A 57,671-nucleotide genomic window follows, 5' to 3' on the forward strand; every position below is an offset into this window, starting at 1 on the left:
AACGGCAATCGCCATCCTGGCTCCTCCGTTCTTTCGCCGACGTCCCTGTCGGCGAATCCTAGCCTGCATTCCTCTATTCGGCTGAAAAACAACGTGCCGGAAAAGGTCAAACCCAAAAGACAAAAACTCTATCTGTTTTTTAGTTTAAGTCGTGGCATTTAGAGCAGTGCAAACAGGATGTTTTCACGAGGGGAGGAGGCGCCAGGGATGGCGCATGCCGACCCGGCGCGGAGATGGCGTCTCGGATAAAAGCGCGAGGATTGAAGGGGCGCGCGCTGGCGCCCCTCATCGGACGCCTTCGATTTAGCTATATGTGATAGCTGTTATTGATAGGCGTACGAAACCTTACACAAAGGCCTCATAAGCAAAGCGAACGAAACCTTACATTAAGGCTTGCTCCGCGCCCCAACCTACATTGAATTTGGATTCACCGGCGGCGTAGGAGATTTATATTTCGCCAAATAATCCGGCTGGAAAATGCACATACGGATCGCGTTGCGGTATTCGCCGTTGATGAAGAATTCATGGATCAGCTCGCCTTCGATTTTGAATCCTAGCTTGCTGTAAATATGAATCGCCTTTTGGTTTTCTTTATCGACGATTAAATACAGCTTGTAGAGATTGAGCACCGAAAAACCATGATCCAACGCCAACTGTGCCGCTTTGCTGGCATAACCGTGGCCTTGATGGGCAGGGTCGATAATAATTTGGAATTCGGCACGGCGGTGAATATGGTCAATCTCAACTAATTCGACTAAGCCAATTTTGACCCCGTCGTGTTCAACCACGAAGCGACGTTCGCTCTGATCGTGAATGTGTTTGTCATACAGCTCAGAGAGTTCTACAAAGGCAATATAAGGTTCTTCAAACCAATAACGCATGATGCTGGCGTTATTGTCGAGTTGATGAACGAACGTCAAGTCTTCCCGTTCCAGGGGGCGCAGTCTGACGTTGTTGTCGCTGGACATGTTGATTCCTCTCACTGTCATAAGTTTCAGCTGAATAGCCGATGTAGTGAATACTACAGACTGTATTATACCCAAAATAATTCAAGTTGCTTGAAGGCGGCAAATACAAAAATCCCCAGCCAAGGCTAGGGATTTTGTTTATTGCGACGGTGAGGCGTCGTTTAATCTGGCGCGTACCCTTGTGGGGGTAAACGAATGCCGTCTAACCACGCAGCATCGTCTTTAGCCTTTAAGCGTCCATCAATAAACCAGCTTACAACCAGCGGGTAGATGGAATGCTCTTGCACCTGGACGCGCTCGATAATTTCATCTTCGCTGTCATGTTCGAAAATCGGAACTTTGGCCTGCAGAACAACCGGCCCGCCGTCAAGTTCATCAGTGACAAAGTGCACCGAGGTGCCATGCTCTTCATCACCGTTGCTCAGCGCCTGCTGGTGCGTGTGTAATCCCGGATATTTGGGCAGCAGAGAAGGGTGGATATTGAGCATCCGCCCTTGGTAATGCTGAACAAAACGCGGAGATAAAATACGCATGTAGCCCGCTAAAACCACTAAATCAGGCTGATAGCCATCGATCTCTTGCATTAATGCCAGATCAAAAGCATCGCGGTCGGCATAGGATTTGGGGTCTAGACAGTGCGTGGGAATAGCGTCCTGTGCCGCACGTTCAAGCCCATAAGCGTTTGCCTTATTGCTGAACACGGCGCTGATGCGTCCACGAATGCGCCCATGGCTACAGGCGTCAATTAACGCCTGTAGATTGCTACCGTTGCCGGAAATTAAAACGACGATGTTTTTCATTGGCTCAGTCGCTTATGCGTTGATCACAACGCGTTCGTCAGTATTTGACGCCGCGATTGCACCAATTTTCCATGCTTTTTCGCCGTGGGCGTTCATGAGCGCAATCGCAGCATCAACCTCTGAAGCAGGCAGTGCGATGATCATGCCCACGCCACAGTTGAAGGTGCGATACATTTCGTGCCGGCTAACGTTGCCCGCCTGCTGCAGCCAGTTAAAGACCGATGGCCACTGCCAGCTGGATTCATCGATAACGGCCTGCGTGCCCTCAGGCAGTACGCGCGGAATGTTTTCCCAGAAACCGCCGCCGGTGAGGTGGGCGATCGCGTGGATGTCGTGTTCTTCAATCAGCTTAAGAATAGATTTTACGTAGATCTTAGTGGGTGCCAGTAAATGGTCTGCCAGCGGTCTGCCATCCAGCTCTTCTTTGAGCGGATCGGTATGGCTGACTTCCAAAATCTTGCGCACCAGCGAATAGCCGTTGGAGTGCGGGCCGCTTGCGCCCAGCGCGATGAGTACATCGCCCGCTTGAACCTTGCTGCCGTCAATGATTTCTGATTTTTCAACCACGCCGACGCAGAAGCCTGCAACGTCGTAATCTTCACCGTGGTACATACCCGGCATTTCAGCGGTTTCGCCACCAACCAGTGCGCAGCCTGACTGCTTGCAGCCTTCGGCAATGCCGGTGATAACGCTGGCTGCGGTGTCTACGTCTAATTTTCCGGTCGCATAATAATCGAGGAAGAATAATGGTTCAGCGCCTTGAACGACCAAGTCATTAACACACATCGCGACCAAATCAATACCGATAGTGTTGTGGCGTTTTAAATCCATCGCCAGACGTAATTTGGTGCCGACGCCGTCGGTGCCTGAAACCAGAATGGGTTCGCGATATTTTTGTGGTAGGGCACAAAGTGCGCCAAATCCACCCAGACCACCCATAACTTCCGGGCGGCGAGTTTCTTTTACCACGCCTTTAATGCGATCAACTAAGGCATTGCCAGCATCAATGTCTACACCTGCGTCTTTGTAACTGAGAGCGGTTTTGTCGGTCACTGCGAAAATCCCCATGGCGGTTAGGATGAGTTCTGATATCAGGAGTACAAAGGAACCGCTAGCTCAGTAACGGTGCGGCTTGTACTTGCATCGGATAACAGAACGCACACTGAAATATTCAAAAACGCGGCAATTCTAACAGTCTAGGCAAACGTTTGCGAGCGGCTTGTGAAGGGGATCTGATTTTTTCCTGTAATCCGTGTAGATCTCATCTAAGCTGATCTGGATCATGATTTTAACGGTGGCGCGGAATTTAAAAGGCGTTATAATCTCGCGATTTTTTTTTGCGCTGACCGCAACCTGGGAGATGAAATGATGAAGATCGTCGAAGTAAAACACCCGCTCGTAAGACATAAACTGGGCTTGATGCGCGAGAACGATATTAGCACCAAACGTTTTCGTGAACTGGCATCAGAGGTCGGGAGTTTACTGACCTATGAAGCGACCGCAGACCTCGAAACAGAAAAAGTAACAATTGATGGTTGGTGTGGTCCTGTCGAAGTCGATCAGATCAAAGGTAAAAAAATCACCGTGGTTCCAATCCTGCGCGCAGGTTTGGGCATGATGGAAGGCGTGCTGGAACATGTTCCAAGCGCACGTATCAGCGTGGTTGGTGTTTATCGTGACGAAGAAACTCTGGAGCCAGTGCCTTACTTCCAGAAATTAGTTTCAAACATCGATGAACGTATGGCGCTGGTGGTTGACCCAATGCTGGCAACCGGTGGTTCTATGATTGCCACTATCGATCTGCTGAAAAAAGCCGGCTGCCACAGCATTAAAGTATTAGTACTGGTTGCTGCGCCAGAAGGTATTGCGGCGTTAGAAAAAGTGCACCCAGACGTTGAGCTGTACACCGCGTCTATCGATCAGGGCTTGAATGAGAAGGGGTACATCATTCCTGGCTTGGGCGATGCGGGCGATAAGATATTTGGTACGAAATAATAATTGAGCCGACTTGAGAGTCGGCTTTTTTTTGGTCTATACCCTCATGCCGATCGTTTAAGAGATACATGGGGCTAGCACACCGCGGGGCGCTCAGGCAGCTAAAGCTGTTACGACCCCATCGGTGTGCTTCCCCTAAAATCATGCTTAAGTGACCAGCATTAGTCTATATCCGGCATTCTTAACGCGGGTAGACCAAGCTAAAAACACAACACCTGACTATTCAATAAAATCACTTAGAGGATAAAAACATGACTCGTCGCGTCATCGGAGTAAGCGAACGCCCACCGCTTTTGCAAACGATTCCGTTGAGCTTCCAGCATTTGTTCGCCATGTTTGGCGCAACGGTGCTGGTGCCTATTCTATTCAAGATAAACCCTGCGACGGTCTTGCTGTTTAACGGCATCGGTACGCTGCTGTATTTATTCATTTGTAAGGGAAAAATCCCGGCTTATTTAGGGTCTAGTTTTGCCTTTATTTCACCGGTTATGCTGCTGTTGCCCTTAGGTTATGAGCTGGCACTTGGTGGTTTTATTGTGTGCGGTGCCCTGTTCTGCTTAGTGGCGCTGATTGTGAAAAAAGCCGGTACAGGCTGGCTGGATGTGATGTTCCCACCGGCGGCGATGGGGGCGATTGTTGCGGTTATCGGACTTGAACTGGCAGGCGTTGCCGCGAATATGGCGGGATTGCTGCCAGCCAGCGGCGCATCGGTAGACACCACTACGATCACTATTTCGATGGTGACCTTAGGGGTAACCGTGCTGGGCTCGGTGCTGTTTCGCGGTTTTTTAGCGATTATCCCTATTTTAATCGGTGTGCTGGCAGGGTATGCGCTGTCATTTGCCATGGGCGTGGTGGATTTAACACCTATCCGTGAAGCTCACTGGTTTGCGTTACCGACTTTCTACACGCCGAAATTCGAGTGGTTTGCGATCCTAACTATTCTGCCTGCTGCGTTGGTGGTGATTGCCGAGCACGTGGGCCATCTGGTGGTGACGGCGAATATCGTGAAGAAAGATTTGCTGCGTGATCCTGGTTTGCATCGTTCGATGTTTGCGAATGGTTTGTCGACCATGTTCTCTGGGTTCTTCGGCTCAACGCCAAATACCACCTACGGCGAAAATATCGGCGTGATGGCGATTACCAAAGTGTATAGCACATGGGTAATTGGTGGCGCTGCGGTTTTGGCTATTCTGCTATCCTGCATTGGTAAACTGGCGGCGGCGATTCAGATGGTGCCCGTGCCGGTGATGGGCGGCGTTTCTCTGCTGTTGTACGGCGTAATCGGTGCATCGGGTATTCGCGTGCTGATCGAATCAAAAGTGGACTACAACAAAGCGCAGAACCTGATCCTGACGTCGATTATTTTGATTATTGGCGTGAGCGGCGCAACGATCCACATTGGTGCCGCCGAATTGAAAGGCATGGCATTGGCGACGATTGTCGGTATTGCCATGAGCCTGTTATTCAAAGTGATCAGCATGGTTCGTGGTGAAGAAGTGATCCTCGACGAAACGGACGAAGAGCAAACGTCCGCGCGTTAATCAGATCCTTAAGATCCTCGCTCAACAGCCGCCAGTTTATGTGTTAAACTGGCGGCGTTTTTTTGCCTGTTTTGGTTTGAGGTGCTTCTGAACACGCCGGCACAGCTTTCACTGCCACTTTATTTGCCTGATGACGAGACTTTTGCGAGTTTCTATTCGGGAGAGAATTCTTCTCTGCTAGCCGCATTGCAGGGTGCTTTGCAGCAGGAGCATGGTACTTATATCTATTTCTGGTCGCGTGAGGGCGGAGGGCGCAGCCATCTGTTGCACGCGGCCTGTGCTGAACTTTCTCAACGAGGCGAAGCCGTGGGCTATGTGCCTTTGGATAAGCGCGCCTACTTTGTGCCTGAAGTGTTGGATGGCATGGAGCAGCTTTCTTTGGTTTGCATTGATAACATTGAATGTATCGCCGGAGAAGAAGAGTGGGAAATGGCGATTTTCAATCTCTATAATCGCATTCTTGAAACTGGCCGTACTCGGTTGCTGATCACTGGCGATCGCCCACCTCGTCAGCTTAATCTTCATTTGCCCGATTTGGCTTCGCGCCTGGACTGGGGGCAAATTTATAAACTTCAGCCGCTTGGCGATGAGGACAAACTCTTAGCGCTACAGCTGCGTTCAAAGCTGCGCGGGTTTGAGCTGCCTGAGGACGTAGGCCGATTCTTATTAAAGCGGTTGGATCGTGAAATGCGAACCCTTTTTATGACGTTAGATCAGCTGGATCATGCGTCGATAACGGCGCAGCGCAAGCTGACTATTCCGTTTGTGAAAGAGATATTGTCGTTGTAGGGCGCTTTTAGCTTGGGCGGTAAGGTTTCGTACGTTGAAAATACGGGCGAAATCTTACACAGAATCAACATGAGTAGTCAGTTCCTAATCCCGCATTTTGCTCTCAAGCCCCGCCTTCACGATTCCCCATTCATCATCAATAATACTAAACCGCACCGAGTTGCGTTTTCGGCCATCTGGCATGATACGTTCGTGGCGGATTATTCCCTCTTGCTGAGCACCGATGCGTAAAATAGCTGCGCGGGAACGTGCGTTGTTTTCATCGGTGGTGAACTGTACGCGAACACAGTTCATCACTTCAAACGCATAGCTAAGCAGCAGGTATTTTGCTTCGGTATTGATGCCTGAGCGTTGGAAGGAGTGGCTCAGCCACGTATGGCCAATTTCGAGTTTCCGGTTGGCAGAATCAATTTTCCAAAATCGGGTGCAGCCGACCACTTTGCGGCTGTCGGCATCGACGATAACAAACGGCATCTGACTGCCGTTTTCACGCTGTTCAAAAGCATGGGTGAGATATTTATCAATGGATTGCGGGCTTGGAATGACCGTTAGCGTCATTTCCCACAGTTGCCCGTCTGAGGCGGCATCGATAATTGGCTGGCGATGTTCAACCTGCAGCGGGTGAAGCTCGACACGTTTGCCTTTCAAGACGGGCTGTTCCATATGAAAACCTCGCGTTAGAGAATGTCTAATACCTGCTCTGGCGGACGACCAATACGGGCTTTTTTGCCTTTAACCACGATTGGGCGCTCGATCAATTTCGGGTTGTTGATCATGGCGTCGATAAGCTGATCTTCAGTTAACGATTCATCGGCAAGGCTAAGTTCTTTATACAGATCTTCTTTATGGCGCATCAGCTGACGAGCGGAGGTGAATCCGAGTTCTTTCAGCAGCGTTTTCAACGTTGCAGCATCGGGAGGTGTCTCCAGATAATGCACGATAGTTGGCTCAATACCTTGTTCTTTTATCAGCGCGAGTGTTTCACGGCTCTTAGAGCAGCGTGGGTTGTGATAAATCGTGACGTGTTGTGACATAGGTTTTCCTTAGCGGCCTCCGCGTTGATACTGCTTGAAGCTTTGTTGTAGTTGGCGCAGTTGATCGATACGCGCGTCGTAGCGCGCCTGTTTTAGGCTGCCAACCGGCATCAGGGCACTGGCGTTGCTGAGTAAGCCAATCGCTTGATCCAATTGTCCTACCAGCGCCAAACTTTCTGCGCGGGCGGATAGCTCTTCATCACGGATCCCCTGTGCGGCGCTGGCCTGAGCGAGAATGTCCCAGCCGTTGGGATCGTTTGGATGATCAAAAGTGTAGCGATAAAGAATGCGTGAAGCTTTGGCAGGCTGGTTGCCTTCAACGTAGGCATTTGCCAAGTTGATTTGTAACACGGGTTCGTTGCGGTTTTTTGCGAGTGCTGATTCTAAACGCGCGATAGCCGCCGGGGCTTTCTTCTGCTCTAAATCGATATCGGTCATCAGGTCGATAAACCAGATATTGTTTGGCTGGCTATCGAGCAACGGTTGCAGCATTTTACGCGCATCATCATATTTATTCGCTTGGCTGAACAAAATGGCTCGGCCATAGCGAGCGGCGGTTTGTTCGCGTACGTTGCCGTTTTCCATCGCTTTAAGAACATCTTCAGTCAGGTAGGTATTTCCATCCTGCCCGCCGCTGTACATGCCTAGCGCGCGCACTTTCGCTAATAAGTAGTCTTGTGACGACTGAACGGGATGCGGTGGCATCTGGTTTGCACGGTTGCGGGTGTCGGATAGGCGGCTGTCTGGCAGGGGGTGAGTCAGCAAAATTTCAGGTGGCTTCGATGAATAGCGCGATTGATCGGACAGCTTTTGCAGAAAACTTGGCATGGCCTGCGGATCGAAACCGGAACGCTGTAGAACCTGAAGACCGATGCGGTCAGCTTCTTGCTCATTTTGCTGAGTGAAGCTGATCATATTTTGTTGGCTACCGGCTAAGGTACCGCTTAAGGCCGCCATACCCGCCTGTGGGCTGGCCATCGCGAGCAATATTGAACCCAGCGCGCCAACCCAAGTTAATGGTGCCGTACGCTGTTGCTCTTCCATCGCACGGGCTAAATGGCGCTGAGTCACGTGGGAAATTTCATGCGCCATGACCGAAGCCAACTGGCTTTCGTTATCGGTATAACGGAATAGCGCGGAGTGTAAGACCACGTTGCCGCCGAAGAAGGCGAAGGCGTTGATTTCGTCATTGCGCACTAAATAGAAATGAAACGGCGTACGTACCGAATGGGCATGGGACACCAAACGCATCCCCAGTCCGTTGATATATTCAATCAATAAGGGATCGTTGATAAGCGGCGTACTGGCACGGAGCTGGCGCACGTAAAAATCACCCATTGCTAGCTCTTGGTTGATGCTGAGCGTGTTCCCTGCGGTAGTACCAATGTCAGGTAGTTGGTCATCGTTTGGATCTGCTTGGCTTGGCATGGAGCCAGTCAGCAATAAACCAGCAACTATCGTCGCGATAACCGATGTTTTAAACCGAGAAGTCATAAGAGACAGTTCCATTCAGTTTCATCTATACCCATGTGGGGATTTTTTGCTTGGCAGAAACACGAATCATTAGGATACAACGCATTGGTTTGTTATCCGCAATGGCATTTTTGACAGCAAAGGCCTGTAAGAGTTCTTCTTAACTACGCCACTCTCTATTACACTCATTCTGCCATCATAGTAGGATCGACTCCACGCCGCCATGACAGCAAAATCATCATTTTACGTTATTGGCTTTTCGCCACCTCTTTTCAAGGATAATAAACTGTACGCTTGTGCAGCTTAAGGAGTGACCCGCATGCTTGATATGTTAATGCAGTGGTATCGACGACGTTTTACCGATCCACAGGCAATAGCATTACTGACTATCCTGCTCGTCGGCTTTTGTATCATTTATTTTTTCAATGGGATTCTGGCCCCGCTGCTGGTGGCTATTGTTCTGGCCTATCTGTTGGAATGGCCAACGCATAAACTGCAGCTGATTGGTTTTTCGCGCGTATGGGCCGTGGTTGCCGTGCTGATTGCATTTGGCGGTATTACGCTGCTGTCTGTTTTTGTCATTGCTCCGGCGGTTTGGCAGCAGGGATTTAATCTATTAGCCGATATGCCGAAAATGGTGACGCGCTTCTATGAGTTTGCCGCAACGCTGCCAAGGCGCTATCCGGCGCTGATGGATGCGGGCATTATTGATATGGTGGTAGAGAATACCCGCGCCAAGTTGGCGGTGATGGGAGAATCGGTGGTGAAATTATCACTGGCATCGCTGGTGGGGCTTCTTACGCTAGCGATTTATCTTATTCTCGTGCCGCTGATGGTATTTTTCCTGCTGAAAGACAAAGAGCAAATGCTGAATGCCGTTCGGCGAGTGTTGCCGCGCGATCGCGGATTGGCTGGGCAGGTTTGGATCGAGATGAATCAGCAAATCACTAACTATATTCGCGGCAAAGTGCTCGAAATGGTAGTGGTGGGCGTGGCGACCTATCTGGTTTTTCTGGTTGTAGATTTGCATTATGCCTTGCTGTTGGCCGTGCTGGTTGGGTTCTCGGTACTGATCCCGTATATCGGTGCGGTGTTGGTGACGATCCCCGTGGTCATTGTTGCGTTGTTCCAATGGGGACTTGGCGCCGATTTCTGGACGCTGTTTGTTGCTTATCTGGTTGTGCAAGGCTTGGATGGCAATCTGCTTGTTCCGCTGTTGTTCTCCGAAGCGGTGAACTTGCATCCGCTGGTGATCATTCTTTCGGTGATTATCTTTGGTGGACTATGGGGATTCTGGGGCGTTTTCTTTGCGATTCCATTGGCTACGTTGGTAAAAGCAGTGATCCACGCATGGCCTGACGAGTTTATTTCCGAAGCGGATTAATCGTTAGTGATCTAGAAAAAATAACGCCCTGCATGCAGGGCGTTGGCATTTTAAAGCAAAGGTTGATTAACCGTTGTTTTTGACGTAGTCCAAAACGATATCGTGGTGATTGCTGGTTTTGAAATCGTCGAATACGTGCTGAACTTTGCCTTCTTCATCAATCAGGAAGCTGATGCGATGGATGCCGTCGTAGGTTTTACCCATAAAGGATTTTTCACCCCATACGCCAAACTCTTCGCACACTTTGTGATCTTCATCAGATAGCAAGGTGAAATTAAGCACTTCTTTTTCTACAAAGCGGGAAAGTTTTTCTGGTTTATCGGTGCTGATACCGAGCACTTCTACGCCCAATTTTTTCAATTCATCCATATTGTCGCGCAGTCCACAGGCTTGAACGGTACAGCCTGGAGTCATGGCTTTTGGATAAAAATAGACTAAAACTTTCTGACCTTGGAAGTCGGTCAAGCTGATTTGCTCACCATCTTGATCTAACAAGGTAAATTTAGGAGCGATGCTACCGGCTTTCAATGGGCTCATTACTGCTCTCCGTCTTTATCTTCATGCAGGGAATAGTTCACCACGTTTATACTGCCTTGCGCACTGAGCTCTGTACAGAGCTTCTCAAAAGCTTGCTCAATACTTTCTGCATCTTGGCTGGCAGGGCTGTGTGCTGTGATTTGAATATACAATTTTGGCGCCGCGGAGTCTTGGCTTAGTTGGGTTTTAGAAACCAGTTCGGCAATATTCATTTGGTGCGAATCGAACAAGTCGGTGAAGCGCTCGATGATGTGCGGGGAGTCTTTGACTTCAACCTGCACCCATACGGTGGCTGGCATGGTTGGGCGTTCATGCCACGTTGTGCGTTTCATCACGATCAGTAAATCCATCTCAACGCCCTTGAGCGGTAAAGTCGATTCAATGAGGGTAATCGCATTCCAGCTACCGGATAACAGCATGATAAAAGTAAACTCTTCGCCCAACATTGCCAAACGGCTGTCTTCAATATTGCATCCGCAGCTGCTCACGTGGCGGGTGATATTATTGACGATACCGGGGCGATCTGCGCCTAAGGCTGTAATGACTAAATAGTGTTGATTGGGCTGTGGCAAGAGCATTCTTCCTGACTTTGTGATGGTGTCCCAAGGTAAACACAAAAAAAACGCCTCGACAAGCAGTTAGCACATAGATGTTTACTTGCTTTGCGATCGCTTTCAAAAGTACCATGAGGAACCTGTTTGTGGAGGGACTGTCAATGTTCACGGGAAGTATTGTTGCGCTGGTTACGCCGATGGATGACAAAGGTCAGGTCGATCGCGCTAGCTTGAAAAAATTGATTGATTATCATGTGTCCAGCGGGACGTCTGCGATTGTATCCGTAGGAACCACCGGCGAATCTGCCACGCTAAACCACGACGAGCACGTCGATGTGGTGCTACAGACGCTGGATCTTGCTGATGGCAGAATCCCTGTGATTGCTGGCGCTGGAGCAAATGCTACCACGGAAGCGATTGCTTTGACCGAGCGCTTCAATAATACGGGCGTCGTTGGTTGCTTGACGGTCACGCCGTATTACAATAAGCCAATGCAGGAAGGTTTGTTCCAGCACTTTAAAGCTATCGCTGAACACACTGATTTACCACAGATTTTGTATAACGTACCTTCGCGTACGGGATGCGATATGCTGCCAGAAACGATTGCGCGTTTGGCAGAAATTAAAAATATTGTTGCTGTAAAAGAAGCGACCGGGAACTTAAGTCGTGTTAGTCAGATCCAAGAACTGGTCAACGACGATAGCTTTATTTTGCTAAGCGGCGATGACGCAACGGCTCTGGACTTTATGCAACTGGGTGGTCAGGGCGTTATTTCTGTCACAGCAAACGTCGCTGCGCGTGAAATGGCTGAACTCTGTAAGCTTGCCGCCGAAGGTGATTTTGCTAAAGCGCGTAAGCTGAACCAGCGTTTAATGGCGCTGCATCAACAGTTATTTGTAGAAGCAAACCCGATACCGGTGAAATGGGCCTGTAAGGTATTGGGACTCATAGCAACCGACACGATGCGTTTACCAATGACGCCAATTAGCGATAAGGCTCGTCCTGTCGTAGAACAAGCGCTTAAACACGTCGGCTTGCTGTAACTCTTAGGGAGATTGAATGGCTTACTTAGTACAAAAGTCGGCGGTAGCGACTGTCGTTGGCATTTCTTTGGTGATGATGCTGTCTGCATGCTCGACCGATCAGCGCTATAAGCGTCAGGTGAGCGGCGATGAGGCTTATCTTGATGCCTCAACGCTGTCCGAATTGAAAACGCCAGCTGGAATGATTCTGCCGGTGCAAAACGGTGCCTATGATGTGCGCTTAAATGTGGCTCAAGGCAACGTAGGCAAGGCGTTGGATATTCGACCACCGGCGCAGCCATTGGCTCTGCTGAACGGTTCGCGTGGCCAGTTTGTTAATGGCGCAGCGATTGTCTTAGTAGAGAGCACACCGGGAGCAAGTAGCCTGTGGTCTCAGGTTGCGCAAGCAGTACAAGGGTTAAATTACCCGATTGCCAGCCGTAACGATGCGGGACAAACGCTGACTACCGACTGGATTAATTTCCAGCGTGGCGATGAAGACGTGCAGTATCAGGGGCGCTATCAGGTGACTGTGCAGCCACAGGGTTACCAAACAGCCGTTGTCGTTAAGTCCTTGGGCTTGAAGCAGGGCGATACGGCGATCACTGAGGATTCACAGACTCAGCGTTACGCGGTTTCGGTGCTGAACGATATTGTCAGCGGTTTGGATAAATATCAAACCGATCAGGCTAATGCGCGTGCCAATCGTCAGGTAGGCGATATTGACGTGCAGAGCGGCGCTGATGATACGGGCCTACCGGTGTTGATTGCGCGCGCGCCTTACACTGCGGTTTGGGATCGTCTACCGGCCACGCTTGAACACATCGGTATGAAAGTGACCGATCGTAGCCGTCCACAGGGTACAATCTCCGTGACCTACAAATCGATCGGAAGCAGTAGCTGGGACGATCTGGGCGCGAAAGATCCTGAGCTGAAAGAAGGTGATTATAAGATTCAGGTCGGCGATTTAGATAACCGTACCAGTCTGCAATTCCTTGACAGCAAAGGGGCTCCACTGAGCCAGTCGCAGAACGATGCGTTGGTGAGTGTGTTCCAAGCTGCGTTTGCGAAAGTAAAAGTTAGCCAGTAATCGCGCAAACCATAGAAATGTAAAAAGGGGCTTCGGCCTCTTTTTTTATTTCATTTTTTTAATGCGCAATCGTTTGGCTGGCGTATAATGCCCCTAAATTGATGCGCTTTGACCCAAAGCTGCTGATTTCATTTTTTATGTTCTTAAACCTATGGAGTAAGCAAAATGCAAAAGCTCGCTGAGTTGTATCGCGGCAAAGCAAAAACCGTGTACACCACTGAAAACCCGGATTTGCTGATTCTTGAGTTCCGAAATGATACATCAGCACTGGATGGCCAGCGCATTGAGCAGTTTGATCGTAAAGGTATGGTTAACAACAAATTTAACCATTTCATCATGAGCAAACTGGAAGAGGCGGGGATCCCGACTCAGATGGAGCGCTTACTCTCTGATACTGAAGTGCTGGTGAAAAAGCTGGAAATGGTTCCGGTTGAATGCGTGATCCGCAACCGTGCCGCAGGCTCGCTGGTGAAGCGTTTGGGAATTGAAGAGGGGACGCCTCTTAATCCGCCACTATTCGATCTGTTCCTGAAAAACGACGCCATGCACGATCCGATGGTGAATGAATCATACTGTCGTACCTTTGGCTGGGTGAGCGAAGAAAACTTAGCCACCATGAAAGCATTGAGCTACAAAGTTAACGATGTGCTGAGCAAGATTTTTGGTGATGCGGGGCTGATTCTGGTCGATTTCAAACTCGAATTTGGCTTGTTTAAAGGCCAAGTTGTTCTGGGTGATGAGTTCTCACCAGACGGTAGTCGCCTGTGGGATAAAGCAACGCTGAACAAGATGGATAAAGACCGCTATCGTCAGAGTTTGGGCGGCCTGATTGAAGCCTATGAAGAAGTCGCACACCGCATCGGTGTAAAACTCGATTAAGCCTCACGCTAAAAAACCGTGCAAAACAGCAGAGGCGATAGCCTCTGTTGTCATTTTTATGGTCTGCCAATGAGTTGAAATACCACATATCTTTATCTGCAATGATGTATTTCATTATCTGATTCCTCCTTTTTATGGTATTCGCGCCAGCAATTTCCTACCATTAAGGCATCATGTAATTTCTGAGGTTTAACTATGCGCTGGCAAGGGCGTCGCGAAAGCGACAACGTTGAAGATCGACGTGGAGATTCCACGGGTTCGTCCGGTGGTTTAGGTGGCGGTGGTTTTCGTGTGCCGCGTGGTAAAGGTGGATTGGTTCTGCTGGTGGTTGTACTGGTTGCGGGATATTACGGGGTGGATTTAACGCCGCTGCTTAACGGTGAAGCACCCGTTGGTCAAACCCAGACTCAAAGCCAACAGGCTAATTCGCCAGAAGATAATCAGATGGCTAAGTTTACTTCCGTTATTTTGGCTTCAACCGAAGACACGTGGAGCCAGCTATTCCAGAAAATGGGGAAACAGTATCAAGATCCTAAACTGGTACTCTATCGTGGTGCCACTCGCACGGGGTGTGGTACGGGTCAGTCCGTAATGGGGCCTTTTTATTGTCCGGCAGATAAAACTGTGTATATCGATCTCTCTTTCTACCAAGAGATGAAAGATAAGCTTGGTGCTGATGGTGATTTTGCTCAGGGTTATGTGGTCGCGCACGAGGTTGGACACCATGTACAAAACCTGCTGGGCATTGAGCCGAAAATTCGGCAGATGCAGCAAGGGACAAGCAAGGCTGAACAAAATCGACTCTCGGTGAAAATGGAACTTCAGGCTGACTGCTTCGCTGGCGTGTGGGGACATTTCATGCAGAATCAGCAAGTGCTGGAGCAGGGCGATCTGGAAGAGGCTCTGAATGCTGCTCAGGCTATCGGTGACGATCGTTTACAACAGCAGAGCCAAGGACGAGTGATCCCAGATAGTTTTACCCACGGCACATCTGAACAACGCTATACATGGTTTAAGCGCGGTTTTGACAGCGGTAATCCAAATAGCTGTAATACCTTCGCATCAGCTAATTGATCACGGCATTCATACCCTGCACATTTATATGTGTGGGGTATTAAATCAACGTGACAGCGCCGCCGTACGCAAGTAATTCGCGTATAATCATCCGCTATCTTTGCTGACAACGCAGACTCTCATGCCGCTTTCTTCTTCTATTCCCTCAATGCAGCGAGCCGGTATTCGCCGTTTACTCATCGTTAGCGGTGATACCGATTGGCACCAGCAGGTTATTGCAGAGATTTTACCCACGCTGTGTTCATCGCTTCTGTGGGTTGGGGAAAGCGCGCCGCAAGGGGTTAGGTCTATTGCTCCCCATCTCGCCAAAGGCGTATTGGGGCAAGAGCTTGGTCACGTGATTTTTAATGCAGCAGCAGGATTTCATGCGGAAGCGCTAGCCGCTGTGGCGGGAGCCATCAGCGCAGGGCATTGGCTTATTATATTAGTTCCTGAATGGGAACAGTGGGATAGCCAATCGGATCTTGATAGTTTGCGTTGGAGTGAACAGCCTGAACCTATCGCTACCCCTCATTTCGTTCATCATTTTCAACGGATTACGCTAGAACAGCCGGAAATTGCTATCTGGAAGCAAAATAGCGAGAAAGAAATCCCTGCGCTGAAACGACGCCCTGAGTGGTTGCGCCCAAATGGATTGCCTACGGCCGAGCAGACATATATTTTGCAGGCGCTGTTGAACGATAAACAGCCTATTAACGTTGTGATTGGTGAGCGTGGCAGAGGAAAATCAACGCTGGCGGGGATGCTGGCAGAACGCGTAAAGGGCAAATGCTGGGTAACTGGCCCAAGCAAAATAGCAACGCAAATATTGTCACAACGAGGCGAGGGGGTTGAATTCTATGCGCCAGATGCGCTACTAGAACAATGTCGACAGCAGGCGCCTGTGGATATTGATTGGTTACTAATTGATGAAGCCGCAGCAATCCCTGCACCTATGCTACGTGAACTGATTGCATTTTTTCCCCAGGTTTTATTAACCACAACCGTACAAGGATATGAAGGTACCGGGCGTGGTTTTCTACTTAAATTCTGTGCTTCCCTGCCATCTTGCTGCACCTATTTATTAGATCAGCCGATGCGTTGGGCCATCAGCGATCCCGTTGAGTCTTGGTTAAAGTCTTTGCTGTTGTTTGAGGAGCCACAAGAACCACAAGTACAGAATCTAGAGTTTAAATCGGAAAAGCTGAGTCAGTCTCAATGGCTGTCTTACCCAAAGAAGATGTGCGATTTTTATATGCTCCTCACGAGTGCGCACTACAAAACGACGCCGCTAGATTTGCGTCGGTTAATGGATGGTGTGGGAAACCATCTGTATGGCAGCTTTGCCGGCGACGTTATTGCGGCGGCGCTATGGATGGTTGATGAAGGTGGTTTAGATGAATCACTGGCTAAAGCTGTTTGGGCCGGCGAGCGTCGGCCTAAAGGTAGTTTAGTTGCCCAATCACTCGCAGCCCATGGTGGTCAATGGCAGGCGGCAGTATTGCGTTCTCGTCGAATAAGTCGAATTGCGGTATTTCCAGCATGGCGACGCCAAGGGGTCGCGAAATCGTTGGTGAACTCGGCGGTTCAACAAGCTCGAGAAGAAGGGCTAGACTACGTATCTGTTAGTTTTGGGTATACACCAGAGCTTTATCATTTCTGGCAGCAATGTGGTTTTGAACTCGTGCGTTTTGGCACTCACCTTGAGGCAAGTAGCGGTTGCTATACTGCGATGGCAATATTGCCTTTCAATGAAAACTCGCGATCACTTTTGGATAAACTGCGGCTGAGATTACGGCGTGATGGATACTTTATCCAACAAAAGCTCAAACTTCAGCTGCCGCTGAGGGTGGTAAAAGATCTGTCCCTGAACCATGATGATTGGGATGAACTTCACGGTTTTGCGTATTCTTCTCGCCCGCTTGATGTTTCTATTTATGCGCTAATTAGATGTGCGGATAAGCTTTCCAATAATGCTGGTAATTGCATTCTTAATGATTTTATTAATGAGAGTGGTAGCGTGGAATTATTGTGTGAAAAATACAAACTATCAGGGAAAAAAGCGCTCGTAGCTATGCTAAGAAATATTATATCTCATCTTATAAAGCATTCTGAAAAATAAGTTTTAGGGTTGCTTTTTATGGTGCGTGTATTATTAATGATGTCACTTTAATTCTTTGTTTTTTCTTTTTAATTTCTTTATTTGTTTGGCGTTTGTTTTTGTTTAATTCATGATTAAAATAATTGATATTATTAACTGGTATTCTAAAATATTTTTATTTTTAGTTGGTTTAAATTGTTATCTATTTAAACTGTTTTTTTAGTTGAATTAAATTTACCTCTTAATTATTATTTAATTCCGCTGAACTTTAGCGAACGCACTTTCAAATGGCTGTATATATTTTAAAAGTATCAACAATTCATAACTATATTCATCTCTGATGGGTTATGGATTAACGTTACCTATAATGAGGGAATAACAGATGTCTTCTTGGAAGAAAAAGACGGCTATATCGCGTCTAGCATTGGCTTGCTCGATGGCTATCGCAGCACAAGCTGCTGTAGCTGCTACGAATGATATTTCAGGTACTACGTACGAAACGTTTGTTCATGATCCAGTTGCTTATAGCAATCACATTGGCTACACCGGATATGTTGGTTGGGATCACAATGCTGACGGATATTACAACGGTAATATCTACCCAGTAATTAATAAAGCAGTTGTTAATGGCGTTATTTCAACCTATTACCTTGATGATGGTGTAAATGGTACTGCCAATACGCTAAATATTTCTAATAGCACTATCCACGGTATGATTACATCACAGTGCATGACTGTTGAATGCACTGATGGCGATTATAATCGTGATTATTATCAAGATACTTTGCAGTTGACCGTTGATAACTCGACGATTGACGACACTTACGAACATTATGATTATGACGTGACTACTAATGATGTACGCGATCATGATACGTATAATACTTTTGGCCTGGGCAACGCAATTACTCTGGACCAAGAAGCAAATGTTGTTATCCAGAACAATTCACACATTGCAGGTATAACCTTAACGCAAGGATACTATTGGCCAGATGATGTAACCAATAATCCAGAGATTTTTACTGATACTTTAACGGTTAAAGATTCAGTAGTGACTTCAGGTGCATATTCTGAGCTGGGAAATACCGGTTTCTACGGTCAATCTAACAAGCCAAGCGACTATGCAGGAACAACAGAGGCTGGCCTTGATGACGCGGCACTGATTGTTGCAGCAAGCCGCTCTGATAACGCTATGCAAACCACGGCAACGTTTGATCATTCAACGTTGACTGGCGATGTTCTATTCTATAGCGTGTTTGATCATAACTTTGATCCGATTGGCCATGATTCTAATGGTGATGGCATTAAAGACACCAATGGCTGGGATGACCAAGATTCGTTAAACCTGACATTAACCAACGGCAGCAAGTGGGTTGGTGCGGCGATGTCTAGCGTTGAACGCACTAATACTCTGTACGATTACAGCCCTAATAGCCTGTGGCCGACGGATGAGTTCAATGCTGATGGCAATCTCACTTCAGCATCTGTTTATCAGAGCGGCCTGTTTAACATTACTCTGGATAACGCCTCTGAATGGGACACGCGTAAATCTTCCAACATTGACACTTTGACCGTCAATAACGGTTCCCAAGTTAACGTTGTGAATTCGAGCTTGTTGGCTGATAGCATTACATTGAATAACGGTTCTTCAATGCAGATCGGTGATAGCAATAGCGCAGGAACGACTATCCCTGACGTGTATGGCTATAACGATGGTGTTGCTACCGATTCTCTGAACATCAACAGCGGCAGCCAGGTTAAACTGACTGAAGAAACTGCGGCTCTGTATGCTAATACCATTACTGTCACCAACGGTGGTGAGCTGAACCTAGGTTTAGGCCAGACCGATACTCATAGCCTGATATTAAGCGATGGCGGTATCCTGAATGTAGGTAGCCGTGAATACGTTTTGAATTCAGATATGGGTAATGCGCGTTATGTTACCAATGACGTAAATGCGACGGGTTATGACCATGGTGTTGTGGCTATTAACTCTGACGGTCACTTAGCGGTTAACGGCGACGTGAGCGGTAACTACAACGTGCGTATTGATAACGCAACCGGCCAAGGCTCTATTGCTGATTACAAAGATAAAGAAGTTATCCGCGTATACGACAATAATGCTGACACGCATGCAACCTTCACTGCGAGCAACAAAGCTGATTTGGGTGCGTACACCTATGAAGCTCAGCAACGTGGCGATACCGTTGTTCTGAACCAGCGTGAATTGACCGATGCGGCTAACATGGCGCTGAGCATTCCTTCTGCGAATGCCAATATCTGGCATATGGAACAGGATACTCTGGAACGTCGCCAGACCCAGACTCGTGATAGCGTGGGTGATGCCGGTGGTGCATGGGTAAGCTACTTTGGTGGCCATGTAGACGCTAACGGCGGCGCGGTTAACTACGATCAGGATATCAACGGCGTTATGATTGGTGTTGATAAAGTGATCGACGGCAACTACGCAAATTGGCTGATTGGTATGTCTGCAGGCTTTGCCAAAGGCGATATTAACGACCATAGCGGTAGCGTCGATCAGGATAGCCAATCTGCTCGTATCTACTCTTCAGCTAAGTTTGATAACAATATCTTCTTGGATTCATCATTGAGCTACGCACATTACAGCAACGATTTGGATGCTGATATGAGCAACGGCGACCATACTTCAGGTTCAACCAGCAGCGACGGTTGGGGCTTCGGTCTGAAACTGGGTTATGACATTGCACTTGATACCCAAGGTAAACTGAGCCCGTATGCGAGCGTTTCAGGCCTGTTCATGGATGGCGATAGCTATCGTACCAGCAACGGTATGGCTGTTAACGATCAAAGCTACGACAGCATGCGTTATGAGGCGGGTATCAATGCTAACTACCGCTTCAACTATGCAAACGAGCAGTCTCTGACGCCGTACTTCAATCTGGCTTACGTTTATGACGATGCTGGCAGCAATCACGGCAAAATCAACGGCGACAAGATTGATAACGGTCAAGGTGGTTCTGCAGTGCGCGTCGGTGCAGGCGGACAGTTTAACTTCACTAAGAACTTCAGCACTTACGCTGGTTACAGCTACTTGGGCGGCAGCGATGTTGACCAACCATGGGCTGTTAACGCTGGCGTGAAATACAGCTGGTAATCCATTCATACTAGGAGATAGCTGTATGCAGAGGTTATTGCTAGCGTCCAAGTGATAACTTTTGTGCTGAAAGGATTTCGGGCAGTTATCTGGTATGAACTCCCTCTGTAGCTTCGGCTACAGAGGGAACTCCAATGAATGAAATGGCCTCTCTAAAGAGGCCATTTTTTTGCATTATTTTCTGCTCGTAGAATCAGAGGATTGTGCAAAAAAATAGAACAACATCATCAGGGAAACCCGATTTTCCTGTGAATTCTTCGGCGTATAGTACTCTTCAACAGATGATGTCGATGAATGACATCTTTTTATCCAGCGAGGAGTATCTAATGAAACACGAACATCATGTTGTCCAAAGCCCTGCAACACCGGCAGAGCAGCTGATTTTGCTGTTTCATGGCGTTGGTGATAACCCTGTCTCAATGGGAAGCATTGGCGAGTATTTTGCCCAAGCGTTTCCACATTCACTGGTTGTCAGCGTAGGTTCTCCGCATTTGATCCCAGGTGGTCAGGGGCTACAGTGGTTTTCCGTGAACGGTGTGACGGAAGAGAATCGTATCGAGCGCGTTCATCAAGCGATGCCACAGTTTATTGATATCGTGCGATATTGGCAGCGCGTTGCTGATGTGAATCCAGCTGCAACGGCGCTAGTCGGTTTTTCGCAAGGGGCTATTATGGCTTTAGAAGCCGTGAAAGCCGTATCAAATTTAGCAGGAAGAGTCGTGTCGTTTAGCGGTCGCTTTGCAGCATTGCCAGAGAAAAGTTTGGGCGATACCGTAGTGCATATGATTCATGGTAGCGAAGATCGGGTGATTGCCATTGAAAATGCGCAACACGCGGCAGAAAAAATGCGTGAGCAGGGTTCTGATTTTACTTTGGACATCGAGCCGATTGGCCATGCAATTGATCAGAATATGATGGATTTGGCGCTTGAGCGTTTACGTGCATATATCCCTCAACGCTACTGGGATGAAGCTATAAGCGGGAAACGTGGCGATCTGATTGCGTTTAAATAATTATTTGTTCAATAAACAAAGGGCAACGTAAGTTGCCCTTTGTTATATGGAGAGAAGAACGACGGCTTATTGTTTTTTGGGCCAGTCGTCGTCCTTGTCCCATTCTGCGTTATTGTCACGATGCGGAGGTAACTCAGGCTTATTGCTCAAAAAACTTTTGTGATCGACTTTGAGCAAGGCTTTCATACCATTCCAGACCATCCCAATCAGCACTAGCAGGATTATCCACCAGTAATCGGCTAACCATTGCATGGTTGCCCCCTGTCTTTTACGGTAATAAAACGAGAAAAAACGTCGGACAGATGAGGGATTAGCCAATCTGAACCGGCAATATGCTGCCCTTGCCAGGCATTTTTAAGCACATCCTCAGTAAGCTGATGTTCCGCTAACGTTGAAAGTGGCCGGTAGCTAAGATGCCACGGTTCTACTGCAACACCTTGTTCTCCATCACTAAATGGACGATAGAAACCAAATTGCTCCATATTATCTGTTAACCATTGGCTCAACGCAGAGAAATAACCGCCTTCAAGATATTCCCATGGCTCTAACTGAAGCTTTTTACCCTCAGGTAGAAGGTCGGGATCGTAGATGTCAAGATCGGTTCCCCAGTGATGCCGGCTAGCTCCGGGCAGCGCAGACCAGCGTAAAATGGCACAGCACAGTTCCCCTTCGGTCAGCGTTCTGATATCTAACGGCTGACTATTTTCGTCAAGAACGGCGCGCTCACCTTCGAATTTGGCATTCCAAATGGTCTGTTGACGAGCGAAATCTCTAAACGTACTTGCGGGTTGTAAATTAAATCCCGCATTTTTTGCAGCGCGCTGCAATGCTTGAAAAGCCTCAACGGCTTCAGGCTGCAAACGATGATGCCCACAGAGCACGGCAAGATGCTCTGTGCTTTGTCCGGTCAGCATTGCCATCGTCATCATACGATGAGTTGCTCCATGATTCTTTGGTACATACGGCTGAGCAATTGCAGGTCAGCCGCATGAACACATTCATCAATTTTATGAATAGTGGCATTGACTGGCCCTAGTTCAACCACCTGAGTGCCCATTTGAGCAATAAAGCGTCCATCAGAAGTGCCCCCGGTTGTCAGCAATTGAGGCGTTATTTCTCCGTAATGCTCAATGGCATTAATAACGGCATCAACCAGATGACCACGCGGGGTCAAGAAGGGTAACCCTGATACATTCCATTCTAATTTATAATTTAACTGATGGCGATCTAGCAGGTCTTTTACGCGGGCCTTTATGGATTCTACGGTGGATTCGGTGCTGAAACGGAAATTAAACTGTACATAAAGCTCGCCGGGGATCACGTTATTGCTCCCCGTTCCTGCCGCCATATTGGCAATCTGCATGCTGGTTGGCGGGAAAAATTCATTGCCTTGATCCCAGATTTCATTCACAAGCTCGTGAAGCATGGGAGTCGCTTTATGAATAGGGTTATCAGCAAGGTGTGGGTAGGCGACATGACCTTGAATGCCATGTATGTAGAGATTTGCGGTCATTGACCCTCGACGGCCATTTTTGACGACGTCCCCAACTCTTTCGGTGCTAGAAGGCTCTCCCACCAAGCAATATTCTACTTTTTCTTTTCTCGCTATCAGCTGCTCAACCACTTTAACCGTGCCGTTTACCGCGCTGGCTTCTTCATCTGAAGTGATCAAAAAGGCGAGTCGACCTTGATGCTGTGGGTTTGCTTCGACAAAACGCTCAGCCGCAACCACCATCGCTGCCAATGAACCTTTCATGTCAGCGGCTCCTCGACCATAGATCATGCCGTCGCGTAAGGTGGGTTCATAGGGCGGGTTAGTCCATTTTGACTCGTCGCCGCTTGGGACAACGTCGGTATGACCCGCGAATGCCAGCGTAGGGCCTTTACCGTCACGGCAGGCCCAAAAATTTCGGGTATCACCAAAGGTCATGTCTTCAATGCTAAAGCCAACCGCTTTGAGACGGTCAATTAACAGATCTTGGCAGCCCGCATCTTCGGGGCTAACGGAACGGCACTTTATTAGCTGCTGAGTGAGCTCAAGAACAGGGCAGGTCATCGTATTTTCTCCTCAGCTAAAAATTGTGTGTATTGATCTGGATTAAATCCCAACAACATGCGGTGGTTGTGGACGAGCAATGGGCGCTTGATGATTGCTGGCTGTGCCAGCATTAATTCAGCAGCGGAATCAGCGTTATTGATGCTTTGGCGCACTGATTCATTGAGCTTACGCCAGGTTGTGCCGCGAGTATTAAGTAGTGCTTCCCAACCCAATTGTTCGATAAAGGTGCGTAGAAGTTTCGCATCTAGCCCATCGGCTCGGTAATCATGAAATTGATAGGCGACCTGCTGTTCTTCCAGCCACTTTTTCGCTTTTTTGATCGTGTCGCAGTTTTTAATGCCGTAAAGATAAAGAGACGTATTTTCTGAGTGTGCTGTCATATGGCAGAGTCCCTGTGTTTTAGCTCACGATCTGGCAAATTATTTTATTACTGTGCAGATCGTGATTTGCTCATGTTGTTAAATTATTTAACACATAATGCGGGAAAAAGAGCTCTCGATCCAGAGTGTTAGCCCTAAGAGTGCTCCGACTATGTCAATTTGATCTGTGTGCTTACCTTAATTGCGGTGCCTAGCCATCATATTGATAGAAATATCGAATAGGTCAATTATTCACCGTTGGTCTCTAAAAGGTTATCATGTGCGGGTACTAACTATGTAGGCCACAAAAGACGTAAATATGATTGATACAGAACTGAGCAACTGGAAAGCGTTTATCGACGCCATGTTGCAAAACAAGCACCAGTAATTCTGAAACTGGTCGGGCAGTAAGCTAGTTATGGGTAGTGAGTTTGAGGCAGTCGGCAATGAAGTGATCGTTTTAAGCCCATTTCAGTAATAACTTTGTGATAAGCCAAACACCAAGGGTCATATCCCATAAAAAAGGCAGCCAACCGGCTGCCTTTTCTCATCGGTTACTTTTCATTCGGCGGGACGATCTCTTCAGGCTCAATCGCTGATGCGGTTTTCCCTGGAAAACGGCGACGAACTAAAATGAAGAACACCGGTACGAAGAAGATAGCAAGGAAGGTAGCGGTGAACATTCCTCCTAATACGCCAGTGCCGACAGCATGTTGGCTGCCCGAGCCTGCGCCGTGGCTGATTGCCATCGGTAATACGCCAAAGATAAATGCCAATGAGGTCATCAAAATTGGGCGTAGTCGTAGCCGGCAGGCTTCCAGCGTGGCTTCTAATAAGTCTTTACCGGAACGATGTAGTTCATTGGCGAATTCAACAATTAAGATCGCATTTTTAGCGGAAAGACCAATGATGGTGAGCAAACCGACTTGGAAATACACATCGTTCTCCAGACCACGGATCCACGTCGCGCATACCGCTCCTAAAACTCCTAAAGGTACGACGAGCATGACGGAGAAGGGGATCGACCAGCTTTCGTATAATGCGGCCAGGCACAGGAATACCACCAGCAATGAGATGGCGTAAAGCGCTGGTGCTTGCGCACCGGAGAGGCGTTCCTGATAAGACATCCCCGTCCATTCCAAACCAATACCATTGGGCAACTGGCTGACAAGGCGCTCCATAATATCCATCGCCGTACCGGTACTCACGCCCGTTGCCGCTTCCCCAACGATTTCCAATGCTGCGTTACCGTTATAGCGTTCAAGTCGTGGTGAACCCGACGTCCATGTGCTGTTGGCGAAGGCGGAGAACGGCACCATCGCACCACTGCTATTGTTCACGTACCAACGATAAATATCGTCCGGCAACATACGATAAGGGGCCGCACCCTGAACATATACTTTTTTAACGCGGCCTCGGTCGAGGAAGTCGTTGACGTAGGTCGAGCCCCACGCCGTTTTCAAGGTGCTGTTGATATCATCAATATTAACGCCAAGCGCCTGTGCCTTGCGCTGGTCAATGTTTACCTGCAACTGTGGGCTATCATCCAACCCGTTGTGGCGAACTCGCGTCAAGAGAGGTTCTTTCGCTGCGGCAGCCAGCAGCGTATCACGCGCTTTCATCAGTTCAGCATGGCCGAGGCCCGCATGGTCTTCCAGTTCCATATCAAAACCGGCAGAGTTGCCTAAACCGGAGATCGCTGGCGGGCTGCTGGCAAACACTCTCGCTTCTTTAATTTTACCAAATGCCGTTGTTGCGCGATCAATAATGGCAAACGACGTGTCATCAGGCCCGGTGCGCTCGTCCCAATGCTTTAAACGGACAAACATACGCGCCACATTCTGACCATTACCCCCAGGCCCAGAGCCAATAATTGAGAAGACGGAAACAACGTTTTTCTTCTCATCCTGCAACAGATAGTTTTCAACTTTCTCGACCACTTTAAGCGTTTGTTGCTGTGTTGAACCCACAGGCAGCTGGATTTGAGTCATGAAGACTCCACGGTCTTCCAGTGGTAAGAATGACGTTGGTAAGCGGGTGAATGCCAGAGCCAACCCGACAATAATCAGTAAATACAGCAGCATGGTTTTACCGCTGTTACGAATGACGCGGGCAACACCATTTTCATATTGGCGAGTACTGCGATCAAATACGCGGTTAAACCAGCCAAAGAAACCTCGCTTTGTATGAACTTGCCCCTGTTTAATCGGTTTAAGCAGGGTGGAGCACAGCGCAGGAGTAAGAATAAGCGCAACTAAAACAGAGAAAACCATCGCGGAAACAATGGTGATGGAGAACTGGCGGTAAATGGCACCGGTGGTGCCACCGAAAAAGGCCATTGGTACAAACACCGCGGATAGCACCAGTGCAATACCGACTAGAGCACTCTGGATCTGCGCCATGGATTTTCTCGTCGCTTCCCTAGGCGATAACCCCTCTTCGGCCATGACACGCTCGACGTTTTCGACGACGACGATCGCATCATCCACCAATAATCCGATGGCTAGCACCATGGCAAACATCGTGAGCGTATTGATGCTGTAGCCAAAGGCGTAAAGCACCGCATACGTGCCTAGCAGAACGACAGGCACGGCGATGGTTGGGATAAGCGTGGCGCGGAAATTTTGCAAGAACAGATACATCACCAAAAAGACGAGGAAAATTGCTTCAAATAGCGTTTTAACTACGTCCTCGATCGATGCCTGTACAAACGGTGTGGTTTCGTAAGCATATTCAACCTTCAAGCCGTGGGGGAAATACTGTTCAAGTTCGCCGAGTTTGGCTTTGACTAGTTTGTCGGTGGCTAATTCGTTAGCGCCAGAAGCGAGCTTGATGCTCATCCCCGAGGCTGGCATTCCGTTGTAACGGCTAAGATAGTCATAGTTTTCAGCTCCGAGCTCTACGGTAGCAACGTCACCTAACGTGACGTAAGAACCATCTGCATTGACTCTGAGCGTGATGTCTCGAAACTGTTCCGGCGTTTGCAGCTGGGCTTGAGCATTCATGGTGGCGTTCAGTGCCTGACCATTCACCGACGGTGTTCCGCCTACTTGCCCAACGGCGATTTGATTGTTCTGGGTTTCAATCGCATTAACCACGTTTTGGCTCGTGAGGTTATAGCTATTGAGTTTGTTCGGGTCGAGCCAGATACGCATCGCGTACTGAGAGCCGAAGGCATCGACGCTGCCAACTCCGTCGATACGGCTAATTGGATCTTGAAGATTACTGGCTACGTAATCGGCGATATCCTGTCGCGTCATGCTGTGGTCAGTTGACACAAACGCCACGGTCATCAGGCTGTTATCACCCGATTTTGAAACCGTAATCCCTTGTTGTTGTACGTCTTGCGGCAGCTTACGCGTGGCGCCTTGCAGCTGGTTTTGAACCTGCTGCATGGCTTCGTTGGGGTTTATTCCTGCCTGAAATGTCAGCGTGATTGTTGCACTGCCGGTGCTGCTGCTTTGGGAGGACATATAGAGCAAACCGTCCAATCCCGTCATATTCTGTTCAATGATCTGGGTGACGGTATTCTCAAGTGTTTGCGCTGATGCACCAGGATAAGATGCGCTAATGCGTACCGTTGGCGGCGCTAGATTGGGGTACTGCTCAACGGGCAACGAGTTAATTGCTAACAACCCGGTTAGGCTGATGATAATGGCGATAACCCAGGCAAAAATTGGGCGATCGATAAAGAAATTAGCCACGGGTGAATACCCTCATAACGCTTACTCTTATGCTTGAAAGTGGAAGTCTAGACGTAAACCGATCCATGCTAACGCACTTTATCCTGTTGGCGGGTTCAAAACGTGGAGAAAAAAAGGAGAAATGGTAAATATTTTTTCGTGTCGTATGAATTTACTGCAGTTATTCTCTTTAACTGTATGCTTGCGTAAAATTCATACAAAAATATAGCGTCGCCCTGTCGAAACAGGACGGCGAATTTTAGCGTAATTCCATTTTGACCGTAACGTTACCTTCAAATTTTCCAGGTTGTGGGCGATTTGAGGTAGTACTGACCGGTGCCGCTTTCATGCTGAATTTGCCATTTCCCTGTGTATCCAGCGTGACGGGCAAATCAAGCGAACCATCTAATACCACATCGTTGTCATTTTGATCATACATGCGCACGCCAACATCATTGCGATTAAGCATTCTGGCAATTAGGTTATTGCTGTCTGGAGTAACGCCTTGATCGGCGCTAAGGCTAAATTTGATCTTTCCTGCGTTCGCTGCGGCAGGATCGTCGCAGTGGTAGGAGATATCAACGTTTTTAAGCGTGTAGCTAGCCGGTGGCTGGCCTTGGGCAACGAATTGCGAGGTCACAATATTGCCTAGTTGCACTTCAATCGTGCTGCCTGCATTAATCGTACAGGTGAGCGGTGCGGAGATTTTGCCTGATATCCGAATATTAGAGACCTGCTTAGTGTCGCTGAGAGAACAGTAACCATCCATCGCGAGGCAAGAATAGTTTTGGGCAACAATCGTTGATGGGATGATCTCTTCGCCTAAAATGGCTGTTTTAACGTAAACGCTGAGGGCGATGACATTCCATTTAAAGCCTCTTTTCGTTGCGCTTCCACCGGCAGGTCGAGTTGCATCACTGCAAACATCGCTAGTGTTTTCGGTGGGTTTTAGTAAAGTTTCGTTGACTTTCGTCATGCTCGAAAATGGAGTTGGGTAAGTGTTGATGCTGATTGGCTGTAACCCGCCTCCGTCTGGGGAGTTTATTGAGTCGGTATAGCCAGTGATGTCGACGTCGAGATGATCGGTTAAATAACCATAGCCAGTTCGCCCTGGTGGAAGTGGGCTACCAGCTGCCGTAGTTTCATAAATGATAGTGCTAGAGTAAAGGTTCTTTGGACAAGCGCAGTTGGCGATTATCGACGGCCCATCACCGATAATATGGTCATTAATATTAATCGTGCTTCCATTCTTATTTTGCCCAGACGGTATTTCGCTGTTGATATTAATGCTGTAATCAGCAAGCGTGGAGAAACATCCTTGCAGCACGGTTGTTGCTGCCTGTGCAAACATGGGGAAAAGTATAAATAGTACAAGCAAGATCTTGATTCCCGCACGGTGCACGCTGCGAGTAGGGTGTTTATTCTGCATGATTTGCCTCCGGCTTGCAGAGTGCGCTGGTCTGACGAATTCCGTTAGGTGCTGAGTCAGATGAGGGGGACAGGACGATACTGGCATGGCAGCGCTGTTGTGCAGAACTTCCCCATGACACGGTCAATGGAATGTTTTCACTAACGCCTGAGAGATACAGTACGCCACGATCGTCAACGATACCGCTCAAAGATAATCCGTCGACGCTGGCTATCGCCCCAAATGGAATAATGCGGCCATCCGGTCGAGTTAATGAGATCAGCGCGCGATAACCCACATGCGCTGTAAACTGTGTACTGACTGCGGCGCTGCGGCTAGGAACAACCGTCATCGTTGTTTCATCCGTATCTACATCATCTGGCAGGCTGGTGGTATCGATATAGATAATATTTTCCTGATAAGGCGTTAGAGAAGGGATGATGGCATTGCCAAAGTAGTCGGTTTGTACGCCGCGCTGATTAACAAAACGAACGCCGGATGCGCCTTGTGCGCTGACAATCGCAAACTGATCGCCTAACGGTTGAGACAGCGTGACACAACTTGGATGAGCAACAACGGCTCCGCTCACGCCGTAGGTTAGCTGCCGAGAGTTGTCGGATGCGTAGTAATAACCCGCATTCAGATTGGCGTATTGAGATCGGTAGCTGCCATAAAGACTACTATTGTCAGTGCCGTCATGGTTGGTGTGGCTCTGTTGTAATGAGTAGCTCAGCCGATCGTCGTCAAGCAAGGTTCCGTTAAGTCCAACGCTATGGCTGGTGTCACCCTGTTTGCTGGTGCTGAGGTTATAGCTAGCCCAGCTTTTGGGCAGCCAGTGTGATAGCGGAATGCTGAAGCTTAGCGACAGCATCTGGTCGTTCGCGCCATCGCTGGTTTTGCTATAGGTGTAAGCAAGGTTAACGTTGATGTCGCCTATCGTGCGGTTGATGCCCGATGAAATGCTGCGTTCTTTATGCTTAGTTTGCCAATAATCTTGTTGATAGGCTGAAAGATATATACTGCTGTCCAGTACGGTCTGATTAATATTTAGCTGAACTCGACTGCGTTTGTTGTACCGGAATGACCAGTCTAAGTCGTTATTGCTGCCATCATATTTTTCATTAGCATCGGCAAAATTATAAAAACCACTGGTGGAATAGCGATAGCTCGCCAGTGAAAAGTTAGTGTCCGTTGCCTCTATTTTCTTGGTGTACATTAAGCGCCAAGACTGCCCATCGTGCTGTTCGTTATTTTCCAACCGCGCACGAGCCCAAGTTACATCGGTTGAAATTGAGCCCAAATCGCCTAAAACGATGCCAATACCGCCGTTAACCGACTGATAGTCTGATGAAAGGGTAGAACCACCGAAAAGAGTGAGGTAATTATTAAGGCCGTAAATCGCGCTGCCCTGTGCAAACAGCGGTTCATTAGATGCCTGATTATCATCCGCACGATAGCGTGCGAGCGTCATTTCATAGCGAACATTGCCCGGACGTTGCATAACAGCCACGCTGGAGTAGGGCTGAGTGAAACGATGTTCAGTTCCGTCCGCTTCTTTGATGGTGACCTCGAGGTCTGCGCTGTTGGTCGTTGAGTACAGATCCCTAATTTCAAACGCGCCGGGTGCCACGTTAGCCTGATAAATAACGTAGCCATTCTGGCGGATTGAAACCTCCGCATTAGAACTGGCTATACCACGAATGATTGGCGCAAATCCCCGCTGGTTATACGGTAGCATTTGATCGTCAGAAGCAATGTTGATTCCACGAAACTGCAGGCTATCAAAAACATCGCCCCGGGTGCTGTTTTCACCCGCAATAAACTGTGCTTTTAATTGATGGATATCGTGCTGGATCCACGTATTAATCGTCTGCCACGACTGTGAGTCATCGGATTGTCGCCATGTTGAATAGTTTCGTAAGCGCCAGCCGCCTAGGTTAGCTCCGCTGCGCAGGTTGAGGTATTGGCTGCTATTACTGTTGCTTCCCGTGTTTTCACGCCGTGAGCCAGAGAATGAATAATCGGCAAACAGTACGGGCACGCCGTCATTCCAGCGCGAAGGATCGATGTTTTCATTATGATGCTCATCAATGGCCGCCTGCGGCATGCTGATGAGTAATGTCATGGTATTAAAATCGAACGTTGCCGCGGCAAAAGGAATGTAGTCACCAATAGATTCGCGCAGTGGTTCGCTTTCGGGGAGTTTTGCCAGCTCTGGGTAGGCATCTACTCGTACTCCCCACTTGCGTAGCTGCTGCGGTGTCAGCTGTGGCTGTAGTGCACCGCTTTTGCTGTTAATGTAGGTGACTGATTCCTCATCAACATTCTGTTTATTAATATTTATTTTTGTCTGATAGGTGCCGGGTAACTGCCCATTCTCTTTTGAAAATAGCGATAAATCGATATCCTGCCGTGATAATTCATCCCCCTCAAGCGAGGAGGGCGCAAAGTAAAATTCTTGTGCGTTGACGTTACCCATGGCCACCATAAGCAAACCGCTTAAGGTTTTTAGCATTGGGTGGAATCGCCGAATAGGGCGGGAGACGTTCAGGCGCAGTCCGTTAGCAGCCATTAAGCACCATTAGTCCTGAGTTAAACTTGATGTAAATTCATCTGACGCATTACCGTAGTCAGTAATACAGCGCCATGTCACTTTCGAGCCATTAGCCGTGCCGGGAAGCTGAAATTGCGCCGTTGCTTTCGGGGCTACCATCTCGGCGGTTTTTAATGATGTCGTATTCAGTGTTAAGGTATCGAAAACGCTGTAGTAGTCGCCATTATTTGTAATCTGTAACTGATTTGCCTGCCGGCTGAATTTTAGATTCTTGCAGGCATCAATAGGTGTGCCGCTTAGCCCCGTGGGTCGCCAGAATAATTTCAGCCGTGTTTTATATATCAGTCGTAGAACATTTTTTTCATCGTCACTTTTTGCCATCGCCGGGATAGTGCGCACATTCATATAAAACAAAGATTCTCTGTCGGTAGGCAACGCTTGGCCTGACCACGTAATACGTAGGTTTTGTTCTTTTTGTGGATCAAGCCTGAAAAGCGGCGGCGTAATAATAAAGGGGCCACGCGTTTTTCCATCACCGGTATCAATCCATGACTGAATAAGCCATGGCAGTTCTTTCTCTGTATTTTTCAGTGAAAGCGCCACTTCTTTCTTGTTTGTGTCATAAATAATACGTGTTCGCCCTATTTGAATCCCTGCTGCGTGGCTGAAGGTAGTAAAAGCAAGAATTACAGAGCAAACTTTCAGCCCGATAAGTCGCATGTAAGAGCCTTTTAATAAATGAAAGTAATCTTGGAAAAGCCTATACAGAATCTGGTTTACCCATATTTAAAATGTTGGCGTGTTATAGTGAAATTGCTAATAACACGCCAGATAGAATAATAAAAAATTAACGGTAAAGGATATTCACCGTTAAATCAGCATCTGCAGGCCCTGCGGTGACAGGTTTGGCGAATGATATATAGCGTGCGTTAAATGATGCGCTAATCACGTCTGCTGTATTCGATGCTAATTGTATGTAAACCTGTCCTTCAGACCCATCAAATTTAATCAGGTTTGTATCTTCGCCATCTGGGCTCATTGCAATACCAACCCCTGTGGCTGCGGTTGTACCGCTGGTGGTGATTTTGCTGACATCTAGCAAAGTGTTAGAGCCTGTTAATACGGTTGAGCCTGTAAAGGTTAGCTGGACGGCGGCGAGCCCAGCACTTGTTAAAGGGCAGTCCTTCAGATTGATCGATAGAGGCGTCAGGTGTGATTGTGTTCCTATCCCTCCGTCGTTGAAAAGCGACGTCGGGTAGGTTCCTAGTGGAACCGTAGAGTCTGTCCCGCTATCGCCTTCGATAACACAGCTTGGTTCAATGATTTCACCGGTAAAATGAATTTTCCCAGCATTCATTTCTGCGGCAAACGCAGTTGCCGATGATAGTGCCATAATGGCGACAAATAGATTCCGTTTCACTATATTATTCTCCGTAATAAGCCAATTAGGTAATATACTTAAAACTAATTAAAACGACGTCATTGAATCATTAGTAATATAAATTCCATTGGTGTGTGCACTCATGCTTTTCTCCCTTAAATAGTGTGGTAATCCATGTTACACAGCTAATGGTGAATGCTTGCCTAGTGCCAAAGTTATTAAATATATAAGCAATTCTATTGGAGGTTCTTTTTAATTCATTTTTAGGAATATAGCAATAATAGCACCTGAATATTTTTTAGGCAGAAATATCCATATCAATTGATTTATTATCTATTTTTTGCACGATGCGAGTGATTTTTATCATTAACGATCATGTTTTGTGATGAAATCCCATTAATATATTTAATGAATAGATCTTTCGGTTGATTAACTCTCATAAGAGTAAGTTTTAATTAAATATAATTTAAATAAAAACCAATATTTAAGATTAATTAATAATAACTCGATGTATCACAATATCTTTGGGTTCTTATCACGTCCAATGCCGTTGATTTCTGCCTTGTTTCCTTTTCTTTCTTGCTAAATTACCTACAATACCTGTGTCATTAATCATTTTTGGCTCTAACTTCTGCCATTGGTGGGTAAATTAGGAGAACAAATGGACTTTAACCCCGTGTTTGCGCGACGTTTATACCTCTGTTGGTTGATTAGCCATCTGGAGAAGCCGAATGTTCCTCATCTTATGCAGGTGACCGGCTGGCCGCGTAGAACCTTACAGGATGTGATCAAAGCACTGCCGGGAATGGGTATTGAACTGGATTTTGTCCAAGAGGGCGTACGTAACAACGACGGTTACTATCAGTTGAAAAACTGGGGGCCGCTTAACGAAACGTGGATTAAAAAGCATGCTGAACAACTGCTGGCTGCAATTTAATCAATGAATTCGTGGAGAAGGGTGAGCGACAGCCATTTGGTTATCGCCCATTGTCGGTATTATTGGTTTTTGTGCTCTAAATACAAAACGGTTGCCGCCACGCGTGAGCGTACGTTGAGCTTGCGCAGCAGGTTGCGAATATGCACTTTTACCGTCTCTTCGGAAATATGCAGCTGTGAAGCGATTTGTTTATTAGACAGTCCACGAGCCACTTCCTGCAGTACATCGAGTTCGCGCTCAGTCAGATCGGCAAAGGGATCGGTTAACTCAGAGCGTGATGCTAAATATTCGCAGATGATGTCACTAAAGACGTTTTTACCGCTTGCGGCCTGATGGATCTGCGATAGCAGCGTTTCCGGCTCGCTATCTTTCAGTAAATAACCATCTGCACCGGCATCAACTAACGCATAGACATCACTGCGCGAGTCTGAAACGGTGAGAATAATGATGCGAGCATCAATGCCTTCGTTACGCAGCGCTTTCAGGGTATCTAAACCCGATAATCCTTTCATATTAAGATCTAATAAGATCACGTCGGGTTGGGCGCGACTGGCCAATGCAATCGCCTCGCTGCCGCTGCTGGCCTCTGCAACCACGTTAAAGGCAGGATCGAGTTCGAGTAACTGACGAACTCCGCGGCGCATAAGCGGATGATCGTCCACGATCATAACTGCGTAGCTTTCATTTTCCATAAAATGCTCCGAAATAAATAATAGGGGCGGTTATCCGTTGCCTATTACCATTAAAATTTAATTAAACACGAGTTGTTGCTGACCCTCAGTGCTGAAAAATCAACGAAACTTCTGTACCTGCTGGAACCACCGTGCGGATGGTAAGTTCACCACCCAGTCGCGTCGCTCGCTCGGCCATAATTGTCAGACCGTAGTGTCCATCGGGTTCTTCAAGGCTAGCTATCCCAACGCCGTCATCTTGAATACAGATCACGCTTTCGCCTTCTGGTCCGTAGTGACAGCGTATTTCGATGTGTTTTGCCTGAGCATGTTTGATGGCGTTGAGCACGGCTTCGCGCACAATTTGCAAGACGTGAACTTGCTGCTGAGCGTTGAGTGACTGCGAAGAAAGCGCACAGTTTAGCGTAATAACGGCGTCAGTTTGCAATTTTAATGGCGCTAATAGCTGATGTAAGGCCTCACGCAAATCAGCTTCCTGAATAGTTAAGCGAAAAGTGGCCAATAATTCACGCAGTTGGCGATAGGCGTCAGACAATGCTTGAGCAAAATCACGAATGATTGCCTGCGCCTGTGTGTTTTCGGCCGGGATGGAGCGTTTGAGCAGCGTTATCTGAATACGTAGGAACGAGAGCGCTTGGGCCAAAGAATCATGCAGCTCGCGCGCAATCGTCGCGCGTTCTTCCATCAACAATAGCTGAACCTGCTGCTTTTGCGCCCGGTTGAAATAGACTCCTCGGCTAAGCATATTGGCGACGTTTTGCATTAACTGCTGCTGGGGATGTTGGTGCTGAGGCCAGCGTAATTCCCCTAAACGATGCCCATCAAGCATCAGCGATATGGCTGATGTGGAAGCCAAGTTGTCAAGTTGCCCACTGTGTAATAGCCAACGGCCATTGCCGCTGTCATGAACTTCTAATTCTAGAAAATCTAAGGCTTCACTGGTACGTACAATGTTGAGTACCTTCTCAAAACTGGGCTGGGTGATTTCGCTGACGGTCAGTGCTTGAGAGCAATCAAATAATACGCCAAGTGATTTATTTGCCTGTGTCAGACTCTCCGTCTTCTCCTGAACTTTGTCCTCAAGAGAGCGATAAAGCTTTTCAAGCTCGCTCGACATTCTAATGAAGGTTTTTGATAACACACCAATTTCGTTGGGGAGGTTAACGTCCAACTGCATCGGAGAGAAATAGCCGTTTTGCATGCGCTGGCTGGCATTCAGCAGTTTATTCAGCGGGGACACCACTTCTCGGCGCGTGGTGCGGATCGCAAACCAAACCAGCCCGACGATCATCAAGACGCCTAGCAAACTGATCGCCGCCACTTGCTGCATTTTTTGCTCGGAATAATGCTGAAGTACCAAGACAAAATGATCGATTTGGCTGACATGACGAGCCACATGGGCAAGGTACTGATCGCTGTTGCCTGCTTTAAGCTGCTGGTCTAATAACAGCCAAGTTTCCAGTAGGTGTCTATACTCTTCACGAACAGAAGATGGAACATAAAAGCGATCAAGCTTTTTCAACGCCGGAGCCTGCATAGATTGCTCGTACTCTTCGAGATGCAGGGCAACATCATCAGGATGGTTGGTTAAATCATAGGCCAGCCGATAGCTTTGCATACGCAGTGAGCCTGCAATATTCACCGCCTCGGCATCGCTTAAACTGCTTGCTACGGTAACAAGTGCGATGCCGGTCGATAAAACCGAGAGGATCACAATAGCGGCCAGCGTTTTAGCCAAGGTGCTGGTAACCGAACGTTTTACGAGCAATCTAAGATACCTATTTAGTATGACAGCGATAAAAAGGGCGTAAGAGCGTCATCATTTTTGCGCAGGTGCTTAATAAATGGGTTATTAGTACCGTTCTGTTTATTGATAACAGGATGCCCAAACAATCGTTATATAAATCAGTAGATAACGGAATGTGGTTGCAGGGGCTATACAGTGCGCGAAAACTCAGCAAAAGGATTGATCTCGCGCAATCGATACCCACAATTACCTATTTAGGGGGATTATAACTCATCCTCTAATCCGCATACTTTATGCTTAGAAAAAACCTATATTTCTGGTCATTAGCTAAATAAGAATTATTACTAACAAAAATCTAAAACAATATCGCTGACCAGCAATATCTTTCATTTTTATTGGTACGTGTTTTTCATCAGGATGGATGAGCAATGTCACCGGAGTTACCCATGACTACGCTTTCTCGGCGCAATCTACTCAGCGCTCGTTGGCGCAAACCCGCTAGCGCACAGCGTCCACCTTGGACAATCCCTGAGCCTGCTTTTATTGCAGGCTGCACGCGTTGCCATTCCTGTATTGAACAGTGTGAAACCGGTGTGTTAATCGCGGGAGATGGCGGATTTCCCGCTATCGACTTCCATCGCGCTGAGTGCACGTTCTGCCAGCGTTGTGCCGATGCCTGTGAATTACCGCTTTTTGAACTTGAACGCACACCGCCTTGGACTATTCAGGCAGAAATTCAGACGAACTGCCTAACGCAAAAAGGCATTGAATGCCGCAGCTGTCAGGATGCCTGCGAACCTTATGCGATCCGCTTTGCACCGCATTTGAGCGGAATTGCCAAACCGACGGTTGATTTAGATAAATGTACCGGCTGTGGCGAATGCGTTCGCGGCTGCCCGGTTGATGCTATTCGAATAACGCCGGCGGCGCAGCCTGAAACGCGCGACGCGGTAGCAAGGAATGAAGTATGAGCAATGAGATGTGGCACGTATGTGGATTGGTGGTTCAAGCCAAACCTGAAGCCGTACCCGCCGTCGCAGAAGCTCTGGCCGCCATGCCAGAAACTGAAGTGGCAGCGACAGAACAAGAAAAAGGCAAGTTAGTGGTTGTCATGCAAAGCGAAGATTCAAACGCATTGCTAGACAGAATTGAGTCAGCGCGCAATGTGGCAGGTGTGCTGGCGGTGTCGCTGGTTTATCACCAGCAGGATGAGCAAGGTGAGGATACGCCATGAAACTCAGTCGTAGAGACTTCATGAAAGCCAACGCCGTCGCCGCTGCAGCAGCAGCTGCAGGGCTGACCATTCCGACCGTCGCGAAAGCGGTTGTCGGTGGGGCTGATGAAATTAAGTGGGACAAAGCGCCGTGCCGTTTTTGTGGTACCGGTTGTGGTGTGTTGGTTGGTACGCAAAATGGTCGCATCGTGGCTTCCCAAGGGGATCCAGATGCACCGGTTAACCGTGGCCTAAACTGCATCAAAGGCTATTTCCTGCCAAAAATCATGTACGGAAAAGACCGTCTAACGCAGCCTTTGCTGCGTATGAAGAATGGTCAGTACAACAAAGAGGGCGAATTCACGCCGGTGACCTGGGATCAGGCCTTCGACGTGATGGAAGAGAAATTCAAAACTTCGCTGAAAGAGAAAGGCCCAACCTCGGTGGGTATGTTTGGATCGGGTCAGTGGACCGTATGGGAAGGCTATGCCGCTTCCAAACTGTTCAAAGCGGGCTTCCGCTCTAACAACATCGACCCGAATGCGCGTCACTGTATGGCGTCGGCGGTCGTTGGTTTTATGCGTACCTTTGGTATGGATGAGCCGATGGGCTGCTACGATGACATCGAACAGGCCGACGCTTTCGTCCTGTGGGGCTCAAACATGGCGGAAATGCACCCGATCCTCTGGTCGCGCATTACCAACCGTCGTTTGACCGACCAAAATGTCAAAGTGGCGGTTCTTTCTACCTTTGAACACCGCAGTTTTGAGCTGGCCGATAACCCGATTATCTTCACCCCGCAGTCTGACTTGGTGATCCTGAACTACATCGCAAACTACATTATTCAGAATAATGCGGTCGATCAGGAGTTCATGAAGCAGCACGTGAATATTCGCAAGGGCGCAACAGATATCGGTTACGGCTTACGCCCAACCGATCCGCTGGAAAAAGCCGCGAAAAACCCGGGCAGTGACGCCTCCGAGCCAATGAGCTTTGAAGACTACAAAGCATTCGTGGCGGAGTATACGCTGGAGAAAACGGCTGAAATGACCGGTGTGCCAAAGGATTCCCTGGAGTCGTTGGCTAAGCTGTATGCCGATCCAAACATCAAAGTCGTCTCCTACTGGACGATGGGCTTCAACCAACACACGCGCGGTGTTTGGGCCAACAACCTTTGTTACAACATCCATCTGTTGACCGGCAAAATCTCCAAACCGGGCTGTGGTCCATTCTCTCTGACCGGTCAGCCGTCAGCCTGTGGTACTGCGCGTGAAGTGGGGACGTTCTCCCACCGCTTGCCTGCAGACATGGTGGTGACCAACGAAAAACACCGTCAGATCGCTGAAAATACATGGAAACTGCCAGCGGGTACCATTCCAGAAAAAGTGGGTCTACACGCCGTAGCGCAAGACCGTGCGCTGAAAGACGGCACGCTCAACGCTTACTGGGTGATGTGTAACAACAATATGCAGGCTGGGCCAAACATCAACGCTGACCGTATGCCGGGCTGGCGTGATCCACGTAACTTCATCGTGGTTTCCGATCCGTACCCAACCGTCAGCGCTTTGGCCGCCGACCTGATTTTACCAACCGCAATGTGGGTGGAAAAAGAAGGGGCTTATGGTAACGCCGAGCGCCGTACTCAGTTCTGGCATCAGCAGGTGAAAGCGCCGGGTGAGGCCAAATCTGATCTGTGGCAGATGATGGAGTTCTCCAAACGCTTCAAAGTAGAAGACGTTTGGCCTGCGGAGCTCATCAACAGTAAGCCAGAGCTGAAGGGCAAAACGTTGTTCGATGTGCTTTATGCCAACGGCAACGTCAACAAATTCAAGCTAGAAGAGATCGCAGCCGATCAATTGAACGATGAATCACGCGATTTTGGGTTCTACGTGCAGAAAGGGCTGTTTGAAGAGTACGCCTCATTTGGCCGCGGCCATGGTCACGATCTGGCTCCGTTCGATGAATACCACAAAGCGCGCGGTATCCGCTGGCCAGTGGTGAATGGCAAAGAAACCCTGTGGCGATATCGCGAAGGGTTTGACCCGTTTGTTAAAGCAGGCGAAAGCGTGCGTTTCTACGGCAAACCAGACGGCAAAGCGGTTATTTTTGCACTGCCATTTGAGCCAGCGGCTGAAGTTCCTGATAAAGAATTCGACCTGTGGCTCTCTACCGGTCGCGTGCTGGAGCATTGGCATACCGGTTCGATGACGCGCCGTGTGCCTGAACTGCACCGTGCGTTCCCGGAAGCGGTGCTGTTTATTCATCCTTTGGATGCTAAACAACGCGGCCTGCGTCGTGGCGATAAAGTGAAGGTTATTTCTCGCCGTGGCGAACTGGTTTCTATTGTTGAAACCCGTGGACGTAACCGTGTACCGCAAGGACTGGTTTATATGCCGTTCTTCGATGCCGCTCAGTTGGTGAATAACCTGACGTTGGATGCAACCGATCCGCTGTCCAAAGAAACTGACTTCAAAAAATGTGCGGTAAAAGTTGAAAAGGTGACTGCCTAATCAGGCAAGGAGCGTTACCTGATGACGAAACAACGAGATAAAGGGCCTGCGCGCCGTCGCTTTTTACGCGATGCGGTGCGCAGTGCGGGTGGATTAGCCGGGCTGACGTTGGTTCTGGGATTGCAACAAAAGCAATCACAGGCGCGTGATGGCTTAGCGTTGCGTCCACCGGGAGCCTTGCCGGACGGTGAGTTTGAGCGCGCCTGCATTCGCTGTGGGCAGTGCGTTCAGGCTTGTCCTTATGACACGCTGAAGTTAGCGACGCTGCTGTCGCCTTCTTCGGCAGGCACCCCTTATTTTGTTGCGAGACAAACGCCTTGTGAAATGTGTGAAGACATTCCTTGTGTGGTGGCTTGTCCGAGCGCGGCGCTCGATCCCAAACTGACCGACATCGATGATGCGCGGATGGGATTGGCGGTGCTACTCGATCATGAGAACTGCCTGAATTGGCAAGGCTTACGCTGTGATGTGTGTTACCGCGTCTGCCCATCGATTGATAAAGCCATCACGCTGGAGCTGCATCGCAACGAACGAACCGGCGTGCATGCGAAATTCTTGCCGACGGTTCACAGCGATGCTTGCACCGGCTGCGGAAAATGCGAGCAGGCCTGCGTACTGGATGAGGCGGCGATCAAAGTGTTGCCGCTCTCGATTGCACGCGGAGAGCTTGGAAAGCATTACCGTTTGGGATGGGAAGAGAAAGCGAAGGTTGGACACTCATTAGTTCCGTCCGGTACCCAGCTACCTTCACGTATGCCGCAGGGAGGTGAATGATGGCGAACAGTGCAAATCAGGCCGGTCTTGAAGCACGCCAACGTCACGGTATTATCCGCAGCCATCGCTGGCTGCTGCTACGCCGTTTAAGCCAACTGATGGTTTTGATGATGTTTTTATCAGGGCCGTGGTGGGGAATTTGGATTTTAAAAGGGAACTACAGCGGCAGTTTACTGCTAGAAACCGTTCCTTTGACCGATCCATTAATGATGTTGGAAAGCGTGTTTGCCGGGCACTGGCCAGCGCTAACGGCTTTGGCGGGAACATTGGTCGTGGTAGTGGCCTATTCGCTGATAGCCAGTCGCGCGTTTTGTGCCTGGGTTTGTCCGTTAAATCCAGTCACTGATTTAGCCGCGTGGATGCGGCGCAAGCTGAATATTCGCCAATCTGCGTCACTGCCACGGACCCTACGCTATGGCATTTTGCTGGCGGTGCTGGCGGGAAGTGCCATCAGTGGCACCTTGCTGTGGGAATGGCTGAATCCGGTAGCGCTGCTTGGGCGGAGCCTGATTTTCGGTGCTTTTGGCGGCCTTTGGCTGATTCTTGCGGTGTTCCTGTTTGACCTGTTGGTAACGGAGCATGGTTGGTGTGGCCACATTTGCCCGATGGGTGCGCTGTATGGCGTGATTGGTGCTAAAGCGGTTCTCCGTGTTAGCGCTGAACATCGAGAAAAATGCACGCGCTGTATGGACTGTTTTCACGTTTGTCCAGAGTCTCAGGTGTTACGTGAGCCTGTATTAAATAACGATCATAGCCCGCTGGTACTGAGCAAAGATTGCATCAGCTGCGGGCGTTGCATGGATGTGTGTGCCGAGCACGTATTCGAATTTAAGAACCGATTTCATCGTTCGGGAGCTAAAGAATGAAGAGCAATGTCCTGAAAAAGCACGCTTCGCTTTGGGCAATGTTACAGGCCGTCGTGCTGTCATTGTCTGTGGCTGGCGCCGTATATGCGGCCAGCGACGTCGATTTAAGCCAGTCACCGGAAGTTTCGGGAACGGCAGAAGGGCAGATCAAAATGCCTAAGCAGCAAGAGCGTATGGCGCTGAACTATGTAAACCAGCCGCCGATGATCCCGCATAGCGTAGACGGCTATCAGATCAGCAAAAATACCAACCGCTGCCTGCAATGCCACGGCGTTGAGCATTACCGTACCACCGGCGCACCGCGCATTAGCCCAACTCACTTTATGGATGCCAACGGCAAAGTGCTGGGAGAGGTGGCTCCACGTCGTTACTTCTGCCTGCAATGTCACGTACCACAAAGTGATGCACCACCGATTGTAGGTAATAGCTTCCAGCCCGCACCGGGCTTTGGGCAGTAACAGGAGCCGCTATGCTGGATAATAAAGAAGTCAACAAGCCGACCGAGCAGAAAAAACCGGGCATGATTCGCCGCGTGTGGCAATGGTGGCGCCGTCCTAGCCGTTTGGCTTTGGGCACGCTGCTGCTGCTGGGTTTTGTCGCCGGGATTATTTTCTGGGGCGGATTCAATACAGGTATGGAAATGGCGAATACGGAAAAATTCTGTATCAGCTGCCATGAAATGCGCGACAACGTGTATCAGGAATATATGGATACCGTTCACTACACCAACCGCAGCGGTGTGCGTGCTACCTGTCCTGATTGCCATGTCCCACATGAGTGGGTGCCTAAAATTGTACGTAAAATCAAGGCGAGTAAAGAGCTGTATGCTAAAGCTTTTGGCCTGATTGATACGCCGCAAAAGTTTGAAGCACATCGCTTAGTCATGGCTGAAAACGAATGGGCGCGCATGAAAGCCAATGATTCTCAGGAGTGTCGTAACTGCCACAACTTTGAATACATGGATTTCACGGCACAGAAAACCGTAGCAGGAAAAATGCACGATCAAGCTATTCAGGACGGAAAAACCTGTATCGACTGTCATAAAGGGATAGCGCATAAGCTGCCTGATATGAAAGGGATCAAGAACGGGTTTTAAGCGTTCTATGGTGTTGGCATGAGATTAGGTATGTCCATGGGTTATGGCTGATTAACCGTATTTTGCCCGCTAATCCATACCGAGTTTTATCGCTATATCGGTGAAGGGGCGCTTTGGCGCCCCTCATTGTACGCCGGTGACTCGGTTTATCGGTGAATACCGTTGCGGCTAGGCGGACGAAACCTTATTCGGAATGCAGAATCCCCTCCCTCCTACATTGATGTCCCGCACTCGTTGGCGTAAATTGCTCCTTCCGCTCGAATCTCATGAGCCCCGCATTTGTAAGGGAGTTGTACTGCGTGAAAATTGAAATGATCAGCAACAAGGTGTTATCCGATCATTGGGCAGTCCTGCGTCAATACACCTATGATTTAACGCGACATAATGGCGGCACGGTGCGCCAAATGCGCGAGGTCTATGACCGCGGTAATGGCGCTACGTTGTTGCTGTATAGCGTAGAGAAAAAAACGGTCGTGCTTATTCGCCAGTTCCGTATTCCAACCTACCTTAACGGTAACCGCGACGGTCTGTTGATCGAAACCATCGCCGGCTTGCTGGATAACGATGCGCCGGAGGACTGTGTGCGTCGAGAAGCAATGGAAGAAACCGGTTTTGAAGTAGGCCAAGTGACTAAAGTGTTTGAGGCCTATATGTCGCCCGGCGGCGTAACCGAAATTATTCATTTCTTTGCTGCTCCGTACACCAATAGTCAAAAAGTGGCGGCTGGTGGTGGAATAGAAGATGAAGATATTGAAATCTTAGAGCTCCCTTTCCAGCAGGCCCTCGAGATGATTAAGAGCGGTGAAATTAAAGATGGTAAAACCATCATGCTGTTGCAGTACGCCCAAATTCAGGGCTGGATGAATTAATCTGCTTATGGCCTAGCGTGAACACGATGGGCCACCCTTTCTGTATACCCTCCTGATATGTCCTGTTAGTTTCCTAGCTATGAGCAAATTGTTGCGATAAATAACACTTTTTGTTTTGTTGTTTATGGCGTGCTTCATAGATTAAGTTGTTTTGCTCACTATACTGGTGGGGTTTCCTTTGCGTTAAACACCGATGAAATAAAGTAAAAAAGGACCCTACGATGGACGAACAATTAAAACAAAGTGCGCTTGATTTCCACGAGTTCCCAATCCCAGGCAAAATTCAGGTCGTGCCGACCAAACCCCTCGCTACACAACGTGATTTAGCCTTAGCCTACTCTCCGGGCGTGGCAGCACCTTGTTTGGAGATCGCCGCCGATCCGCTCGCTGCCTATAAATACACCGCGCGTGGAAACTTAGTGGCCGTTATCTCTAACGGTACGGCGGTGCTTGGTTTGGGCAACATTGGTGCCTTAGCGGGTAAGCCCGTTATGGAAGGCAAGGGCGTTTTGTTTAAAAAATTTGCGGGTATTGACGTCTTCGATATCGAAGTTGATGAGCTTGATCCTGATAAGTTGATCGACGTGGTCGCCGCGCTGGAACCCACTTTTGGTGGGATTAACCTTGAAGATATCAAAGCGCCCGAGTGTTTCTACATTGAGAAGAAACTGCGTGAGCGCATGAAGATCCCCGTCTTCCATGACGATCAGCACGGAACCGCTATCATCTGTACTGCTGCCGTGCTGAACGGTTTACGCGTGGTGAAAAAACAGATTAGCGATGTGCGTCTGGTCGTTTCTGGAGCGGGTGCGTCGGCAATTGCCTGCTTAAATCTGCTGGTGGCATTAGGGCTCAAGCGCGAAAACATCACGGCCTGTGACTCCAAAGGGGTGATCTATCAAGGTCGTGAAGAGAATATGGCCGAAAGCAAACAGGCCTATGCGATCAAAGATAATGGCTGGCGCACGCTTGCGGATGCGATCCCCAATGCGGATATTTTCCTCGGTTGCTCTGGTCCTGGTGTGATGACGCAAGACATGGTGAAAACCATGGCACGCGATCCGCTGATTTTAGCGTTGGCTAACCCTGAGCCAGAAATTTTACCGCCGCTGGCTAAGGCCGTTCGACCTGATGCGATCATCTGTACAGGGCGTTCCGACTTCCCTAATCAGGTTAACAACGTACTGTGTTTTCCGTTCATTTTCCGTGGCGCATTAGACGTTGGCGCCACCACCATTAATGAAGAGATGAAGCTGGCCTGTGTGCATGCGATTGCTGATTTAGCATTGGCGGAGCAGAGCGACGTTGTGGCTTCTGCCTATGGCGATCAGGATCTCTCTTTTGGCCCTGAATACATTATTCCAAAACCGTTCGATCCTCGCCTGATTGTGAAAATCGCCCCAGCCGTCGCGAAAGCCGCGATGGATTCCGGCGTAGCGACGCGGCCCATTGAAGACTTTGATGCTTACATCGAGCATTTGACCGAGTTCGTCTATAAAACCAACCTGTTTATGAAGCCCATTTTCTCTCAGGCAAAAAAAGAGAAAAAACGCGTAGTGCTGGCCGAAGGTGAAGAAGAACGCGTGTTGCACGCAACCCAAGAGCTGGTCACGCTGGGCATTGCGTCACCGATTCTGGTTGGCCGTCCTGACGTAATCGAAATGCGTTTGAAAAAACTAGGTCTGCACATTGAAGCAGGTAAAGATTTTGAGATCGTGAATAACGAGTCCGATCCGCGCTTCAACGAATACTGGCGTGAATACTACGAGATCATGAAGCGTCGCGGCGTTTCCCAAGAACAGGCACGTCGTGCGGTGATTGGCAACCCAACCCTGATTGCGGCCATCATGCTGCAACGCGGTGAGGCCGACGCTATGATCTGCGGCACTATCGGTAATTATCACGAGCATTATGAAGTGGTACACAACGTATTTGGTTTCCGTGAGGGCGCACACGTGGCGGGTGCCATGAACGCGTTGCTGCTGCCAAGCGGTAATACCTTCATTGCTGATACCTACGTCAACGACGACCCAACCGCTGAACAGCTGGCTGAAATTACCCTCATGGCGGCGGAAACGGTGCGCCGCTTTGGTATTGAGCCGAAAGTTGCGTTGCTATCGCACTCCAGTTTTGGGGCATCAGACTGTCCTGCCGCACGTAAAATGCGTCGTACGCTAGAATTAGTGAATGCCGCAGCGCCTGAGCTTGAGATCGACGGCGAAATGCACGGCGACGCGGCGCTGGTCGAAAGCATCCGTAATGATGTCATGCCAGACAGCCCGCTCAAGGGCGCTGCCAACATTTTAATCATGCCAAATATGGAGGCTGCACGTATCAGCTATAACCTGTTGCGCGTTTCTTCTTCTGAGGGGGTTACCGTTGGGCCGGTATTGATGGGCGTCAGCAAGCCCGTGCATATTTTGACCTCGATAGCCTCTGTGCGCCGCATCGTTAATATGGTGGCGTTATCCGTGGTAGAAGCGCAAACGCAACCGCTGTAAAAGCGGTTATTGTTGGGTTTTCTAATGCCGCCTACGCGTGTGGGCGGCATTTCAATCGCTGAGGGCATTGCTATGTTGATTGCAAAAATTAACGATAACTCACCCTATATCCCACAAATAGCCGCATTGCTGCATTGGGAATGGTCAAGCCTACCGCGTTGGAGTACTCAGGAAGGTATTCAGCAGCGCTTTATCATGCGTAATCAGCCAGACAGTGAAGAGTTCACCTTGGTGGCCTACGTTGAAGACGGTCAGTTGCTGGGCACTGCTAGCGTGATTGTCCATGAATTGGACGATCGCCCCGAGCGTAAATTCTGGCTCGGCGAAGTGTTTACCCCTCCAGAGCACCGTGGCAAAGGCGTTGGCTCTGCACTCACCAGAGCCTGTGTGGCCCTCGCTCAAGAGAAAGGCATTAAGCAGCTATACCTCTATACACCCGATCAGCAGAGCCTGTACCAGAAATTGGGATGGCAAGAAATTGAGAAACGCGAAGTCTCAGGTGAATGGGTTTCTGTGATGAGTCTCAACATCGACTGATTAACCTACCGCTGCCGGTGAATGCTATATGACAATGATTATCATTAAGTTTAAACTAGATTGAAACTTAATGGACTCAAAGGTTATGGCATGAAAAAGATTGGACTACTGGCGGCGGCTTTCCTGCTAAGCGCTTGCGGAATTAGCCAGCACGCCCAGACGATCGGCGCGGTACCGCAAGACAATATCGTCGATCTACACACCGGACAAAAACTCACCCCGCAACAGCTGCTCGCTAAGCTGAGCGTTCAGCCTCGCGTCATCGTTGGCGAAAAGCACGACAATTTACAACATCACCAAATTGAGCAGTGGTTGGTTGAGCAACTTCCGCGTCAGCGCACGCAGGGCAGCGTATTAATGGAAATGATTACGCCGAACCAACAAGAAAAAGTGAACGCGGTGAAAGATCGGTTCAAACAGGGTAAATCGTTGACCGGTCAGCAGATTACAGAACAAACGGCATGGCAGAAAGGGTGGAAGTGGGATCTCTACTCTGGCGTTGCCACCGCTGCGCTACAAGGGCCATATCCACTGCTGTCAGCGAATCTTGATCGCAGCGAAATCAAAAAATTCTACGAGCACCCACTTCCTGTTACCGGTGCGCTAAGCACTCAGCCTTCTGTGCGAGCAGCCATCACGAAAACGATCGAAGAGTCTCACGGTGGTCAATTGGAGCCTAAACAGGCCGAGGCCATGTTGGCTATTCAGCAGCAACGTGACCGCCGTATGGCAGAAAGCTTGCTTGCCGCGCCAACGCCAGCGCTGCTCATCGTGGGGGGCTATCATGCTAATCGAGCCCTAGGGGTTCCTCTGCACATCGAAGATATTGCGCCGATGACAGAGCTAACGGTGCTGATGCTGGCGGAGAAGGGCGTTAAGGTGGATAAAAGTAACGCAGATTTTGTGTGGTATACGGAGAAAGCTAAGCCATAGTTGTGGTCTGCTGTTTATGGTCTGTTGGTTTCATATTCAGCTCATCTATTGATACTGCGTTACATTCAGACCTTTCTTTGTGAAGGCGTACGGGTTAGAAGGCTGTGTATTCACAATCGTTGCCCCTAACACGCACGCCTGCACCGTATTGATGAAAACCTCGGTACTCTAGGCGTACGGAGCTTTACACCCATGCACGATAGGAAACAGGCGTATGGAATATGATCCTGAACCTAATTTATCTCTGAACCTCAAAAACTATCCCAATTCTCACCATTATCATCGGCAATTGCTTTCAGTTTTGGCGCTGCTACCGTTTGTGGCTGTGTACGAATTTTCTCTGGCGCAGGTGCAGATGTGGAAAGTTTGAAGACGGCGACTGTTTGATTCAAACGATCGGCCTGATCTTCGAGCGCGCTGGCAGCGGAAGCGGATTGTTCAACCAATGCCGCATTCTGCTGGGTGACCTTATCCATTTCATTTACGGCCTGTGCGATCTGGGTGATGCCGCGGCTTTGTTCTTCGGAGGCGCTGGAGATTTCTTGCATGGTTTCGGTGACTTGGCCAATGGCGGTCACTATTTCCGTCATGGCACCACTGACATTTTCAACCAAATCATTGCCCTGATCGACGCGCAAGACGGATGCATCAATTAGGGTCTTAATCTCTTTAGCTGCCTGAGCGCTTCGCTGCGCTAAACTACGCACCTCACCTGCCACCACGGCGAAGCCACGGCCTTGTTCGCCAGCACGAGCTGCCTCAACGGCAGCATTCAGCGCTAGGATATTGGTTTGGAAAGCGATCCCATCAATGACGCTGGTGATATCACCAATTTTGCGAGAGCTATCGGCAATATCACTCATGGTGACCACCATTTTACGCGTGATCTCACCGCCGTTAACGGCGCTGTTTGAGGCACGTTTTACCAATGATGTTGCTGCATTTGCACTGTCTGCGTTGTTTTTTACCGTAGCAGAAAGCTGTTCCATGCTGGCTGCGGTTTCTTCAAGCGAGCTCGCCTGTTCTTCGGTGCGACTGGAGAGATCGCTGTTACCTGCCGCAATTTCCTGCACGCCGGTGTAAATATTCTGAGTGCCTGCACGCACCGCGCTGACCGTATTCGCCAGCTCATCGCGCATGTGCTTCAATCCCTGCATCAGTTTGCCAATTTCGTTGTTGCCATTGGCATCAATTTCAATCGATAAATCGCCGTGCGCAATGGCGGCTTGATAGTTGATGACCTGATTGATTTTATTCAGCACATATTTTCTTATCCACACCAAAACCGCACCGGTTAGGACAATAAATACAAACATAAAGGAGAGCGAAAGCGGCAGCATTTGGCGGTAGCTGGCCTGAGCCGCGTTGGCCGCCGGGGTAATAATAGAATTGGCTACATAGGCTGACGTGTCATCCAGCGCAGACATAAAATGCGTGGATGAGCTGTTGTGCATAATAGACTGGAATTTAACCAGATCGTTATTTTCTAAGCTGATAATCAATTGCAGCAGATCGCCGCGCGCTCTTTCATAGAGGGATTTTACATTTTTAGTGCGCTCAATTTCATTTTGATTTGCTTGAGAGAGTTGATAAAACTTCTCCATCTGCTGATCGACTTCGGTCAGGTTTTGGCGTAATTCACCGAGTGATTGTCGCGCTTTGGCATCTTCCGGCTGTGTGGCGAGCATCAGCGCGTCTTTGAGCACCTCTTCACGGATCTCGGTAACTGAAGCATAGGCATTATCCATTGCCATGATTTGGTTAAAGCCGGAGGAGATTTGCGTGAGCCGGTCATTGGTGCCCGAGGCATCGAGAATGCTCCAAGAGCCGGAGAAAATTTGAATAATGCAGAATAGGGCTAAGACGCCCATTAATCCCTGAGAGATGTTTAATCGTTCGAACATAGATAGCACAACCTAAAATTTAATCAGATGCAATAGAACAAATAACGTTGTCATTGCCGTGGGAAGTGCTCTTTGTTTTCGGCTGAAATGCTAAAAACTTTAGCTAATAAATAAACCTGATACTTAAAATAGATGATATAAAGCTTTTGTTAACCTAATTGAATCAATTAAAACATAATAATAACATTATGGCGTTTTTATATTTTCATCTTTGATGTGTGAATTTAGTAGAAAATGATAAATGAGTTTGTTAATTATTTTATTAGTAGGAATAACTTTATAAAATCAAATTAGCCCACATAAAATGTAGGCTTTGAAAACAAGAAAAAGCTGAAGTAGTCTTAATTCTAAAGGAACATTCCCCCCGAAGCCTCAATGCGCTGGCCATTAATCCAGCCCGCCTCATCAGACAACAGCATGGTTACCGCTTTGCCAATATCTTCAGGTAAGCCAACTCGCCCCAAGGCAGTTTGTGAGGCGATAAAGTCGTTAACCTGCTGGTTATCACGCACCACGCCACCGCCAAAATCTGTCTCGATAGCGCCCGGAGCGAGAATATTTACGCTAATGCCACGCGCCCCAAGCTCTTTTGCTTGATAGCGAGTAAGCACTTCCATTGCACCTTTCATCGCCGCATAGGCTGCAAAACCAGGCAGGACAAATCGGCTTAACCCAGTGGAAATATTAATAATTCGCCCCCCGTCTACCATGATTGGCAGCAGAGTCTGAGTGAGAAAGAATGGTCCTTTAAGCTGTATATTCATGAGTTGATCGAACTGTTCTTCGCTGGTTTCAGCGAAGGGCGCATTGATGCCAATACCTGCATTATTAACCAAGAAATCGAAATCGTTGCGCCCCCATTTTTGTCTTAATACCTGTTCCAACGCGGTGCGAAAGTGGGCAAAGGAACTGGCTTGGCTGACATCTAAAGGCAATGCGGCTGCTTTTGCACCAGCCTGTTCAATCTGCTTCACTACGTCATTAGCTTCATTTTGTTGGCTGCGGTAGGTTACGATCACATCGACCCCTTGCGCTGCAAGATGCAGCGCCATGCTTTTACCTAAGCCACGGCTTGCGCCGGTAATCAGTGCAATTTTACTACCCATGTTGGTAACCTCTAGTGTTGATAAGCACGCGTGTTGGGCACCGCCGATGCAGGCCATATCAGTAAGCATATTGTTTGTTTTAAATGAAATAAACGTGCTAAATATGACAACACTGTTCATAAAACAAGAATAATCAAAAATGGATAAAATCACGGCGATGCAGGTGTTTATCAGCGTAGCCGAACTTTCTAGCTTTAGTCGTACAGCCGATCGGATGGGATTGCCGAAGGGATCGGTGTCAGGGGCGATCCAGCAGCTTGAAAATCATTTTGGCACCCAGCTTCTACATCGTACAACGCGTAAGGTGACGCTGACGCAAGATGGGCTGCGGTGCTATGTAAGATGCCAAGACTTGCTGGCAGAAATCGAAGAGCTTGAGGGTATGTTTCGCACCTCGAACGCGCCGCTCTCTGGTCGTCTACGCGTTGATATGCCCAGTGGATTAGCCAAAATTGTGGTACAGCAGGGGCTAGCGGTTTTTTTATCTACTCATCCCAGTCTTGAATTAGAGTTGAGCAGCAGCGACAGACGGGTGGATTTAATTCAAGAAGGTTTTGACTGCGTGGTGAGAGTGGGGACATTGCAAGACTCCGGCCTAATTGCGCGCCCTTTAGGTCAGCTACAGATGGTGAATTGTGCCAGCCCAAGCTACTTAGAAAAGTATGGCTGTCCGCAAACGCCAGCGGATTTGCAGCGCCATCACATGATCCATTACCAAAGCGCTCAAGGTGCTCCCCGCGATAAGTTTACCTACGCTATGCCGCAGGGTGATATTCAGACGGTTGATATGCAAGGTGCGCTAACGGTGAATAGCACTGAATCTTATTCGGCGGCCTGCATTGCGGGCTTAGGTATTATTCAGGTGCCGGTTATTGGTGTGCGAGAGGCTTTGCAAACGGGGGTATTAGTTTCAATCCTTGAACACCTACCGGCCCCCGCTATGCCCGTTTCTTTGCTTTACCCACATCGCCGTAACTTAGCTATGCGGGTACAGGTTTTTATGGATTGGATGTCGGATGTGATCCGTAAACAGTATGTCGAATAATATTAAAGGCTAAGATTTTTCATATTGATACATAAATTTAATCAGCTCGCTTTCGAGTATTTTTTCACGCCACCAACGAGAGGCTACGCCTTCTGAAGCGTTGTTCCATCCTAAATAAGCCAGATCTTTCTGCCTGCTTGAAGTGGTTTGTTTAGCGACTAACGTTCCCGTTTTCAAGTAAGGTTCGACAATATGCCGTGGCATAAATCCGCATCCTAAACCTGAAACGAGCGCTAGCAATTTATTATGGAAATCATAAACCACCATACGTTCCTGCTCTTGCAAATAGTTAGTGGCTTGCCCGGTGCTGAATCGAGCGGTATCACCGATAACGATTGCGCGGTGGGTGCAGATTAGGCGTGGATCGAGCGGCTCATCCGCGGTGGCCAAGGGATGAGAAGGCGATACAACAAACACGTTCTCTAACATGCCTAACATTTGATATGAGAATTCCGTGGAGGTCGGGGGTTCGTTGATGGCGCCCAAAATAATATCAGCGTCGTTTTGAGTCAGCTGTTCCCATGAGCCGGAAAGAGTATGGTGGGTAAATCTAAGCTGGGTCAGGCAATTGAGCTGATAAAATTCCTCAATCATTGGCAGTAGTAGATGAAAAGGAAATGAGCCATCAAGCGCAATAGTGAGCTCTTTTTCCCAGCCAGATTCGATCTGGACGGCCTGCTTTTCTAACTCACGAGCGGCACTCAGTAAAATCCTGCCTTTTTCTAATACTATTTTGCCCGTATCGGTGAACTTTGCTCTATGGCCCGATCGATCTAATAGTTTGATACTTAGGTCATTCTCAAATTTCTGCACCATATAACTCAGTGCTGCGGGTGTTTTAAAAAGCGACTCGGCTGCTGCAGCAAAACTTCCATGTTTTTCCAGTGCATCAAGAATCAGTAGAACATCCAAATTTACGCGCATCGTAACCTTCTAATTTTAAGAAATAAAATTTACTCATAGTGTACGGTGTTGGTCGTTTTCTTTGTTTAGGAATATCTTTGCTTAAAGATAATATTAGGAAAATTCTTTAATCTGTCATGAATATATAAAATCATTAATATTGCGAACGTTACCAATATATTACTGACAGGTATAGGCGATTATTCTGTTTCCTCATCAAATTAAGATATATCGAAACTTGGCGTGAAGCAATAATCTCTACAATACTGTTAGCGCGGTAATAATAAATAAGAATTTACGCAACATAAAATAACTTAATAAGTCGTTAAAAATTTCCAGCTATCAACTAATTCAATGAATACCTAGCATGTTGCCCGTTCATCACAGGTACGAAAGTATTATTCAACTAAGTAAAAATTAAGGATATTACATGTCAATTCGTGAATTGCTCGATCCAAAGAACTCAACACTGATTTTTATCGACCATCAGCCGCAGATGTCTTTTGGGGTGGCGAATATTGACCGTCAAACCTTGAAGAATAACACCGTTGCATTAGCAAAAGCCGGTAAGATTTTTAATGTTCCGACTATTTACACCTCTGTTGAAACTAAAAGCTTCAGTGGTTATATCTGGCCAGAACTGTTGGCCGTTCATCCTGAGATTGCTCCTATCGAACGTACTTCCATGAATTCATGGGAAGACAAAGCTTTTGTTGCCGCAGTGAAAGCGACCGGTCGCAAAAAATTAGTTATCTCTGCGCTGTGGACCGAAGTGTGTTTGACTTTCCCTGCGCTGATGGCGTTGGAAGAAGGTTTTGAAGTTTACGTGGTGACTGATACCTCAGGCGGTACTTCCGTTGACGCGCATGAACGTTCTATTGACCGCATGGTTCAAGCCGGCGCGGTTCCTGTGACTTGGCAGCAAGTCCTGTTGGAGTACCAGCGTGACTGGGCGCGTAAAGAAACCTATGACGCAGTCATGGATTTAGTGCGTGAACATAGCGGCGCTTACGGTATGGGCGTTGATTACGCTTACACCTTGGTGCACGGTGCACCGCAGCGTAAAGCTTAAACTTTAGATTGCTCTGGGGCGGGGTTTTCCCGCCTCAATCACTTCCGTTTTTCCAATCAGGATGCCCCAGCATGGCAGCAACCAATACAGTAACCTTGGTTATTACACATAATCTGCAACCTAATCAGGCAATAGCTTATGAGGCATGGCTCGCCCGCATCATGCCTGCTGCCCAGCAATTTCCGGGGCATCTTGGTGTACATGTGATTCGGCCAACGGCGGGAAGCGAAGCCTATAACATCGTGATCCGCTTCGATACGCTGGATAATCTTTACGCGTGGACCAACTCCGAACTGCGTAAAAAGTTGGTGGCAGAAATCCAGCCGATCCTCGCGCAAGAAGAACACTATGAAGTTCGTACCGAGCCAGAATTTTGGTTCACGCCAAGCACTCCTACGGTTAAACGCCCGCAAAAATGGAAACAGTTTCTTATTACGCTACTGGTGATCTTTCCTAGTACTAATTTGGTGCCGTGGATAACCGGAATGTTATTGCCCGGGCTTAAAGGTACGTTACTGCTGCATTTTATCAATGACGCCTGCGTCGTTGGGCTGGTGGTGTTTATGTGGATGCCGTTGGTTACACGCATATTTGCTGGCTGGCTGAAGAAATAGTCAACCTAGGTGATAGGAGTACGACTTATGTCTCAAAATGCTTCACTGATACTCACTAACGGTCAGTTTCATACCCTCGATCGAGAAAATCCGCTGGCTGACGCGGTGGCGATCAAAGAGGGTAAAATTCTGGCCGTTGGCACAACCGCCTATGTAATGGGCTTTGCCGGTGAAGGTACACAGCTGGTTGATTTAAAAGGCCATACGGTGATCCCCGGCCTGAATGATTCCCACCTGCACCTGATTCGTGGCGGCCTTAACTACAATCTGGAACTGCGTTGGGAAGGCGTGCCGTCTTTAGCCGATGCATTGCGTATGCTGAAAGATCAGGCGGATAGAACGCCATCGCCACAGTGGGTTCGCGTCGTTGGTGGTTGGACTGAGTTTCAGTTCGCCGAACGCCGGATGCCAACGATTGAAGAATTGAACGAAGCTGCGCCGGATACGCCTGTATTTGTGCTGCATCTTTACGATCGCGCATTGTTAAATCGTGCAGCATTGAAAGCGGTAGGTTACACCAAAGACACGCCAAATCCGGCCGGTGGTGAAATCGTTCGCGATGCTAAAGGCAACCCTACGGGGATGCTGCTCGCCAAACCCAATGCCATGATCCTGTATGCAACGCTGGCTAAGGGGCCAAAGCTTCCGCTAGAAATGCAGGTGAACTCGACCCGTCAGTTTATGCGTGAGCTAAACCGTCTGGGTGTAACCAGCGCCATTGATGCAGGCGGTGGTTTCCAAAACTATCCTGAAGATTACGAAATTATTCAGCAGCTGCACGATGAAAAGCAGATGACGGTGCGTATCGCCTATAACCTTTTCACGCAGCGCCCTAAGCAAGAGCTGGAAGATTTCCAGAAATGGACCGACATGCTAACGCCGGGGCAGGGCACCGATTTCTATCGTGCCAACGGTGCCGGTGAAATGTTGGTGTTTTCTGCCGCTGACTTCGAAGATTTTCTCCAGCCGCGCCCTGATTTACCTGAAGGTATGGAAGACGAATTGGAGCGAGTGGTGCGCCATTTGGTGGAAAACCGCTGGCCGTTCCGCCTACACGCCACCTATAACGAATCGATTTCGCGCATGCTTAACGTATTCGAGAAAGTGAATCGTGAAATTCCCTTCAATGGTTTGCATTGGATCTTCGACCACGCTGAAACCATCACCGAGCAAAATATTGAGCGTGTTAAAGCGTTGGGCGGTGGGATTGCGGTTCAACATCGTATGGCGTTCCAAGGCGAATACTATGTTGAGCGTTATGGCAAAGACGCGGTGAAACAGACTCCACCGATCCAAAAAATGTTGGAGATGGGGGTGCCGGTAGGTATGGGAACCGACGCCACGCGCGTTGCCAGCTATAACCCATGGACTGCGCTGTATTGGTTAGTTTCTGGCCGCACGGTTGGCGGTATGGCGATGTACGACGATAACAATCGTCTACCACGCGACGTGGCTTTGGATCTATGGACTGCGGGTAGCGCATGGTTCTCTAACGAACAGGGCAAAAAAGGCCATATCAAAGCAGGACAGTTGGCGGATATGGTTGTGCTGTCACAAGATTTCTTCAGCGTACCGGAAGAGGCTATTAAAGGTATCGAATCTGTGATGACGATTGTGGATGGCAAAGTGGTGTATGCCGCGGGTGCGTTTACACCGTTGGCACCGCCATCCATTCCAGTAGTACCGGACTGGTCACCGGTGGTTAAGGTTCCGGGTCATTACCGTTCTGCTCCACCTGTTGAGAATAAAGCCGGCGTTTTGGCTCAAATGCATCAGTGCTGCGGTTCTTGCGGTGTGCATGGGCATTCACATGATAAAGCACGTAAATCTGCAATTCCTGTGTCGGATGAGCAGGCATTTTGGGGCGTTTTAGGTTGCTCTTGTTTCTCATTCTGATTTCAGTGAGTTGGCCTATGGCCGTTTGAAAACGATGAGTTGTTTGTTTATGGGCGCTGGATTATTCCAGCGCTTTTTTATTGCCTGTCAAAACAGAATTCCCTTTACTCATAGGGGCGATAAAAACGCCAACTTATGGCATAATGTGCCCAAAATCACATTTCTTAAGAGTACTAGTCTTGTTAATCAGCAATAACATCACGATGCAGTTCGGCAGTAAGCCGTTGTTTGAAAACATTTCTGTCAAATTTGGCGGCGGAAATCGCTATGGTCTTATCGGGGCAAACGGCTGTGGTAAATCCACGCTGATGAAAATCCTCGGCGGCGATTTAGTGCCAAGCGGCGGTAACGTGTTCCTCGATCCGAACGAACGTTTGGGTAAACTGCGTCAGGATCAGTTCGCATTCGAAAACTACACCGTTATCGATACCGTTATCATGGGCCACACCGAACTGTGGGACGTGAAGGCCGAACGCGATCGCATCTATTCGCTGCCAGAAATGACGGAAGAAGAAGGCTATAAAGTGGCCGATCTGGAAGTCGTCTATGGCGAGATGGATGGATACAGCGCCGAGTCGCGTGCGGGCGAGTTATTGCTGGGCGTGGGTATCCCCGTTGAGCAACACTATGGCTTGATGAGTGAAATCGCGCCAGGTTGGAAACTGCGTGTTTTGCTGGCGCAGGCGCTGTTTTCAAACCCAGACATTCTGCTGCTCGACGAACCAACCAACAACTTGGACATCGATACTATTCGTTGGCTGGAAACCGTGCTGAACGAACGTAACAGCACCATGATTATCATCTCCCATGACCGTCACTTCCTGAATATGGTGTGCACGCACATGGCTGACTTGGATTACGGCGAGCTGCGCGTTTATCCGGGCAACTACGATGAATACATGACGGCGGCAACGCAGGCACGCGAGCGTTTGATGTCTGATAACGCGAAAAAGAAAGCACAGATTTCTGAGCTGCAGTCGTTTGTTAGCCGCTTTAGTGCGAACGCCTCAAAATCTAAGCAGGCAACTTCACGTGCTCGCCAGATTGATAAAATTAAGCTGGATGAAGTTAAAGCGTCTAGCCGTCAGAACCCGTTCATTCGCTTCGAACAGGATAAAAAACTGTTCCGTAACGCGTTGGAAATTGATGGTTTAAGCAAAGGCTTTGATAATGGCCCGCTGTTCAAAAATCTGCGCATGTTGCTGGAAGTGGGCGACAAGCTGGCCGTTCTGGGGACTAACGGCGTGGGTAAAACCACGCTGCTGAAAACCTTAGTGGGCGAGCTTGAACCAGATACCGGCTTTGCGAAATGGTCTGAAAACGCCAACATCGGTTACTACGCGCAGGATCATGAAAGCGAATTTGCTGAAGATTTAACCCTGTTTGATTGGATGAGCCAGTGGAAACAGCCAAGCGACGACGAGCAGGTTGTTCGCGGTTATCTTGGACGTTTACTGTTCAGCCAAGACGATATTAAAAAGTCAGTTAAAGTGCTGTCCGGTGGTGAAAAAGGCCGTATGTTGTTTGGTAAGCTGATGATGCAGCGTCCAAATATCTTGGTTATGGATGAACCAACGAACCACATGGATATGGAATCTATCGAAGCGCTAAACATGGCTCTGGAAATGTATGAAGGCACA

50 protein-coding genes (1 of these 50 running past the window's edge) are annotated in these 57,671 nt (G+C 48.5%); 28 read left to right on the top strand and 22 right to left on the bottom strand.

All coding sequences use genetic code 11. The features are described from left to right. Positions 1 to 410: 410 nt before the first annotated feature. The 3 genes from speG to purM form a co-directional block, all read right to left on the bottom strand. The gene (gene speG, locus BN1044_RS22275; protein WP_025797434.1) at positions 411 to 968 is read right to left on the bottom strand and encodes a spermidine N1-acetyltransferase; all 558 of its coding nucleotides are present in this window, start codon (positions 966 to 968) and stop codon (positions 411 to 413) included. Between the two features lie 161 nt (positions 969 to 1,129). Next, complete coding sequence (gene purN, locus BN1044_RS22280) at positions 1,130 to 1,768, bottom strand: phosphoribosylglycinamide formyltransferase (protein ID WP_072310525.1); 639 nt, start codon at positions 1,766 to 1,768, stop codon at positions 1,130 to 1,132. Positions 1,769 to 1,780: 12 nt separating this feature from the next. Continuing rightward, a complete protein-coding gene (purM, locus tag BN1044_RS22285; protein ID WP_072310526.1) occupies positions 1,781 to 2,821 on the bottom strand; it encodes a phosphoribosylformylglycinamidine cyclo-ligase in 1,041 nt (346 codons plus the stop codon). A gap of 315 nt (positions 2,822 to 3,136) precedes the next feature. Here purM and upp point away from each other — a divergent pair, with 315 nt between their 5' ends. The 3 genes from upp (at position 3,137) to hda (ending at position 6,096) form a co-directional block, all read left to right on the top strand. Further along, positions 3,137 to 3,763 (top strand): uracil phosphoribosyltransferase, encoded by a 627-nt coding sequence (upp, locus tag BN1044_RS22290; protein ID WP_025797438.1) that lies wholly within the window; start codon positions 3,137 to 3,139, stop codon positions 3,761 to 3,763. A 251-nt stretch (positions 3,764 to 4,014) separates the two neighbouring features. After that, on the top strand, positions 4,015 to 5,307 hold the full coding sequence (gene uraA, locus BN1044_RS22295; RefSeq protein WP_072310528.1) for a uracil permease: 1,293 nt from the start codon (positions 4,015 to 4,017) through the stop codon (positions 5,305 to 5,307). Positions 5,308 to 5,388: 81 nt separating this feature from the next. Further along, entirely contained in the window at positions 5,389 to 6,096 is a 708-nt protein-coding gene (gene hda / locus BN1044_RS22300; protein WP_040045459.1) for a DnaA inactivator Hda, read from the top strand. Between the two features lie 84 nt (positions 6,097 to 6,180). On the opposite strand, the gene BN1044_RS22305 is transcribed toward hda, so the two are convergent. From BN1044_RS22305 to BN1044_RS22315, 3 genes are read right to left on the bottom strand one after another with little or no spacing between them, the layout of a single operon-like run. Further along, complete coding sequence (locus BN1044_RS22305; protein WP_072310529.1) at positions 6,181 to 6,759, bottom strand: GNAT family N-acetyltransferase; 579 nt, start codon at positions 6,757 to 6,759, stop codon at positions 6,181 to 6,183. 14 nt (positions 6,760 to 6,773) lie between these two features. After that, on the bottom strand, positions 6,774 to 7,130 hold the full coding sequence (arsC, locus tag BN1044_RS22310; protein WP_072310530.1) for an arsenate reductase (glutaredoxin): 357 nt from the start codon (positions 7,128 to 7,130) through the stop codon (positions 6,774 to 6,776). A 9-nt stretch (positions 7,131 to 7,139) separates the two neighbouring features. Further along, positions 7,140 to 8,624: a beta-barrel assembly-enhancing protease gene (locus tag BN1044_RS22315; RefSeq protein ID WP_072310585.1), complete on the bottom strand. Its 1,485-nt coding sequence runs from the start codon at positions 8,622 to 8,624 to the stop codon at positions 7,140 to 7,142. 298 nt (positions 8,625 to 8,922) lie between these two features. On the opposite strand from BN1044_RS22315, the gene BN1044_RS22320 reads away from it, so the two are divergent. Continuing rightward, positions 8,923 to 9,987 carry an AI-2E family transporter gene (locus BN1044_RS22320; protein ID WP_072310531.1) on the top strand — a complete coding sequence of 355 codons (1,065 nt, stop codon included), beginning with the start codon at positions 8,923 to 8,925 and terminating at the stop codon, positions 9,985 to 9,987. Positions 9,988 to 10,053: 66 nt separating this feature from the next. Here BN1044_RS22320 and bcp read toward each other — a convergent pair whose 3' ends face one another. Beyond that, positions 10,054 to 10,524, bottom strand: a complete 471-nt coding sequence (bcp, locus tag BN1044_RS22325) for a thioredoxin-dependent thiol peroxidase (RefSeq protein ID WP_040045465.1) — start codon at positions 10,522 to 10,524, stop codon at positions 10,054 to 10,056. Continuing rightward, a complete protein-coding gene (locus tag BN1044_RS22330) occupies positions 10,524 to 11,102 on the bottom strand; it encodes a glycine cleavage system transcriptional repressor (protein WP_432612993.1) in 579 nt (192 codons plus the stop codon). The genes bcp and BN1044_RS22330 overlap by 1 nt, the downstream gene beginning before the upstream one ends. A 137-nt stretch (positions 11,103 to 11,239) precedes the next feature. Between BN1044_RS22330 and dapA the strand changes: the two genes are divergently transcribed. The 7 genes from dapA (at position 11,240) to ypfH (ending at position 21,372) form a co-directional block, all read left to right on the top strand. Further along, the gene (dapA, locus tag BN1044_RS22335; RefSeq protein WP_072310532.1) at positions 11,240 to 12,121 is read left to right on the top strand and encodes a 4-hydroxy-tetrahydrodipicolinate synthase; all 882 of its coding nucleotides are present in this window, start codon (positions 11,240 to 11,242) and stop codon (positions 12,119 to 12,121) included. A 16-nt stretch (positions 12,122 to 12,137) separates the two neighbouring features. Further along, positions 12,138 to 13,190 (top strand): outer membrane protein assembly factor BamC, encoded by a 1,053-nt coding sequence (gene bamC / locus BN1044_RS22340; protein WP_072310533.1) that lies wholly within the window; start codon positions 12,138 to 12,140, stop codon positions 13,188 to 13,190. Positions 13,191 to 13,355: 165 nt separating this feature from the next. Beyond that, a complete protein-coding gene (gene purC, locus BN1044_RS22345; protein ID WP_072310534.1) occupies positions 13,356 to 14,069 on the top strand; it encodes a phosphoribosylaminoimidazolesuccinocarboxamide synthase in 714 nt (237 codons plus the stop codon). A 195-nt stretch (positions 14,070 to 14,264) separates the two neighbouring features. Beyond that, a complete protein-coding gene (gene ypfJ, locus BN1044_RS22350) occupies positions 14,265 to 15,143 on the top strand; it encodes a KPN_02809 family neutral zinc metallopeptidase (protein WP_072310535.1) in 879 nt (292 codons plus the stop codon). Between the two features lie 121 nt (positions 15,144 to 15,264). After that, positions 15,265 to 17,244 carry a tRNA(Met) cytidine acetyltransferase TmcA gene (locus BN1044_RS22355; protein WP_072310536.1) on the top strand — a complete coding sequence of 660 codons (1,980 nt, stop codon included), beginning with the start codon at positions 15,265 to 15,267 and terminating at the stop codon, positions 17,242 to 17,244. Between the two features lie 361 nt (positions 17,245 to 17,605). Next, a complete protein-coding gene (locus BN1044_RS22360) occupies positions 17,606 to 20,359 on the top strand; it encodes an autotransporter outer membrane beta-barrel domain-containing protein (RefSeq protein WP_072310537.1) in 2,754 nt (917 codons plus the stop codon). 326 nt (positions 20,360 to 20,685) lie between these two features. After that, entirely contained in the window at positions 20,686 to 21,372 is a 687-nt protein-coding gene (ypfH, locus tag BN1044_RS22365; protein ID WP_072310538.1) for an esterase, read from the top strand. 66 nt (positions 21,373 to 21,438) lie between these two features. Here the strand turns inward: ypfH and BN1044_RS22370 are convergent, their stop codons facing one another. From BN1044_RS22370 to BN1044_RS22410, 9 genes are all read right to left on the bottom strand, one after another. Continuing rightward, complete coding sequence (locus BN1044_RS22370) at positions 21,439 to 21,624, bottom strand: YpfN family protein (protein WP_025797467.1); 186 nt, start codon at positions 21,622 to 21,624, stop codon at positions 21,439 to 21,441. Then, positions 21,612 to 22,301 (bottom strand): M15 family metallopeptidase, encoded by a 690-nt coding sequence (locus BN1044_RS22375; RefSeq protein ID WP_072310539.1) that lies wholly within the window; start codon positions 22,299 to 22,301, stop codon positions 21,612 to 21,614. The genes BN1044_RS22370 and BN1044_RS22375 overlap by 13 nt, the downstream gene beginning before the upstream one ends. Then, on the bottom strand, positions 22,298 to 23,428 hold the full coding sequence (gene dapE / locus BN1044_RS22380; RefSeq protein WP_072310540.1) for a succinyl-diaminopimelate desuccinylase: 1,131 nt from the start codon (positions 23,426 to 23,428) through the stop codon (positions 22,298 to 22,300). Before dapE ends, BN1044_RS22375 begins: the two co-directional genes overlap by 4 nt. Then, positions 23,425 to 23,811 carry an ArsC family reductase gene (locus BN1044_RS22385; RefSeq protein WP_072310541.1) on the bottom strand — a complete coding sequence of 129 codons (387 nt, stop codon included), beginning with the start codon at positions 23,809 to 23,811 and terminating at the stop codon, positions 23,425 to 23,427. Before BN1044_RS22385 ends, dapE begins: the two co-directional genes overlap by 4 nt. A 533-nt stretch (positions 23,812 to 24,344) precedes the next feature. Then, a complete protein-coding gene (gene acrD, locus BN1044_RS22390; RefSeq protein ID WP_072310542.1) occupies positions 24,345 to 27,494 on the bottom strand; it encodes a multidrug efflux RND transporter permease AcrD in 3,150 nt (1,049 codons plus the stop codon). Positions 27,495 to 27,732: 238 nt separating this feature from the next. Then, entirely contained in the window at positions 27,733 to 28,902 is a 1,170-nt protein-coding gene (locus tag BN1044_RS22395; protein WP_072310543.1) for a fimbrial protein, read from the bottom strand. Then, complete coding sequence (locus tag BN1044_RS22400) at positions 28,892 to 31,453, bottom strand: fimbria/pilus outer membrane usher protein (protein ID WP_072310544.1); 2,562 nt, start codon at positions 31,451 to 31,453, stop codon at positions 28,892 to 28,894. The genes BN1044_RS22395 and BN1044_RS22400 overlap by 11 nt, the downstream gene beginning before the upstream one ends. Positions 31,454 to 31,462: 9 nt before the next feature. After that, the gene (locus tag BN1044_RS22405) at positions 31,463 to 32,155 is read right to left on the bottom strand and encodes a fimbrial biogenesis chaperone (RefSeq protein WP_072310545.1); all 693 of its coding nucleotides are present in this window, start codon (positions 32,153 to 32,155) and stop codon (positions 31,463 to 31,465) included. A 127-nt stretch (positions 32,156 to 32,282) separates the two neighbouring features. Beyond that, the gene (locus tag BN1044_RS22410) at positions 32,283 to 32,855 is read right to left on the bottom strand and encodes a fimbrial protein (protein ID WP_254663946.1); all 573 of its coding nucleotides are present in this window, start codon (positions 32,853 to 32,855) and stop codon (positions 32,283 to 32,285) included. Between the two features lie 622 nt (positions 32,856 to 33,477). Here BN1044_RS22410 and BN1044_RS22415 point away from each other — a divergent pair. Next, complete coding sequence (locus BN1044_RS22415) at positions 33,478 to 33,753, top strand: winged helix-turn-helix domain-containing protein (protein WP_072310546.1); 276 nt, start codon at positions 33,478 to 33,480, stop codon at positions 33,751 to 33,753. A 59-nt stretch (positions 33,754 to 33,812) separates the two neighbouring features. Here the strand turns inward: BN1044_RS22415 and narP are convergent, their stop codons facing one another. After that, the gene (gene narP / locus BN1044_RS22420) at positions 33,813 to 34,445 is read right to left on the bottom strand and encodes a nitrate/nitrite response regulator protein NarP (protein WP_072310547.1); all 633 of its coding nucleotides are present in this window, start codon (positions 34,443 to 34,445) and stop codon (positions 33,813 to 33,815) included. A gap of 85 nt (positions 34,446 to 34,530) precedes the next feature. After that, a complete protein-coding gene (narQ, locus tag BN1044_RS22425) occupies positions 34,531 to 36,213 on the bottom strand; it encodes a nitrate/nitrite two-component system sensor histidine kinase NarQ (protein ID WP_072310548.1) in 1,683 nt (560 codons plus the stop codon). Positions 36,214 to 36,638: 425 nt separating this feature from the next. Between narQ and napF the strand changes: the two genes are divergently transcribed. The 11 genes from napF to BN1044_RS22480 all read left to right on the top strand — a co-directional run bounded on the left by napF (position 36,639) and on the right by BN1044_RS22480 (position 47,491). Further along, positions 36,639 to 37,163: a ferredoxin-type protein NapF gene (gene napF / locus BN1044_RS22430; RefSeq protein ID WP_072310549.1), complete on the top strand. Its 525-nt coding sequence runs from the start codon at positions 36,639 to 36,641 to the stop codon at positions 37,161 to 37,163. Beyond that, complete coding sequence (napD, locus tag BN1044_RS22435; protein WP_025797488.1) at positions 37,160 to 37,426, top strand: chaperone NapD; 267 nt, start codon at positions 37,160 to 37,162, stop codon at positions 37,424 to 37,426. Before napF ends, napD begins: the two co-directional genes overlap by 4 nt. After that, the gene (gene napA, locus BN1044_RS22440; RefSeq protein ID WP_072310550.1) at positions 37,423 to 39,915 is read left to right on the top strand and encodes a nitrate reductase catalytic subunit NapA; all 2,493 of its coding nucleotides are present in this window, start codon (positions 37,423 to 37,425) and stop codon (positions 39,913 to 39,915) included. The genes napD and napA overlap by 4 nt, the downstream gene beginning before the upstream one ends. Before the next feature lie 21 nt (positions 39,916 to 39,936). Then, a complete protein-coding gene (gene napG, locus BN1044_RS22445) occupies positions 39,937 to 40,689 on the top strand; it encodes a ferredoxin-type protein NapG (RefSeq protein WP_072310551.1) in 753 nt (250 codons plus the stop codon). Further along, positions 40,689 to 41,555, top strand: a complete 867-nt coding sequence (napH, locus tag BN1044_RS22450; RefSeq protein ID WP_072310588.1) for a quinol dehydrogenase ferredoxin subunit NapH — start codon at positions 40,689 to 40,691, stop codon at positions 41,553 to 41,555. Before napG ends, napH begins: the two co-directional genes overlap by 1 nt. Positions 41,556 to 41,593: 38 nt before the next feature. Continuing rightward, the gene (napB, locus tag BN1044_RS22455) at positions 41,594 to 42,013 is read left to right on the top strand and encodes a nitrate reductase cytochrome c-type subunit (protein WP_247650364.1); all 420 of its coding nucleotides are present in this window, start codon (positions 41,594 to 41,596) and stop codon (positions 42,011 to 42,013) included. An 11-nt stretch (positions 42,014 to 42,024) separates the two neighbouring features. Next, positions 42,025 to 42,651 carry a cytochrome c-type protein NapC gene (gene napC / locus BN1044_RS22460; protein ID WP_072310553.1) on the top strand — a complete coding sequence of 209 codons (627 nt, stop codon included), beginning with the start codon at positions 42,025 to 42,027 and terminating at the stop codon, positions 42,649 to 42,651. Between the two features lie 266 nt (positions 42,652 to 42,917). Continuing rightward, a complete protein-coding gene (nudK, locus tag BN1044_RS22465) occupies positions 42,918 to 43,520 on the top strand; it encodes a GDP-mannose pyrophosphatase NudK (protein ID WP_072310554.1) in 603 nt (200 codons plus the stop codon). A gap of 221 nt (positions 43,521 to 43,741) precedes the next feature. Beyond that, a complete protein-coding gene (gene maeB, locus BN1044_RS22470) occupies positions 43,742 to 46,021 on the top strand; it encodes an NADP-dependent oxaloacetate-decarboxylating malate dehydrogenase (protein ID WP_072310555.1) in 2,280 nt (759 codons plus the stop codon). A 24-nt stretch (positions 46,022 to 46,045) separates the two neighbouring features. Continuing rightward, positions 46,046 to 46,558: a GNAT family N-acetyltransferase gene (locus tag BN1044_RS22475; RefSeq protein WP_247650361.1), complete on the top strand. Its 513-nt coding sequence runs from the start codon at positions 46,046 to 46,048 to the stop codon at positions 46,556 to 46,558. Between the two features lie 90 nt (positions 46,559 to 46,648). Beyond that, entirely contained in the window at positions 46,649 to 47,491 is an 843-nt protein-coding gene (locus BN1044_RS22480; RefSeq protein ID WP_072310556.1) for a ChaN family lipoprotein, read from the top strand. Positions 47,492 to 47,742: 251 nt separating this feature from the next. Here the strand turns inward: BN1044_RS22480 and BN1044_RS22485 are convergent, their stop codons facing one another. Together BN1044_RS22485 and BN1044_RS22490 are read right to left on the bottom strand one after the other, a co-directional pair. Continuing rightward, positions 47,743 to 49,395 carry a methyl-accepting chemotaxis protein gene (locus tag BN1044_RS22485; protein ID WP_072310557.1) on the bottom strand — a complete coding sequence of 551 codons (1,653 nt, stop codon included), beginning with the start codon at positions 49,393 to 49,395 and terminating at the stop codon, positions 47,743 to 47,745. Positions 49,396 to 49,742: 347 nt separating this feature from the next. Then, on the bottom strand, positions 49,743 to 50,501 hold the full coding sequence (locus tag BN1044_RS22490) for an SDR family NAD(P)-dependent oxidoreductase (protein WP_072310590.1): 759 nt from the start codon (positions 50,499 to 50,501) through the stop codon (positions 49,743 to 49,745). A gap of 139 nt (positions 50,502 to 50,640) precedes the next feature. Between BN1044_RS22490 and BN1044_RS22495 the strand changes: the two genes are divergently transcribed. Then, a complete protein-coding gene (locus BN1044_RS22495) occupies positions 50,641 to 51,546 on the top strand; it encodes a LysR family transcriptional regulator (protein ID WP_072310558.1) in 906 nt (301 codons plus the stop codon). A 9-nt stretch (positions 51,547 to 51,555) separates the two neighbouring features. Here the strand turns inward: BN1044_RS22495 and BN1044_RS22500 are convergent, their stop codons facing one another. After that, entirely contained in the window at positions 51,556 to 52,470 is a 915-nt protein-coding gene (locus BN1044_RS22500; RefSeq protein WP_072310559.1) for a LysR family transcriptional regulator, read from the bottom strand. Between the two features lie 409 nt (positions 52,471 to 52,879). On the opposite strand from BN1044_RS22500, the gene BN1044_RS22505 reads away from it, so the two are divergent. From BN1044_RS22505 to BN1044_RS22520, 4 genes are all read left to right on the top strand, one after another. After that, positions 52,880 to 53,521 carry a hydrolase gene (locus BN1044_RS22505; RefSeq protein WP_025797567.1) on the top strand — a complete coding sequence of 214 codons (642 nt, stop codon included), beginning with the start codon at positions 52,880 to 52,882 and terminating at the stop codon, positions 53,519 to 53,521. A gap of 71 nt (positions 53,522 to 53,592) precedes the next feature. Beyond that, positions 53,593 to 54,135 (top strand): antibiotic biosynthesis monooxygenase, encoded by a 543-nt coding sequence (locus tag BN1044_RS22510; protein WP_040045525.1) that lies wholly within the window; start codon positions 53,593 to 53,595, stop codon positions 54,133 to 54,135. A 27-nt stretch (positions 54,136 to 54,162) separates the two neighbouring features. Next, positions 54,163 to 56,031 carry an amidohydrolase gene (locus BN1044_RS22515; RefSeq protein WP_072310560.1) on the top strand — a complete coding sequence of 623 codons (1,869 nt, stop codon included), beginning with the start codon at positions 54,163 to 54,165 and terminating at the stop codon, positions 56,029 to 56,031. Between the two features lie 179 nt (positions 56,032 to 56,210). Continuing rightward, positions 56,211 to 57,671, top strand: the 5' portion of a protein-coding gene (locus BN1044_RS22520; RefSeq protein ID WP_072310561.1) for an ABC-F family ATPase. The gene runs 132 nt beyond the window's last position; only the first 1,461 of its 1,593 coding nucleotides appear in the window; it begins with the start codon at positions 56,211 to 56,213; its stop codon lies off the right edge, out of view.

Source organism: Hafnia alvei (assembly GCF_900095695.1).
Taxonomy (GTDB): Bacteria; Pseudomonadota; Gammaproteobacteria; order Enterobacterales; family Enterobacteriaceae; genus Hafnia; species Hafnia alvei_B.

Excerpts from the sequence above, each read along its gene's own strand:
- speG (WP_025797434.1), bottom strand. The coding sequence starts at position 968 with ATGTCCAGCGACAACAACGTCAGACTGCGCCCCCTGGAACGGGAAGAC.
- purN (WP_072310525.1), bottom strand. The coding sequence starts at position 1,768 with ATGAAAAACATCGTCGTTTTAATTTCCGGCAACGGTAGCAATCTACAG.
- upp (WP_025797438.1), top strand. The coding sequence starts at position 3,137 with ATGAAGATCGTCGAAGTAAAACACCCGCTCGTAAGACATAAACTGGGC.
- uraA (WP_072310528.1), top strand. The coding sequence starts at position 4,015 with ATGACTCGTCGCGTCATCGGAGTAAGCGAACGCCCACCGCTTTTGCAA.
- BN1044_RS22305 (WP_072310529.1), bottom strand. The coding sequence starts at position 6,759 with ATGGAACAGCCCGTCTTGAAAGGCAAACGTGTCGAGCTTCACCCGCTG.
- arsC (WP_072310530.1), bottom strand. The coding sequence starts at position 7,130 with ATGTCACAACACGTCACGATTTATCACAACCCACGCTGCTCTAAGAGC.
- BN1044_RS22315 (WP_072310585.1), bottom strand. The coding sequence starts at position 8,624 with ATGACTTCTCGGTTTAAAACATCGGTTATCGCGACGATAGTTGCTGGT.
- BN1044_RS22320 (WP_072310531.1), top strand. The coding sequence starts at position 8,923 with ATGCTTGATATGTTAATGCAGTGGTATCGACGACGTTTTACCGATCCA.
- bcp (WP_040045465.1), bottom strand. The coding sequence starts at position 10,524 with ATGAGCCCATTGAAAGCCGGTAGCATCGCTCCTAAATTTACCTTGTTA.
- BN1044_RS22330 (WP_432612993.1), bottom strand. The coding sequence starts at position 11,102 with ATGCTCTTGCCACAGCCCAATCAACACTATTTAGTCATTACAGCCTTA.
- dapA (WP_072310532.1), top strand. The coding sequence starts at position 11,240 with ATGTTCACGGGAAGTATTGTTGCGCTGGTTACGCCGATGGATGACAAA.
- bamC (WP_072310533.1), top strand. The coding sequence starts at position 12,138 with ATGGCTTACTTAGTACAAAAGTCGGCGGTAGCGACTGTCGTTGGCATT.
- purC (WP_072310534.1), top strand. The coding sequence starts at position 13,356 with ATGCAAAAGCTCGCTGAGTTGTATCGCGGCAAAGCAAAAACCGTGTAC.
- ypfJ (WP_072310535.1), top strand. The coding sequence starts at position 14,265 with ATGCGCTGGCAAGGGCGTCGCGAAAGCGACAACGTTGAAGATCGACGT.
- BN1044_RS22355 (WP_072310536.1), top strand. The coding sequence starts at position 15,265 with ATGCCGCTTTCTTCTTCTATTCCCTCAATGCAGCGAGCCGGTATTCGC.
- BN1044_RS22360 (WP_072310537.1), top strand. The coding sequence starts at position 17,606 with ATGTCTTCTTGGAAGAAAAAGACGGCTATATCGCGTCTAGCATTGGCT.
- ypfH (WP_072310538.1), top strand. The coding sequence starts at position 20,686 with ATGAAACACGAACATCATGTTGTCCAAAGCCCTGCAACACCGGCAGAG.
- BN1044_RS22370 (WP_025797467.1), bottom strand. The coding sequence starts at position 21,624 with ATGCAATGGTTAGCCGATTACTGGTGGATAATCCTGCTAGTGCTGATT.
- BN1044_RS22375 (WP_072310539.1), bottom strand. The coding sequence starts at position 22,301 with ATGATGACGATGGCAATGCTGACCGGACAAAGCACAGAGCATCTTGCC.
- dapE (WP_072310540.1), bottom strand. The coding sequence starts at position 23,428 with ATGACCTGCCCTGTTCTTGAGCTCACTCAGCAGCTAATAAAGTGCCGT.
- BN1044_RS22385 (WP_072310541.1), bottom strand. The coding sequence starts at position 23,811 with ATGACAGCACACTCAGAAAATACGTCTCTTTATCTTTACGGCATTAAA.
- BN1044_RS22395 (WP_072310543.1), bottom strand. The coding sequence starts at position 28,902 with ATGCAGAATAAACACCCTACTCGCAGCGTGCACCGTGCGGGAATCAAG.
- BN1044_RS22400 (WP_072310544.1), bottom strand. The coding sequence starts at position 31,453 with ATGGCTGCTAACGGACTGCGCCTGAACGTCTCCCGCCCTATTCGGCGA.
- BN1044_RS22405 (WP_072310545.1), bottom strand. The coding sequence starts at position 32,155 with ATGCGACTTATCGGGCTGAAAGTTTGCTCTGTAATTCTTGCTTTTACT.
- BN1044_RS22415 (WP_072310546.1), top strand. The coding sequence starts at position 33,478 with ATGGACTTTAACCCCGTGTTTGCGCGACGTTTATACCTCTGTTGGTTG.
- narP (WP_072310547.1), bottom strand. The coding sequence starts at position 34,445 with ATGGAAAATGAAAGCTACGCAGTTATGATCGTGGACGATCATCCGCTT.
- napF (WP_072310549.1), top strand. The coding sequence starts at position 36,639 with ATGACTACGCTTTCTCGGCGCAATCTACTCAGCGCTCGTTGGCGCAAA.
- napD (WP_025797488.1), top strand. The coding sequence starts at position 37,160 with ATGAGCAATGAGATGTGGCACGTATGTGGATTGGTGGTTCAAGCCAAA.
- napA (WP_072310550.1), top strand. The coding sequence starts at position 37,423 with ATGAAACTCAGTCGTAGAGACTTCATGAAAGCCAACGCCGTCGCCGCT.
- napG (WP_072310551.1), top strand. The coding sequence starts at position 39,937 with ATGACGAAACAACGAGATAAAGGGCCTGCGCGCCGTCGCTTTTTACGC.
- napH (WP_072310588.1), top strand. The coding sequence starts at position 40,689 with ATGGCGAACAGTGCAAATCAGGCCGGTCTTGAAGCACGCCAACGTCAC.
- napB (WP_247650364.1), top strand. The coding sequence starts at position 41,594 with ATGTTACAGGCCGTCGTGCTGTCATTGTCTGTGGCTGGCGCCGTATAT.
- napC (WP_072310553.1), top strand. The coding sequence starts at position 42,025 with ATGCTGGATAATAAAGAAGTCAACAAGCCGACCGAGCAGAAAAAACCG.
- nudK (WP_072310554.1), top strand. The coding sequence starts at position 42,918 with ATGAGCCCCGCATTTGTAAGGGAGTTGTACTGCGTGAAAATTGAAATG.
- maeB (WP_072310555.1), top strand. The coding sequence starts at position 43,742 with ATGGACGAACAATTAAAACAAAGTGCGCTTGATTTCCACGAGTTCCCA.
- BN1044_RS22475 (WP_247650361.1), top strand. The coding sequence starts at position 46,046 with ATGCCGCCTACGCGTGTGGGCGGCATTTCAATCGCTGAGGGCATTGCT.
- BN1044_RS22480 (WP_072310556.1), top strand. The coding sequence starts at position 46,649 with ATGAAAAAGATTGGACTACTGGCGGCGGCTTTCCTGCTAAGCGCTTGC.
- BN1044_RS22485 (WP_072310557.1), bottom strand. The coding sequence starts at position 49,395 with ATGTTCGAACGATTAAACATCTCTCAGGGATTAATGGGCGTCTTAGCC.
- BN1044_RS22490 (WP_072310590.1), bottom strand. The coding sequence starts at position 50,501 with ATGGGTAGTAAAATTGCACTGATTACCGGCGCAAGCCGTGGCTTAGGT.
- BN1044_RS22495 (WP_072310558.1), top strand. The coding sequence starts at position 50,641 with ATGGATAAAATCACGGCGATGCAGGTGTTTATCAGCGTAGCCGAACTT.
- BN1044_RS22500 (WP_072310559.1), bottom strand. The coding sequence starts at position 52,470 with ATGCGCGTAAATTTGGATGTTCTACTGATTCTTGATGCACTGGAAAAA.
- BN1044_RS22505 (WP_025797567.1), top strand. The coding sequence starts at position 52,880 with ATGTCAATTCGTGAATTGCTCGATCCAAAGAACTCAACACTGATTTTT.
- BN1044_RS22510 (WP_040045525.1), top strand. The coding sequence starts at position 53,593 with ATGGCAGCAACCAATACAGTAACCTTGGTTATTACACATAATCTGCAA.
- BN1044_RS22515 (WP_072310560.1), top strand. The coding sequence starts at position 54,163 with ATGTCTCAAAATGCTTCACTGATACTCACTAACGGTCAGTTTCATACC.